The 57,033-nt window shown below is 63.0% G+C and carries 50 protein-coding genes and 4 pseudogenes (1 of these 54 only partly in view); 33 read left to right on the top strand and 21 right to left on the bottom strand.

Translation table 11 applies throughout. The annotated features are described in order from the left end of the window. The 6 genes and pseudogenes from QZ656_RS23775 to QZ656_RS23750 form a co-directional block, all read right to left on the bottom strand. Positions 1–547 carry the 5' portion of a 2-oxoacid:acceptor oxidoreductase family protein gene (locus tag QZ656_RS23775; protein ID WP_291995661.1) on the bottom strand. 50 nt of this gene lie to the left of the window's left edge, so 547 of the gene's 597 nt are visible here — the first part of the coding sequence; it begins with the start codon at positions 545–547; its stop codon lies beyond the left edge, outside the window. A gap of 428 nt (positions 548–975) precedes the next feature. Next, a complete protein-coding gene (locus QZ656_RS23770; protein WP_291995662.1) occupies positions 976–2,040 on the bottom strand; it encodes a MaoC family dehydratase in 1,065 nt (354 codons plus the stop codon). Positions 2,041–2,073: 33 nt separating this feature from the next. Further along, a complete protein-coding gene (locus tag QZ656_RS23765; protein WP_291995713.1) occupies positions 2,074–3,117 on the bottom strand; it encodes a CoA ester lyase in 1,044 nt (347 codons plus the stop codon). Positions 3,118–3,184: 67 nt separating this feature from the next. Continuing rightward, positions 3,185–4,406 (bottom strand): annotated as a pseudogene (locus QZ656_RS23760) (2-methylfumaryl-CoA isomerase). A 199-nt stretch (positions 4,407–4,605) separates the two neighbouring features. Further along, positions 4,606–5,832: a CoA transferase gene (locus QZ656_RS23755; protein WP_291995712.1), complete on the bottom strand. Its 1,227-nt coding sequence runs from the start codon at positions 5,830–5,832 to the stop codon at positions 4,606–4,608. Between the two features lie 22 nt (positions 5,833–5,854). Further along, positions 5,855–7,042: a CaiB/BaiF CoA-transferase family protein gene (locus tag QZ656_RS23750; protein WP_291995718.1), complete on the bottom strand. Its 1,188-nt coding sequence runs from the start codon at positions 7,040–7,042 to the stop codon at positions 5,855–5,857. A gap of 398 nt (positions 7,043–7,440) precedes the next feature. On the opposite strand from QZ656_RS23750, the gene QZ656_RS23745 reads away from it, so the two are divergent. From QZ656_RS23745 to QZ656_RS23700, 10 genes and pseudogenes are all read left to right on the top strand, one after another. Then, on the top strand, positions 7,441–8,295 hold the full coding sequence (locus tag QZ656_RS23745) for an acyl-CoA dehydrogenase (RefSeq protein WP_291995711.1): 855 nt from the start codon (positions 7,441–7,443) through the stop codon (positions 8,293–8,295). Positions 8,296–8,941: 646 nt separating this feature from the next. Beyond that, complete coding sequence (locus QZ656_RS23740; protein WP_291995710.1) at positions 8,942–10,384, top strand: aldolase/citrate lyase family protein; 1,443 nt, start codon at positions 8,942–8,944, stop codon at positions 10,382–10,384. 41 nt (positions 10,385–10,425) lie between these two features. Continuing rightward, positions 10,426–12,105 (top strand): acyl-CoA dehydrogenase family protein, encoded by a 1,680-nt coding sequence (locus tag QZ656_RS23735; RefSeq protein WP_291995709.1) that lies wholly within the window; start codon positions 10,426–10,428, stop codon positions 12,103–12,105. 157 nt (positions 12,106–12,262) lie between these two features. Then, positions 12,263–13,444 carry a MaoC family dehydratase gene (locus tag QZ656_RS23730; protein WP_291995708.1) on the top strand — a complete coding sequence of 394 codons (1,182 nt, stop codon included), beginning with the start codon at positions 12,263–12,265 and terminating at the stop codon, positions 13,442–13,444. A 2-nt stretch (positions 13,445–13,446) separates the two neighbouring features. Then, the gene (locus tag QZ656_RS23725; protein ID WP_291995707.1) at positions 13,447–15,465 is read left to right on the top strand and encodes a protein meaA; all 2,019 of its coding nucleotides are present in this window, start codon (positions 13,447–13,449) and stop codon (positions 15,463–15,465) included. Positions 15,466–15,472: 7 nt separating this feature from the next. Next, positions 15,473–16,465 (top strand): methylmalonyl Co-A mutase-associated GTPase MeaB, encoded by a 993-nt coding sequence (locus QZ656_RS23720; RefSeq protein WP_291995706.1) that lies wholly within the window; start codon positions 15,473–15,475, stop codon positions 16,463–16,465. 32 nt (positions 16,466–16,497) lie between these two features. After that, positions 16,498–17,730 (top strand): annotated as a pseudogene (gene ccrA, locus QZ656_RS23715) (crotonyl-CoA carboxylase/reductase); the annotation flags it as partial. 24 nt (positions 17,731–17,754) lie between these two features. Further along, the gene (locus QZ656_RS23710) at positions 17,755–18,252 is read left to right on the top strand and encodes a CBS domain-containing protein (protein WP_366522233.1); all 498 of its coding nucleotides are present in this window, start codon (positions 17,755–17,757) and stop codon (positions 18,250–18,252) included. Positions 18,253–18,389: 137 nt separating this feature from the next. Next, a complete protein-coding gene (locus tag QZ656_RS23705) occupies positions 18,390–19,367 on the top strand; it encodes an NADPH:quinone oxidoreductase family protein (RefSeq protein WP_291995705.1) in 978 nt (325 codons plus the stop codon). Positions 19,368–19,647: 280 nt separating this feature from the next. Continuing rightward, the gene (locus QZ656_RS23700; RefSeq protein WP_291995704.1) at positions 19,648–20,097 is read left to right on the top strand and encodes a MaoC family dehydratase; all 450 of its coding nucleotides are present in this window, start codon (positions 19,648–19,650) and stop codon (positions 20,095–20,097) included. A gap of 12 nt (positions 20,098–20,109) precedes the next feature. Here the strand turns inward: QZ656_RS23700 and QZ656_RS23695 are convergent, their stop codons facing one another. The 3 genes from QZ656_RS23695 to QZ656_RS23685 form a co-directional block, all read right to left on the bottom strand. Continuing rightward, positions 20,110–20,466: a thioredoxin family protein gene (locus QZ656_RS23695; protein WP_291995703.1), complete on the bottom strand. Its 357-nt coding sequence runs from the start codon at positions 20,464–20,466 to the stop codon at positions 20,110–20,112. Between the two features lie 52 nt (positions 20,467–20,518). After that, the gene (gene glpK, locus QZ656_RS23690; protein ID WP_291995702.1) at positions 20,519–22,030 is read right to left on the bottom strand and encodes a glycerol kinase GlpK; all 1,512 of its coding nucleotides are present in this window, start codon (positions 22,028–22,030) and stop codon (positions 20,519–20,521) included. A gap of 102 nt (positions 22,031–22,132) precedes the next feature. Continuing rightward, positions 22,133–22,705: a TetR/AcrR family transcriptional regulator gene (locus QZ656_RS23685; RefSeq protein ID WP_291995701.1), complete on the bottom strand. Its 573-nt coding sequence runs from the start codon at positions 22,703–22,705 to the stop codon at positions 22,133–22,135. A 419-nt stretch (positions 22,706–23,124) separates the two neighbouring features. On the opposite strand from QZ656_RS23685, the gene QZ656_RS23680 reads away from it, so the two are divergent. From QZ656_RS23680 to QZ656_RS23640, 9 genes are all read left to right on the top strand, one after another. Beyond that, positions 23,125–23,874, top strand: a complete 750-nt coding sequence (locus QZ656_RS23680; protein WP_291995700.1) for an electron transfer flavoprotein subunit beta/FixA family protein — start codon at positions 23,125–23,127, stop codon at positions 23,872–23,874. A 2-nt stretch (positions 23,875–23,876) separates the two neighbouring features. Further along, positions 23,877–24,809: an electron transfer flavoprotein subunit alpha/FixB family protein gene (locus QZ656_RS23675; protein WP_291995699.1), complete on the top strand. Its 933-nt coding sequence runs from the start codon at positions 23,877–23,879 to the stop codon at positions 24,807–24,809. 21 nt (positions 24,810–24,830) lie between these two features. Beyond that, positions 24,831–25,496, top strand: a complete 666-nt coding sequence (locus QZ656_RS23670; protein ID WP_291995698.1) for an energy-coupling factor ABC transporter permease — start codon at positions 24,831–24,833, stop codon at positions 25,494–25,496. A 246-nt stretch (positions 25,497–25,742) separates the two neighbouring features. Continuing rightward, on the top strand, positions 25,743–27,536 hold the full coding sequence (locus QZ656_RS23665; protein ID WP_291995697.1) for an acyl-CoA dehydrogenase C-terminal domain-containing protein: 1,794 nt from the start codon (positions 25,743–25,745) through the stop codon (positions 27,534–27,536). 98 nt (positions 27,537–27,634) lie between these two features. Further along, a complete protein-coding gene (locus tag QZ656_RS23660) occupies positions 27,635–28,039 on the top strand; it encodes a thioesterase family protein (RefSeq protein WP_291995696.1) in 405 nt (134 codons plus the stop codon). A 34-nt stretch (positions 28,040–28,073) separates the two neighbouring features. Next, positions 28,074–30,065, top strand: coding sequence for an acetoacetate--CoA ligase (locus QZ656_RS23655; protein ID WP_291995695.1), 1,992 nt, complete (start codon positions 28,074–28,076; stop codon positions 30,063–30,065). Between the two features lie 113 nt (positions 30,066–30,178). After that, on the top strand, positions 30,179–30,610 hold the full coding sequence (locus QZ656_RS23650; RefSeq protein ID WP_291995694.1) for a hypothetical protein: 432 nt from the start codon (positions 30,179–30,181) through the stop codon (positions 30,608–30,610). A 155-nt stretch (positions 30,611–30,765) separates the two neighbouring features. Further along, entirely contained in the window at positions 30,766–33,900 is a 3,135-nt protein-coding gene (locus tag QZ656_RS23645; RefSeq protein WP_291995693.1) for a hypothetical protein, read from the top strand. Positions 33,901–33,949: 49 nt separating this feature from the next. Then, positions 33,950–34,339, top strand: coding sequence for a hypothetical protein (locus QZ656_RS23640; protein ID WP_291995692.1), 390 nt, complete (start codon positions 33,950–33,952; stop codon positions 34,337–34,339). 135 nt (positions 34,340–34,474) lie between these two features. Here the strand turns inward: QZ656_RS23640 and QZ656_RS23635 are convergent, their stop codons facing one another. Beyond that, complete coding sequence (locus QZ656_RS23635) at positions 34,475–35,314, bottom strand: LysR substrate-binding domain-containing protein (RefSeq protein ID WP_291995691.1); 840 nt, start codon at positions 35,312–35,314, stop codon at positions 34,475–34,477. 102 nt (positions 35,315–35,416) lie between these two features. Between QZ656_RS23635 and QZ656_RS23630 the strand changes: the two genes are divergently transcribed. Next, positions 35,417–36,631 carry a YbfB/YjiJ family MFS transporter gene (locus QZ656_RS23630; RefSeq protein ID WP_291995690.1) on the top strand — a complete coding sequence of 405 codons (1,215 nt, stop codon included), beginning with the start codon at positions 35,417–35,419 and terminating at the stop codon, positions 36,629–36,631. Between the two features lie 26 nt (positions 36,632–36,657). Here QZ656_RS23630 and QZ656_RS24235 read toward each other — a convergent pair whose 3' ends face one another. Together QZ656_RS24235 and QZ656_RS23620 are read right to left on the bottom strand one after the other, a co-directional pair. Then, a complete protein-coding gene (locus QZ656_RS24235) occupies positions 36,658–36,909 on the bottom strand; it encodes a hypothetical protein (protein ID WP_366522228.1) in 252 nt (83 codons plus the stop codon). A gap of 148 nt (positions 36,910–37,057) precedes the next feature. After that, a complete protein-coding gene (locus tag QZ656_RS23620) occupies positions 37,058–38,149 on the bottom strand; it encodes an enolase C-terminal domain-like protein (RefSeq protein ID WP_366522227.1) in 1,092 nt (363 codons plus the stop codon). Between the two features lie 125 nt (positions 38,150–38,274). Here QZ656_RS23620 and QZ656_RS23615 point away from each other — a divergent pair, with 125 nt between their 5' ends. Further along, a complete protein-coding gene (locus tag QZ656_RS23615) occupies positions 38,275–38,937 on the top strand; it encodes a TetR/AcrR family transcriptional regulator (RefSeq protein WP_291995689.1) in 663 nt (220 codons plus the stop codon). Between the two features lie 123 nt (positions 38,938–39,060). Here the strand turns inward: QZ656_RS23615 and QZ656_RS23610 are convergent, their stop codons facing one another. From QZ656_RS23610 to QZ656_RS23590, 5 genes are all read right to left on the bottom strand, one after another. Beyond that, positions 39,061–39,432: a hypothetical protein gene (locus QZ656_RS23610; protein ID WP_291995688.1), complete on the bottom strand. Its 372-nt coding sequence runs from the start codon at positions 39,430–39,432 to the stop codon at positions 39,061–39,063. Then, positions 39,353–39,736, bottom strand: coding sequence for a YkgJ family cysteine cluster protein (locus tag QZ656_RS23605; protein WP_291995687.1), 384 nt, complete (start codon positions 39,734–39,736; stop codon positions 39,353–39,355). Before QZ656_RS23605 ends, QZ656_RS23610 begins: the two co-directional genes overlap by 80 nt. A 167-nt stretch (positions 39,737–39,903) precedes the next feature. Then, positions 39,904–40,722 carry a ferredoxin--NADP reductase gene (locus QZ656_RS23600; RefSeq protein ID WP_291995686.1) on the bottom strand — a complete coding sequence of 273 codons (819 nt, stop codon included), beginning with the start codon at positions 40,720–40,722 and terminating at the stop codon, positions 39,904–39,906. An 874-nt stretch (positions 40,723–41,596) separates the two neighbouring features. After that, positions 41,597–41,749, bottom strand: coding sequence for a hypothetical protein (locus tag QZ656_RS23595; protein ID WP_291995685.1), 153 nt, complete (start codon positions 41,747–41,749; stop codon positions 41,597–41,599). A gap of 45 nt (positions 41,750–41,794) precedes the next feature. Continuing rightward, a complete protein-coding gene (locus tag QZ656_RS23590) occupies positions 41,795–42,064 on the bottom strand; it encodes a hypothetical protein (RefSeq protein ID WP_291995684.1) in 270 nt (89 codons plus the stop codon). 558 nt (positions 42,065–42,622) lie between these two features. Between QZ656_RS23590 and QZ656_RS23585 the strand changes: the two are divergent. The 4 genes and pseudogenes from QZ656_RS23585 (at position 42,623) to QZ656_RS23565 (ending at position 47,520) form a co-directional block, all read left to right on the top strand. Next, a pseudogene (locus QZ656_RS23585) lies at positions 42,623–43,557 on the top strand (site-specific integrase). Beyond that, positions 43,554–44,660, top strand: a complete 1,107-nt coding sequence (locus QZ656_RS23575; RefSeq protein ID WP_291991620.1) for a transposase — start codon at positions 43,554–43,556, stop codon at positions 44,658–44,660. Before QZ656_RS23585 ends, QZ656_RS23575 begins: the two are co-directional and overlap by 4 nt. Positions 44,661–45,070: 410 nt before the next feature. After that, positions 45,071–45,964 (top strand): annotated as a pseudogene (locus QZ656_RS23570) (IS4 family transposase); the annotation flags it as partial. A 245-nt stretch (positions 45,965–46,209) separates the two neighbouring features. Beyond that, a complete protein-coding gene (locus tag QZ656_RS23565; RefSeq protein ID WP_291995683.1) occupies positions 46,210–47,520 on the top strand; it encodes an IS4 family transposase in 1,311 nt (436 codons plus the stop codon). Positions 47,521–47,879: 359 nt separating this feature from the next. On the opposite strand, the gene QZ656_RS23560 is transcribed toward QZ656_RS23565, so the two are convergent. Next, the gene (locus QZ656_RS23560; RefSeq protein ID WP_291995682.1) at positions 47,880–48,311 is read right to left on the bottom strand and encodes a hypothetical protein; all 432 of its coding nucleotides are present in this window, start codon (positions 48,309–48,311) and stop codon (positions 47,880–47,882) included. Positions 48,312–48,511: 200 nt separating this feature from the next. Continuing rightward, the gene (locus tag QZ656_RS23555; protein WP_291995681.1) at positions 48,512–48,844 is read right to left on the bottom strand and encodes a DUF883 family protein; all 333 of its coding nucleotides are present in this window, start codon (positions 48,842–48,844) and stop codon (positions 48,512–48,514) included. 508 nt (positions 48,845–49,352) lie between these two features. On the opposite strand from QZ656_RS23555, the gene QZ656_RS23550 reads away from it, so the two are divergent. Continuing rightward, positions 49,353–49,511 (top strand): DUF3309 family protein, encoded by a 159-nt coding sequence (locus QZ656_RS23550; protein ID WP_291995680.1) that lies wholly within the window; start codon positions 49,353–49,355, stop codon positions 49,509–49,511. 257 nt (positions 49,512–49,768) lie between these two features. On the opposite strand, the gene QZ656_RS23545 is transcribed toward QZ656_RS23550, so the two are convergent. Next, entirely contained in the window at positions 49,769–50,506 is a 738-nt protein-coding gene (locus QZ656_RS23545; RefSeq protein ID WP_291995679.1) for a Crp/Fnr family transcriptional regulator, read from the bottom strand. Between the two features lie 96 nt (positions 50,507–50,602). Here QZ656_RS23545 and QZ656_RS23540 point away from each other — a divergent pair, with 96 nt between their 5' ends. The 7 genes from QZ656_RS23540 to QZ656_RS23510 all read left to right on the top strand — a co-directional run bounded on the left by QZ656_RS23540 (position 50,603) and on the right by QZ656_RS23510 (position 56,338). After that, a complete protein-coding gene (locus QZ656_RS23540) occupies positions 50,603–52,789 on the top strand; it encodes an IS4 family transposase (protein WP_291995678.1) in 2,187 nt (728 codons plus the stop codon). Further along, positions 52,749–52,934 carry an IS4 family transposase gene (locus tag QZ656_RS23535; protein ID WP_291995677.1) on the top strand — a complete coding sequence of 62 codons (186 nt, stop codon included), beginning with the start codon at positions 52,749–52,751 and terminating at the stop codon, positions 52,932–52,934. The genes QZ656_RS23540 and QZ656_RS23535 overlap by 41 nt, the downstream gene beginning before the upstream one ends. Before the next feature lie 514 nt (positions 52,935–53,448). After that, positions 53,449–53,664, top strand: coding sequence for a glycine zipper 2TM domain-containing protein (locus tag QZ656_RS23530; RefSeq protein ID WP_291995676.1), 216 nt, complete (start codon positions 53,449–53,451; stop codon positions 53,662–53,664). Positions 53,665–53,746: 82 nt separating this feature from the next. Then, on the top strand, positions 53,747–53,989 hold the full coding sequence (locus QZ656_RS23525; RefSeq protein WP_291995675.1) for a hypothetical protein: 243 nt from the start codon (positions 53,747–53,749) through the stop codon (positions 53,987–53,989). An 887-nt stretch (positions 53,990–54,876) separates the two neighbouring features. Then, positions 54,877–55,167, top strand: a complete 291-nt coding sequence (locus QZ656_RS23520) for a CsbD family protein (protein ID WP_291995674.1) — start codon at positions 54,877–54,879, stop codon at positions 55,165–55,167. A 570-nt stretch (positions 55,168–55,737) separates the two neighbouring features. Beyond that, positions 55,738–56,028, top strand: a complete 291-nt coding sequence (locus QZ656_RS23515; RefSeq protein ID WP_291995673.1) for a GlsB/YeaQ/YmgE family stress response membrane protein — start codon at positions 55,738–55,740, stop codon at positions 56,026–56,028. A gap of 40 nt (positions 56,029–56,068) precedes the next feature. After that, positions 56,069–56,338, top strand: a complete 270-nt coding sequence (locus QZ656_RS23510; RefSeq protein WP_291995714.1) for a BON domain-containing protein — start codon at positions 56,069–56,071, stop codon at positions 56,336–56,338. Positions 56,339–56,373: 35 nt separating this feature from the next. Here the strand turns inward: QZ656_RS23510 and QZ656_RS23505 are convergent, their stop codons facing one another. Then, a complete protein-coding gene (locus QZ656_RS23505) occupies positions 56,374–56,649 on the bottom strand; it encodes a hypothetical protein (RefSeq protein ID WP_291995672.1) in 276 nt (91 codons plus the stop codon). Positions 56,650–57,033: the final 384 nt, after the last annotated feature.

Genomic DNA, 57,033 nt, shown 5'->3' with positions numbered 1-57,033 from the left:
CGAACTGATAAGCCTCTTTGGCGGCAGCGATATTGTTGCTGGCTATCTTCTCCGAGAACTTGGCGTTGATCGCCTTGATCACGGACTCCAGGCGGATGATTCCCGACGCGGCGGCAAAGCCCGCCAGCAAGGGGACGTTGGGCATTGGCCGGCCGACGTGCTTGCGACTGATATCGGTCGCGGGGACCGTACAGAGCCGCTCTTTCGGCCAATCACGGACGAAGTCGCCGAGGCCGAGCTCGGTGAAGCTGCGGCTGGTGTTGATCAGGATGAAACCGCCTTTTTTGAGGCCGGAGAAGACATCGACCTGGAACAGCAGCGTCGGATCCTGAATGATCAGCGCGTCGGGCTCCATGATGGGCTCACGCAGCCTGATCTCCTGGTCGGCGATCCGACAGAAAGCGACTACCGGAGCGCCGGTGCGCTCCGATCCAAAACTCGGGAAGGCCTGCGCATGGCGACCTTCCTCGAATGCGGCAATCGACAACATCTCGGCAGCGGTGACCACGCCTTGGCCACCGCGACCGTGTATTCGGACTTGGAACATGTTTCCTCCAGTGTTGAACTGCGGTTGTACATCGCTGTCGTTTTTTTGGTCGCCAGCATAGCTCAGTTCGAGTTCATTGAAAACAACGATACGGTGCGTTATCAGCAGACTCGCGTTTGGTGACAATGAAAGTTGCGTCCGCGACTCATCAATCTTCCTTCTTGTCGCCCGCCGAACGATCCCGGCGTACAAGCCGGAATGCGCACGGCAAGTGGCAGGAGAAGGTCATGACGGCCATTATGAGGGGCTCGACACACGACGACCGTTGGCAAGCGCGGTAACCTCTGCCGCCGGCAGACGGCGTCAGTTCTGCGCGTCGTCCAGGGAACGGCGGCCTGCGGCCGAAGGCGTCCCAGGTGTTGCCGATGCGCCGCGCGCTGCCACTCGCTTGCCTGCGTGCTGACGCCGCAGTCCTCGCCGGCAATCGCCTACGCCCCCGGTCTCTTCGGCATCAGGACCGTATAGTCGAAGTCAAGGAGCACGCTTGGATCGTAGCTGCCGTCTGCCTGCTTGTACGGGAAGTCGGCACAGCTGCGGTCCTTGGTCGCCACCGTCCGCACGCGCAGCGCGCCAAGGTCATGGCGGCCAGGCAAGGACATCTGTTCGACGATTTCTGACCAGGCGTACACCGTGTCGCCGGCGAAAGCCGGCGCGACATGCCGGCCGGCGTTGATCGCCGCGACGCTGAAGGCATTGGCCAGGCCGTTGAACGACAGCGAGCGCGCCAGGCTGATGATGTAACCACCGTAGACGATCCGGCGTCCGAAACGCCCGCTCTTTTCCGCGTGCTGGTTGAAGTGCACCCGCGCCGTGTTCTGGTACAGGCGGGTGGCCATCATGTGCTCGCTTTCTTCGATGGTCATGCCGTCGACGTGATCGATTCTTTCGCCGACGCGATAGTCGTCCCATAGGTCGGTGCTACCCGAGAGGGTGGTGTCGTAGCCGTCCACCCGGATGCCGGCGGGAATCACCAGGTCGCTCGCCGCAACGGCGTCGTGAAGCTCGGGAATCACCGTTTCGGGCGCCGGCGACGCCGGATCGCGCTTACGAACCATCACCCAGCGGCAGTAATCGAGCGCGATCTGGCCACGCTGATTGACGCCACACGAGCGCACGTAGACGATGCCGGTTTTGCCGTCGCGATTTTCCTTGAGCCCGATCACCGTCGAATCCGCGGTGAGTGTGTCTCCGGGATAGACGCGGTGGCCGAAGCGCCCGGTCGAGTAGCCGAGGTTGGCAATAGCGTTGAGCGAGATATCGGGAACGGTCTTGCCAAATACCACGTTGAAGGCCAAGAAACTGTCCACCGGTGAACGCGGGAAGGACAAGCTGTGGGCGAAGGTGTCGGCCGACGTCAGGGCAAAACGCGAGCCGGTCAGCGCGGTGTACAGCGCCACGTCACCTTCGGTAATCGTCCGCGGCGTCGCATGCACGATCGTCTGACCGACGTGGAAATCCTCAAAGAAATTGCCCCATCTGGTTTTTTCACTCATTGTCGATTGTCCTCGCCACTTCGCGTGGCCGCTCTACAGTCCATACGCCGCCGCCAGGTCCGGATCGCGCCGGGCAACCAGTTGCGCCAGATCGACGATCACCCGGGCCTGCTTCCAGGTCGCATCGTCCTGCATTTTGCCGTCGATTGTCGCCACGCCGCTGCCATCCGGCATCGCTTCCAGAATGCGCTTGGCAAACAGTACTTCCTTGACGTCGGGGCTGAAGACGCGTTTGGCGATGGCGATCTGGTTGGGCGCCAGCGACCAGGCACCCGAGCAGCCCATCAGGAAGGCGTTGCGGAACTGCGCTTCGCAAGCGGCTTCGTCCTTGAGATCGCCGAACGGTCCGTAGAACGAGCGCAGGCCGTGCGCGACGGCTGCGTCGACCATTCGCGCGACGGTGTAATGCCAGAGGTCCTGCTGAAAGAAAGCGCGCTGCTCGCGTCCTTCTTCGGGGTCGGCAAGGACGCCGTAGCCGGGATGCCCGCCGCCTACCCGTGTCGTCTTCATGCCACGTGAGGCCGCCAGATCGGCCGGGCCGAGGCTCAGACCGTGCATCCGCGGACTGGCGCCGCAGATCGCCTCGACGTTGGTCACCCCCTGCGCGGTCTCGAGCAGAGCGTGCAGGAGGATCGGCTTGCGGACGCCATACCTGGCTTCGAGCAGCGCGACGTATTGATCGACGAAGTGGATGTCCCACGGCCCCTCGACTTTGGGAATCATGATCACGTCAACTTTGTTGCCGACGTGCTTGATGATCTCGGTGATGTCGTCGAGTACCCACGGGCTGTTCAGAGCGTTGATCCGCACCCACATGCCGGTGTCGCCGAAGTCGTGTCCGCTCAGCAGCTCGATGAAGCCGGCGCGCGCGGCGTCCTTGGCGTCGATGGGAATGGCGTCCTCGAGGTTGCCGCACATGACGTCGCATTTGGTCGCCGTTTCGGGTGCCTTGCTGCGGATCTTCTCGATGTGCGGAGGAAAGAAATGGATCATTCTCTCGGGTCGCACCGGCAGTTCGCGCAGCGGTTGTGGTGCGCCAATGGCGAGCGGCTTGTAGAAATGAACGGGTAGCTTCATGGCATTTTTCCTGGTGAAAAGAAGTGTCTGATAGCGAAAGGCGGCAAAGCCGTCGTTGACGAAGGGTTCAGGCTGGTCCGGCGACCACGCCGGCGTCGTGCAGACGGCCGACTTCGGCTTCACTCATGCCGAGAACGTCGAGCAGTATCTGGTCGGTGTGCTCGCCGAGCAGCGGCGCCGGCTGCGCCGGCACGCGTGGCGAGCGAGAAAAGTCGAGTGGCGTCGTCGGCATCAAATAGGAGCCAACGCCAGGCTGCTCGGTCATGCTGAACAGCGGATTGTCGATCGAGCAATCGGGATCATTGGCAAGCGCCTCGCGAACGCTGCGATAAGGGCCCCAGGAGACGCGATGCGCATCGAGGATTTCGGCCGCTTCGGCGAGCGTACGGGCCTGGCACCATGGCTCAATCAGCGCGGCAATCTGTTGGCGGGCGCGAAAACGATTGCCCTCGTCGTCGAGGTCGAGGCCGAGGCGGACGCCAAGTGCGTCGATCGGCTCTTTCAAACCGGTCGCCTTGACCAGGTCGCGCCACTGTCTGCGCGTCAGGCCGACGATCATCAGGCGCTCTGCCGTCGAGCGTTTCAAAGTCGCGGCCAAAAGCGCCGTACAGGTAGTTGCCCTGCTTCGGCCGGTCGGCGTCGTTGACCATCACCTCGGCGATCATCCCGACGTTGCCGATCATCGCCAGCGCGACGTCTTTCAGCGCCAGGCGTACCAGCTGCCCTTCACCGGTCAGGCGCCGCTGTCGTTCGGCAGCGAGCATGCCAATGGCAATCATCTGGCCGCTGATGAAGTCCCACGCCGGGAAAACGTGGTTAACGACGTCCGGCGAGGTGTTGGGCCCGGTCATGAAGGGCAGGCCGACCTGCGGGTTGACGGTGTAATCGACGTCCGAGCTACCGTCGCGGCGTCCGGTCAGGTTGACCATGATCAGGTCCGGGCGATGTGCTTTCAGGGCCTCGTAGCTGAGCCAGCCGGTGGCCGGGAAGTTGGTGCTGAAGAGGCCGGCGTTATCGCCCGGCGCACAGATCAGCTGCGTCAGCAAGGCCTGCCCACGAGGATTGCGCAGGTTGACGGCGATCGAGCGCTTGCCCTTGTTCATGCCCGCCCAGAAAAGGCTGTGCTGGCCATTGCGGCTTAGTGGCCAACGATGATAATCGAGGCCGCCACCGATCGGGTCGAAACGGATCACGTCGGCACCGAGTTGCGCCAGCGTCATGCCACCGAGCGGCGCCGCGACGAAAGCCGAGCCTTCGACGACCCGCATGCCCTTGAGAATTCCATCCATAAGCTTTACCACTCCTGCTTGTGCGCCCTGCGGCGGCAAATAGCTACACCAGGCGGTCGCAACGCGTTCTCGCCCATTCGTTGCATTCCTTGCATTCGTTGGCCCGGCCGATAACGATGTCGCGTGCCACGGGTTTTCGCGTCGGCCAACTCAGCGACGCCAGCCTTGGCTGCGGGAGCGCCGTAGCCGGCATTGCTGCTCAGATGACGCGTTTCTTGCGCAATTCCTCGATTTCGGCCGCGTCTACTCCCAGCAGACCGCCGAGTATTTCGTCGGTATGTTGGCCGAGGCGCGGCCCGAGATGCTTGATTCGGCCAGGCGTCACCGACAGGCGCGGCAGCACCGACGGGACGATTACGGTCTCGCCAATGTCGTCCTCGTCGATCGCTACCAGGTTACGCCGGGAATGAAACTGCCGGTCACCGAAAATGTCGGCAATGCTGTTCAAAGGACCGGCCGGCGCGCCGGCGGCGAAGCAGCGGTCGAGGATTTCTTCACGGCGCAGCGAACCGCACCAGTCCCGGACGATTTCGTTGACGTCGTGGCGGTTTTCCAGCCGTGTCTTCTGGTCGCCGTAGACATGTGCCGCCGCCAGCTCGGGTCGCTTCATGGCAATCGCCAGGCGCTCGAAGAGTTTGTCGGTCACGCAGGAAATCGCCACCCACTTGCCATCCTCCTTGGTTGGGAAATGGCCGTGCGGGCAAGCAAAGTCGTTGTGCGTCGGACCGTGCCGCTCACGGACTCGTTCGAACATGCCGTAGGCGGGCGCCAACTCGTCGGTGCAGCGAAAAACCGATTCGTACAGCGCGGCGTCGATGTATTGTCCCTGGCCGGTGCGATCGCGATGGCGCAAGGCCATCAGGATGCCGACGCAGCCGTACAGGCCGGTGAGGTAGTCGCCGAGAGTCGTCGATCCCGGCGTCACCGGGGTTCCGCGCGGCATTCCCGAGAGAAAAGCGATGCCGCCGACGGCGTGCGCGACGCGCGCGAAACCGGGTCGGTCGCGGTAGGGGCCGGTTTGTCCGTAACCGGTGACGCGCAGCATGATCAGGCGGGGGTTCAGCTCGTGCAGCACGTCCCAGCCAAGACCCCACTTTTCGAGCGTTCCGGGGCGAAAGTTTTCGCACAGGACATCGGATTTCTCGATCAGTTTCTTGAACAGCTCGACGCCTTCGGGCAGGTGCAGGTCGAGGGTCACCGATTTCTTGTTGCGCGCTTCGCTGAGCCAGGTCAGGGTGTCCTTGCGGCTGGTCGCGGTGCCGAAGTTGCGCAAGCCGTCGCCACCCTTGGGGTTCTCGACCTTGATCACGTCGGCACCGAACTCTCCCAGGATGCAGGCGCTGTACGGCGCCGCGATGATCGTCGCGGCGTCAATGACGCGAATGCCTTCAAGTGGCAGCCTGGTCTCGGTTGGAGCAGTAGTCATCAGAGTCCTCGCCGTTGCCGCTTCAGATGATCTTGCGTTGCCGCAGACGTTTGATTTCCTGCGCCGAGATGCCAAGCAGTTCGCGCAGGATTTCGTAGGTGGCGTTGCCGAGTGGTGGCCCGAGGTTCGAGATGCGACCGGGCGTTGCCGATAGCGTCGGCACGACGCCCGGAACGACGACCTCACCGAGTCCTTCCTCGGTCAGATGCGCCAGGTTGCCGCGGGCGATGAAATGCTCGTCCTCGAAGATGTCGGCGATGCTGTTGAGCTTGCCGATCGGCACTTCGCCGTCGATACAGAGCGCCATGACCTCGTCGCGGGTCAGCGATTCGACCCAGTCGATGACTATCCGGTTGACTTCGTCGCGCGCTGCCAGGCGCTTGCGTTGATTGCCGTAGCGGTCGGTCGCCGCCAGCTCGGGGCGGCCCATTACTGCGGCGAGACGTTCAAACATTTTGTCGGTGGTGCAGGCGATGGCCACCCACTTGTCGTCGATGGTCCGGAAATGGCCATGCGGGACAGCGACGAAACTGCCAGCGCCTTCGCGTTGGCGCACCTTGCCGAACAGCCCGTAAGCCGCGGCGATCTCGTCCATCTGGCGAAAAACCGCCTCATAAATGCCGATGTCGACAATCTGCCCTTCGCCGGTGGCCTCGCTGTGGCGCAGCGCGACCAGGATGCCGATCGCGCCGTAGAGACTGGACAGGTAGTCGCCGAGTGGCGAAGTGCCGGGCAGCACCGGCGTTTCATGCGGGAAGCCGGCGAGGTACGACAGTCCGGCGAAAGCATGCGCGATGTGCGCGAAGCCGGAGCGCCGACGATAGGGGCCGGTCTGCCCGTAACCCGAGACGCGCAGCATCACCAGCGCCGGGTTGGCGTCCTTCAGGACATTCCAGCCGAGGCCCCACTCCTCCATCGTGCCCGGTCGGAAGTTCTCGATCAGGACGTCGGATTTGGCGACCAGTTTGAGAAAGAGGTCGACGCCCTCACGCTGGCGGAGGTCAAGCGTCACCGACTTGCGATTTCGGCCCTCGCTAAGCCAGGCCAGGGTTGCGTCGTGACGTTTGGACGCCGTGCCGAAGCGCCGCATCGGGTCGCCGGCGATCGGGTGTTCGACCTTGAGAACTTCGGCGCCGAATTCGCCGAGCATTGACGCCGCGTACGGGCCGGCGAGGAAAGTGCCGACGTCAATGACGCGTAGGCCGTCCATCGGCAGCAGAGGGTTTTCGGACGCGCATTCGTCGTCGTCGTGCTCCCTGTCCCGAGCTTTTTCCAGCCCTTGCTCGCCATTGTTGGTGCGCGAATCGCCGGCGCTCGCGCTGCCGCCTGGCGCCGACCGCGGTGGGGCCGATCCGGTCGACACGTTTCCCTCTTCCATCGCTGCTCCTCCCGACAGCAGAGCCGCAAAGGGGCTCGACTCCCGTGTCGCGCGTCGGTTCCTGCACCGACGCCGTGCGCACAGTATATGGGAAAAGGGGCTTGCGGGCGCACGCTTCGGCCGTCGTCAAGCGCAGCGCGCGATGCCCGTCAAGCGGCTTGAGTTCGCTCGACCACTGTGCTGTACTAGGCAAACGCCCACGCAGACAACACGCACAAAGGATAGGCCTGATGACGGACGCAATAACAGACTACGCCGCATGGATCGGTCGCCGGGAAATCGCCGACGATGAACTGGCTCTGGCACCGGCATTGGCGGCGGCGGCGACGTTGGACGACACACGGACGCGTTTCGCCAAAGGCAGCGCGCTGCCGCCGCTTTGGCACTGGTTCTACTTCCTGCCGAGGGCGGCGCAGGCGCAGCTCGATGTCGACGGGCATCCGCAGCGTGGTGGCTTCATGCCGCCGATTCCCTATCCGCGACGGATGTTCGCTGGTGCGCGCATGCGCTTCCACCAGCCCTTGCTGATCGGCCAGCCGGCGCGGCGCGAGGCGCTGATTCGCGATATCCGCCAGACGACCGGCCGATCGGGCTCGCTGGCCTTTGTTTCCTTGCTCTACCGCTTCTATCAGGATGGCGTCTTGTGCATCGAGGAGGAACAGGACATCGTCTATCGCGAACCGGGCCCGGCGGTCGCTCGCCCGCAAGTGATTGACTGGCCGGCCGTCGAGGCAGGCGCCTGGGTGCGCATTGTGACGCCCGACCCGAAACTGTTGTTCCGCTTCTCGGCGCTGACCTTCAACGCGCATCGCATTCATTACGACCGGCAGTATGCGACCGCGGAAGAGGGCTATCCGGGTCTGGTCGTGCATGGACCGCTGACCGCGCTGCTGCTGATCGAGCTGCTGCGCGAGCATGCGCCTCGGCCAATACAAAGCTTCAGTTTCCGTGGACTGGCGCCATTGTTTGATCTGGCGCCGTTTCGTCTGATCTGTAAGGGCAAGGACGGCGAGATGTCACTCGAGGCGCAAGCACCCGACGGCGTCGCGGCGATGCGTGCCACTGCCGAGCTGGTGCCTGCGTAGTAGGGCGACGACAGCGCGGTCCCGTGCACCGGCTCGCTGATCGCTGAGCAAAGCGGCTTTTTCGCCACCGGTAGTCACCTGTGGTCTAGTCGCAAGTCATTAAACGGCGCGAATTACGGCGCCCTGCCTGGCGCCAACGAAAAGCCATGGTGAATGACCAGGTGGCGGTTGATGGTCGCCCGGCCGGGAGCATCGCCGCGCGACCTGCGGGCGGCGCGAAAAGCAGTTCTTCGCCGGTGCCGCGCCAGGAAATAAACGATTTTCAGAGCGACCTGCTGGCCATTGGCAAGCGCCGTCGCCGTTCGATTGGCCGGCCTTGCCGCCCTGGCCATTCCTTCCTGGCGAATAATCGAGCGCGATAGTCGAGCAGAACGCTCCCGCCGGCAAAGGACGCCGCCGCCCGCAGCTGGCGCCGAGGCAGCCAACCCTACAACACCCGATCGCCGCTACCGGCAAGCCTGGCACGCTCAACTCTTCTATCTTGGGTCTTTTATAAGATTCATGAGATAGCTTTGTGTGCTCAACGATCGTGTTGCCTTGCTCCACGATCGCCGATAGAATCCCTATTAACTACCGGGGACAATTAATCAAGACAATCGCATAATACTGATGGAATTGTGTTGTGCAAAATTTGTGGAGGAGCGACATGAAACTCACGCTGACCGATGACGAAGTAAATTCCTATTCTGGCGAGTTGCACGCTGCCAATGAGGCTTTCAAGTCGCATTACCCGGCCGATTCTTTCGACCGGCAACCGGTGCACACGGTTTACGGCGGCGCCAATCTGTTCAAGGCCGGTTTTGCCGGCAAGTTGGGCGAGGTGGCGCTCAAGACCCTCGACACCTATGCGCCCAGCTACAGTGTTTTCGCCCGTGCTCTCGGTTTGCCGCGCGCCGATACCTTGCCGACCAACAGCATGGAGCTGGCGAGCCTGACGCGTGCGCTGGAAGCGAATCCCGAGCAGGTGCGTGAGACCAAGCAAGCCGCCTGGCTGGCTTTCACGGTTTACAACCGCGTCGTAAAGAAGCTGCAAAGCGAGCCGATTGAAGACAATCGCATCGATTTCGAGGATGGCTACGGCAATCGTCCTGACGATGAAGAAGATGGCCACGCCGTCTCGGCGGCAGACGAAGTCGCCAAGGGGATGAGCGATGGCGTGCTCTCGCCGTTTATCGGTATCCGCGTCAAGACGTTCTCGGAAGAATGCAAGCTGCGCTCGATTCGCACGCTGGATATTTTTCTGAGCCGGCTGGCCGAAAAAACCGGCGGCAAGCTGCCGCAGAACTTCATCGTCACGCTGCCCAAGGTCACCACACCGGGGCAGGTTTCGACTTTCGTGAAGATCCTCGAAAATCTCGAAGGCAGACTTGGTTTTGCCAAGGATTCGCTGAAGATGGAGATCATGATCGAAACGACGCAGTCGATTATCAATCACAAGGGCGAAAACACCGTCCCGCTGCTCGTTGCGGCTGCTGGTGGCCGCTGCCGGTCGGCGATTTTCGGCACTTACGATTACACCGCCTCATGCAACATCACCGCCGCTCATCAGACTCACACCCATCCGGCGTGCGATTTTGCTCGTCATGTGATGCAGGTCAGCCTGGCCGGGACCGGTATCACGATCAGCGACGGCGCGACCACCAGCATGCCGATCGGCCCGCACAAGGCGGCCAGGGACGCCGTCTTGTCGGCCCAGCAGATGGACGAGAATCGCGGCGTCGTTCATGGCGCCTGGAAATTACACTACGACAATATCATGCACTCGCTGCGGCATGGCTACTATCAGGGCTGGGACTTGAATCCGGGCCAGTTGCCGGTGCGCTACGCGGCGATGGACACCTTCTTCCTGAGCAGTCTGCAAGACGCCTCGGCACGGTTGAACGCTTTCTTGAACAAGGCCGCGCAGGCGACGCTGGTCGGTAATACCTTCGACGATGCGGCGACAGGGCAGGGCTTGCTGAACTTCTTCTTGCGAGGAATGGCGTGCGGCGCGATCACCGAGCAGGAAGTTCTCGCGACCGGGATTACGCTTGAAGAATTGCGCTCGCGTTCGTTTGTCAGGATTGTCAGTAATCGAACCAGCAAGTAAGAAAAACAACAGCCGATCGGGTATCAAGAAAGGGATGAGTCATGACTGAGCTCAACAGCGGCATGCAAGAAGCGGTGCAGTACCTTCAATCAGCCGACGCCGTGATCAAGAAATCGTTGCGCTGGATGAAGCAGCAATGCGTCGGCGACAAGGGCGTCTCGAACGAGAAACTCGACGCGCATCAGCTGGCCAGTTTCGAGCTGGCCTGGTGTGCTGCGGAATCGACCGCCGCGCGTTTCGCGCTCGAGTACGCCGGCAAAGTTGCCGACGCCGGCTCGACGACCGGCGCTGCTCTCTGCCTGGAACAGCGGATGGCGCTGGTGTTTTGCGCCGAGGCCTTGCAGAACATCCACAATCGTTTCTGGGCGCGACCGCAGAGTTTCGGTCTGAATCAGGGTGAGCTGACGGCTTTTGCCTCGTCCACCTTCGCGACCTTTTGCCAGAAGCAGCTCGACGCCGGGAATCTGGAAGCGCTGGGCCGAAATGTCGCGGCATTGGCAGGTGCCAGTGGTGCCTACATGCTCAGCGACGACGCGATGATGATGCAGGACGCCTTCCGCAAGCTGGCGACCAACGTGGTGATGCCGCTGGCCGAGGAAATTCATCGCGAGGACCGGATCATTCCGCCAGAGATCCTCGAACCCTTGACCGAGATGGGCTGCTTCGGCCTTTCGATTCCCGAGCGTTACGGTGGTATCCAGAGCGACGATCATGAAGACAACATGGGAATGATCGTCGTCACCGAGGAGCTGTCACGTGGCTCGCTTGGCGCCGCGGGCAGCCTGATCACGCGTCCGGAAATCCTCAGCCGGGCTCTGCTCAAGGGTGGAACGGAAGAGCAGCGGCAAAAATGGTTGCCCCAGGTCGCGATGGGCGAGCCCTTGTGCGCGATTGCCGTCACCGAACCCGATACCGGCTCCGACGTCGCAGCGATGCGGCTCAAGGCGAGCAAGTGTGATGGTGGCTGGCTGCTCGACGGCGTCAAGACCTGGTGCACGATGGCCGGCAAGGCCGGCGTGCTGCTGGTTCTTGCCCGCTCGAACGCCGATCGCTCGCTCGGCCACAAGGGGCTGAGCATGTTCCTGGTCGAAAAGGACTCGTACGACGGACACGACTTCGAATATCGCCAGCCGCAGGGCGGCGTACTCAGCGGGCGGGCGATTTCGACCATCGGCTACCGCGGGATGCATTCCTACGAGGTTTTCTTCGACAATGTCTTTGTCCCCGACGAAAACCTGGTCGGCGGTCCGCAAGGCGAAGGCAAAGGCTTTTACTTCACCATGGCCGGCTTTGCCGGCGGCCGTATTCAAACGGCCGCACGCGCCATCGGTGTCATGCAAGCCGCTTTCGAAAGGGCTGTTTCCTATGCCGGTGAGCGCAAGGCATTCGGCAAACCAATCGGTGATTTTCAACTAACGCTGGTCAAGTTGGCGCGTATGGCGACTCTGCTGACCGTTTCCCGGCAGTTTACCTACGCCGTCGGGCGCCTGATGGACCAGGGTTCAGGGCAGATGGAAGCGAGCATGGTGAAGCTCTTTACGTGTCGGACGGCCGAGTGGTTGACGCGCGAAGCGCTGCAGATTCATGGCGGCATGGGCTATGCCGAGGAGTCGCCCGTCAGCCGTTATTTCCTCGATGCACGCGTGCTGTCGATTTTCGAAGGCGCCGAAGAAACGCTGGCTCTCAAGGTCATCGCCCGCTCTCTGATCGACGCGGCGTAACGGCGGCGTCTGCCGGCGCGCCAACGGTCATGACATCTCGGGACAACAGACCCGCAGAGGGATGACCGTCTCGCCCATCCCCGACCCTTCACCCGCCCAGGGGAGAAGGGATGTTCCTGAGTCGCGGATGCGGCTTTCACGGTAAAAGGAAGATTCCATGTCGCAAGCGATTCGTTTCCAAGCGCAGGTCGAACTGGCCGAAACGGTAAAAGTGGACGTGCAGAAAGCCCGCTATCCGCACTATGGCCGCTATCTGGAGGAGTTTGTCCCGGGGCAGGTATTTGTTCACCCGCGTGGATTTACTTTCTTCCCGGCCCAGATGGAGGCGTTTGCCCGCAACTACATGCAGTGCAATCCGCTGTACATCAACGATCAGTACGCCCGGGCCAGTGGCTTCGCCGGCCTGGTGGCTTCGCCGCAGATGGTTTTCAACGTCGTCCTCTCGCTCGGCGTGCAGAACGACTCGGAAAAGGCGATGGCCAATCTCGGCTATTACGATGCCCAGTACCTGCGGCCTGTCTATCAAATGGACACGATTCGCTCGCTGACCAAGGTCATCGACCGCAAAGAGCGCGGTGCCGGCAAGCCCGGTATCGTCACCATCCGCACTTTGGGGATCAATCAGAACGAGCAGGTGGTGTTGCAGTACGAACGCAAGATCATGGTCGCCGGCCAGGGCGATCGACCGCCAACGACGCCCCTGCCGAGGTCCACGACGATACCGGCTTTCCCGTGGGTAGCCGATGCCGAGGTCGTCCTGCCGGATTTTCCGGAGTCGCTTCCTGGTGGCCTGACCGGGCCAAATTCGTATTTCGAGGATTTCCCCGTCGGCGAGATCATCGTTCATGCCAACGGCCGGACAATCACCGACGAACACCTGTCGCTGACCTACGCGGTCGGTAATACGCATCCACTGCATTTCGATAGCGTCTTCAGTTCCGGCCTGTCGGGCAAGATGAGCGGTGAGCCGATCGTTTATGGTGGCCTGGTTTTCGCTTGGCTGGAAGGCCTCGCCAGCCGCGACGTCAGCGAGAACAGTGTTTGCGAGCTTGGTTTTACCGAGGGCTATCACACGCAGCCGACGATTGGCGGCGACACCGTTGCCGCACTGTCACGCGTATTGGCTGCCGAAGACGCGCCAGGCGACCTGGGCGCGAAGTTCGGTATCGTCGCCTTGCAGCTGATCGGCGTCAAGAACATCAGCGCCGCCACGGCCTTTGCCGAATACGGCGAGGACTTGTTCATCAAGGAAAACGACAAGAAAGCGATCGGCAAGGAGAAGATCGAGGCGAAGATTTTTGAGATCGAGAGACGTCTCTTGATCAGGAAGAGGAGCTAGTCATGGATGGCATGCAAACGAAACGCGACCGCCCCTGGCTGATGCGGACCTATAGTGGTCACAGCTCGGCCAGGGCGTCCAATACGCTCTATCGAAGCAACCTTGCCAAAGGCCAGACCGGCTTGTCGGTGGCCTTCGATCTGCCGACGCAGACCGGTTACGACGCCGATAATCCATTGGCCAGGGGCGAAGTCGGCAAGGTCGGTGTGCCGATCTCGCATATCGACGATATGGATCAGTTGTTCGACCAGATCCCACTCGACAAGATGAATACGGCGATGACCATCAATGCCACGGCGCCGTGGTTGTTGTCGCTGTACATCGGCCTGGCACAGAGGCGAGGAATCGATCCGAAAGAGTTGAGCGGCACCACCCAGAACGACATCATCAAGGAGTACCTGTCGCGCGGCACCTACATCTATCCGCCGGGCCCGTCGATGCGCTTGATTGCCGACACCATCAACTACACCATCAAGCATGTACCGAAATGGAATCCGACCAATATCTGCAGTTACCACTTGCAGGAGGCAGGCGCGACGCCGGTTCAGGAACTGGCCTACGCGCTGTGTACGGCGATGGCCGTTCTCGACCGGGTACAGGCGTCTGGCGAGATCAAGCCAGGCGAGTTTTCGCAGGTCGTCGAGCGCATCTCGTTCTTTGTCAACGCCGGCATACGCTTCGTCGAGGAGTGCTGCAAGCTGCGGGCCTTCGGCGAAATGTGGGACGAACTGACGCTGCGCCGCTATCAGGTCAGCGATCCGAAGCTTCGCCGTTTTCGTTACGGCGTGCAGGTGAACTCGCTCGGACTGACCGAGCCGCAGCCGGAAAACAACGTCCAGAGGATCGTTCTGGAAATGCTGGCGGTGGTGCTTTCCAAGGGCGCGCGGGCGCGCGCCATCCAGCTGCCGGCGTGGAACGAGGCGATGGGCTTGCCGCGACCCTGGGATCAGCAATGGGCGCTGCGCATCCAGCAGGTAATGGCCTTCGAAACCGATCTGCTGGAGTACGCCGATATTCTCGATGGCTCGCCGGTGATTGCCGCGAAGGTCAAGCAACTGGTCGACGGCGCCAGAAGGGAGATCGAAAACGTCGAAGCGCAGGGCGGCATCATTGCCGCGATCGAGTCCGGTTACGTCAAGCGCGAACTCGTTGCCAGTCATATGCAGCGCTTGCGCGCCATCGAATCGGGCGAGCTGAAGATCATCGGCGTCAACTGTTTCCAGGAAACCGCCGAGTCGCCGCTGACGCTGGGTAGCGACGGCGGCATCATGAAGACCGATCCGGCGGCCGAGCGTGAGCAGATCGAAAGGCTGCAGGCGCATCGCCAGAAGCGCAACGACGCCGACGTCCGGGCCGCCTTGCAGGGACTTGGCGATGCCGCCAGGAGCGGTGAAAACATCATGCCCAGTTCGATTCGCTGCGCGCTGGCGGGAGTCAGCACCGGTGAATGGGGTGATTCGCTGCGCGCCGTGTTCGGCGAGTTCAGACCACCGACGGGTATCGACATCGCCATCGATAGCCGCGCCGTACTTGGCAAGAAGGATCAGGTGACCGAGCTCCGGGCCAGGGTCGCCGGCACCGGTGCGGCTTTGGGCCGGCCCCTGAAACTGCTGGTCGGCAAACCCGGGCTGGACGGACATTCCAACGGCGCCGAACAGGTTGCCGTCAAGGCCAGGGACGTCGGCTTCGAGGTGGTCTACGATGGCATTCGGCTGACGCCGCAACAGATTGCCCAGGCGGCCGAGGAGGAGGGCGTCCATATGGTTGGCCTGTCGATACTATCGGGCAGCCATATGGAGCTTATCGAAGCGGTCCTCGAGGAGCTGCGCTCGCGCGACCTGGCGAAGGTGCCGGTAATCGCCGGCGGCATCATCCCGCAGGAGGACGCAACGAAACTGGCAGCGCTGGGGGTCAGCGCCGTCTATACGCCGAAGGATTTCAATCTCAATGCGATCATGGCCGACATGGTAGACGTGATCCGCGAAGCCAACGGTCTGGGGCGGCTTGGGCCGCTGCCTTGAGCCAAGCATGACCCAGGCGCAGCTTCCCGATCCCGAGCAGTTGGCCGCGCGAATCCTGCGCGGCGAGCGTTCGGCAGTGGCCAGTGGCTTGAATCTGCTGGACAACAAGCTGGCCGGGGCGCGCCAGCGCTCGGCACACTTGCTGGCCGCGCTGGCTGGCGAGCGGGCGCTCAACGACGGCCATCTGATCGGCGTCACGGGGCCGCCCGGGGCCGGCAAGTCGTCGCTCGTTTCGGCGATGATTCGCCAGTGGCGGCTTGCCGGCAGGACCGTCGGAGTATTGGCCGTCGATCCATCGAGTCGCCCCGAATTGGGTGGTGGCGCCTTGCTTGGCGATCGCATTCGCATCAAGAACGCAGCACACGACGAGGGCCTGTTTATTCGCTCGCTGGCCAATCGCAACCAGCTGGGTGGCGTCGCGACCGAGGTCTGGCCGATGAGTTGGCTGCTGCTGGCGTGTTTCGATGTCGTCGTCGTCGAGACAGTGGGTGTCGGGCAAACGGAAATCGATATTGCCGAGATTGGCGACACCGTCCTTTATGTGGCGCAGCCGGCTTCGGGTGACACGATCCAGTATCTGAAGTCGGGTATCATCGAGATTCCGGATATTTTCGCGGTCAATAAGTCTGACCTTGGCGCGCCGGCGCACAAGACTGCCAGCGAGATTGGCCGCAGTGCCCCCCGGAGCGACCGCCGGGACGGTTGGGATTATCCGGTGTGTCTGGTGAGCGCAACGATGAATACCGGCATCCAACAGCTGCATGGGCATTTTGACAGGCACCGGGTCTTTCTCGCCGACGCGCGCCTGCTCGGTAAACTGCGGACTCGTCACCAGAGCGGCTGGGTACTACGGGTGTTGAAAGAAGAATTCGGGACTTTCGGCATCGAGCTGCTCGGCGGCTACGCTGAAATCGGCAGACGCCTTGAAGAAGCCAATCAATTCGAAGAATGCGAGCGCCTGCGGCAACATATTATTTCCAGATTCAAGTCGTCAGATTGATCGAGTAGTTCAACCAACGAAGGAGCATCCTGATGAGTAAGCAACTCTACGAAGTAGGTGATAGACCTCCCCTGGGCGAAGTTCCGGAGCAGATGCACGCCTGGCTGATTCGCGCCGAGCGCTTTGGCCAGCCGACGGCAGCGTTCCAGAAGGAAGTGGTGAGCACGCCGTCGATTGCCGATGACGAAGTGCTGGTCTACGTGATGGCGGCTGGAATCAACTACAACAACGTTTGGGCTGGAATGGGTATTCCGGTCAACGTCATTGGCGCTCGCAACAAGGCTGGCGAGCCCGAGGATTTCCACATCGGCGGTAGCGATGCGTCCGGCATCGTCTACGCGGTCGGCAAGGACGTCACCAACGTCAAGGTCGGCGACGAAGTGGTCATGCATTGCGGGATTTATGATCGCAATTGCGCGTGGGTCAAGAAAGGCGGCGATCCGATGTACTCGCCTTCGTTCAAGATCTGGGGTTACGAGACCAACTACGGCAGTTTTGCGCAGTTCACCCGCGTGCAGGCGCAGCAGTGCATGCCCAAGCCCAAACACATGAATTGGGAAGAGGCGGCGGCCTACACGCTGGTTGCGGCAACCGCCTGGCGGATGCTGCACGGCTGGGAAAGCAGTTCGATCAAAAAGGGCGACGTGGCCTTGATCTGGGGCGGCGCGGGCGGCCTGGGCTCGATGGCGATTCAGATTGCCAAAGCCGTTGGCGCGACCTCCGTGGCCATCGTCTCGGGCGAGGACAAATACGACTACTGCATGAAGCTCGGCGCCAAAGGCTGCATCAATCGCAATGACTTCGATCATTGGGGCATGCTACCGCACTGGAAGGACAACGCCGGCTACGCCAAGTGGTTGAAGGGCGTGCGCGGCTTCGGGGCGAAGATCTGGGAAGTTCTGGGTGAAAAGAGGGCGCCGAACATTGTCTTCGAGCATCCCGGTGAAACGACCATCCCGACTTCGATTTTCGTTTGTGAAACGGGCGGTATGGTGGTCGTTTGCGCCGGTACCAGCGGCTACAATGCGACGGTCGATTTGCGCTACCTGTGGATGCGGCAGAAGCGCCTGCAGGGTTCGCATTTCGCCAATACCACGCAGTGCAACGAGATGAACCAGTTGGCGCTGAGTGGCCAGATTGATCCCTGCATGTCGCGGGCATTCACCTATGAAGAATTACCGATTGCCCATCAGCTGATGGCTGACAACAAACACCCACACGGCAACATGTCGGTGCTGATCGGCGCCGCCGAATTCGGTCTCGGCGCCAGCGGCAAACCGGCAGTGGCGATGGTTCATCCGACCCTGCCCAAGGGCGACGTGCACACCACGCCAGCGCCGTACCCGATGTCCACGCCGCTGCCCGGGATTGTCGAGGGCGAGCCGATCACGATTGCCGACGACGGCAGCAAGGTTCGCGATCTGATGCATCGTGGCATCATTGCCTGCGCGCCGGACGATACCGTCGGCGCCGTCGCCAAGATCATGGTTGGCAACGAGATTCATGCGGTGGTGGTGATGGATGGTCAGGGTGCTGCCGTCGGCGTCGTCTCGCAGACCGACATGGTGCTGGCGCGGCAGGGCCGGACGCCGGATCAGGCACGCGCCATGCGGGCCGGCGAGGTGATGACCCCGGGTTGTGCGACCTGCGACGCGGAGATGTTGTTGAGCGACGCCGTCAGCCTGATGACCGGACGGCGAATGCATCGCTTGGTGGTCACCGAGAAGGGCCTGCCGGTCGGCGTGATTTCGATGACCGACGTGGTGCGCCGGATCATCGGCGAGTAGTCGGCCGGTCTGCGCCGGCTCGATCGATTCCGGCGCCTGGCCTTGTGTCGCCCCTTGTCGAGGCAAGGGAGTCTGCAAAAGCCCTTCCCGTCCTTCGCGGCGGGGAGGGCCTCTGAAACGATGGAGGACTTCCCAGCATGCGAGCCATCGTCTGCCATGAGCTGACCGGTCCCGCTGCCCTGCGGCTCGAGGAGCTTGCGGAACCCTGTCCCGGTCCGGGCCAGGTGCGCATCCGGGTGCGGGCTTGCGGAGTGAATTTCGCGGATAGCCTGATTACCCGCGGCCACTATCAAAAGCAACCACCACTTCCCTTTACTCCGGGCTTTGAAGTTTCCGGAGAGGTGCTGGAATTGGGAAACGGTGTAGAAGGGATCGTCCGCGGTGATCGGGTGTTGGCCATGACGCCGTGCGGTGGTTATGCCGAGCAGGTCGTTGCCGATGGCAAGCGCTGCCTGCGGATACCCGCCGAAATGTCGTGGGAGCATGCGGCGGCGTTGCCGGTGGTGTTTGGCACGTCACACATTGCCCTGTGCCATCGAGCACGCTTGCGTGCCGGCGAGACGCTGGTGGTGCATGGCGCCTCGGGCGGAGTCGGATTGACTGCCGTGGCGATTGGCAAGCAGCTGGGGGCGACGGTCATTGCCACGGCCGGCAGCCCGGAAAAACTGGCGGTGGCCGCTGCGCACGGCGCCGATTATCTGATTGATGCCAGGCGCGAGGACGTCCGCCAGCGGATCAAGGAACTGACCGCCGGTCGAGGCGCCGACGTGGTCTACGATCCGGTTGGCGGCGAGCTATTTACCGCTTCGCTGCGCAGCATCGCCTTCGAAGGGCGGATCCTGATCATTGGCTTTGCCAGCGGCAGCGTGCCGCCGGTTCCCGCCAATCATTTGCTGGTCAAGAACGTGGACCTCATTGGCATCAACTGGCCGGCTTACGCAGAATTTAATCCGCAGGTGATGACCGACAGTATCCAGACGCTGATTGACTGGTATCTCGACGGGGTGATCAAACCGCATGTGTCGGCGACGTATCCACTGCAGAGTGCAGTCGAGGCGCTCGATCAGGTGGTGAGCCGAAAATCTACCGGTAAAGTGGTGATTACTACCGACTGAGCGACGCTGATAGACGCTGAATTGACCACTCAACGGAGAAGTTTTCTGCTGTGATGGGTACCGGAATACCTGTTATCGATGACCACGGCGATGAAAACTGCCGTTTGACCCGGCTTCACCGATCAAGGATACTCGTGGTCTTGCAGTCCATATTCTCGTCCACGAGGCGTTCCCGATTCGACGTGTCTGGAACAGAAACTTTCTGGCGCAGGCAATTGCCCGCACCATTTTCCCTGGGCACGGCGATGGCCGTGCTGATAATCACCCTGAAAGGCTTACCATGAATCCTCAGAACGGTTACGATATTGAAGACTTGTCTGTCGGTATGAGCGCAGAAATCGCCAAGACCATTACTGATGCCGACCTCGTCATGTTTGCTGGCGTGTCCACCGACGTCAATGCGGTTCATATGGACGAAGATTTCGCGCGCACGACGATGTTCGGCGGTCGCATCGCGCACGGCATGTTGTCGGCGAGCCTGATCTCGGCGGTGCTGGGCAACCGTTTGCCCGGGCCCGGCGTGATCTACACGAGCCAGTCCCTGCGTTTTCGCGCGCCGGTGCGCCCCGGCGACACGGTGCATGCCAAGGTGACAGTCAAGGAAGTCCTCGCCGACAAGGGCCGGGTTGTACTCGATACCGTGTGCACGGTCGGCGACAAGGTGGTCATCGACGGCGAAGCGATGTTGATGCCAACCTCGCGCAGCAAACGCGAAGCGGCCGGCAAGTAAGTCGCCGCAGCGTTACCCGGCGACGTCGATCTGTGCCATGGCGCGTTCGATCATGCCGGCGTCAGCCGGCCTGATCAAGCGCGCGACTTCCTTGTCGCCTTGACCTTGGCGCAGAAAAACCAGCGTCGGCCAGAGCTTGACGCCGAACGATCGTCCCAGGCTGCGGCCCGGGCCGTCCTCTACGCGGATGTGGCGGAGTTGCGGATGACTGGCCAGCGCCTGCGCAATCAATGGTCTGGCCGCTATGCAATAGCCGCACCAGGAGGCGCCAAATTCGATTACCGCGGCTTCGTCGAGAGCGTCGATCGTGGCACGTGACGGTTCGGAGGCCTTGCTGTCCTGTTGTTCGATTTGTTCGATTCGTTCCATCTTCTTTCCGAAGCAGTGTGGTGGTTGGGGGATGTTTTCGGTTGCGGCGCTATCACTGCGCTGGCAGCCAGTGGCGACAACGGTCAACGGCACGGCGCCAGCCGCTGAGCAGTTCCGTGCGCTGCTCGTTGCCGATGCGTGGCTCAAAGCACCGTTCGGCACGCCACATCGACGCCAGTTCGACCTCGTCGTGCCAGAAGCCGACCGCCAGTCCGGCGAGGTAGGCGGCACCGAGGGCGGTGGTCTCGGTGATCTGCGGGCGTATCACCGGCACACCGAGCAGGTCGGCCTGAAACTGCAGCAGCAGATTGTTGGCTGCGGCGCCGCCGTCGACGCGCAGCTCGCGCAGGCGCTCGCCGGAATCCTTCTCCATCGCGCTCAAGACGTCGGCGCTCTGGAAGGCAATGGCTTCGAGCGCGGCGCGCGCGACGTGTGCTCGGTTCGTTCCTCGGGTCATGCCGAGCAGCGCGCCGCGCGCGTAGGGATCCCAATACGGTGCGCCGAGGCCGGTGTGCGCCGGCACCAGGTACACGCCATCACTATCGGCCACCGAAGCGGCCAGCGCTTCGATTTCGTCCGAGCGCGAAATCAGCCCGAGGCCGTCGCGCAACCACTGTACTGTCGCGCCGCCCATGAAGATGCTGCCTTCGAGCAGGTAAGTGGTCTGGCCGTGTCGCTGCCAGCCGATCGTCGCCAGCATCCGATGGCTGGAGTCCATCGCCTGCTGGCCGGTGTTCAGCAGCAGAAAACAGCCGGTGCCGTAGGTATTCTTGGCCATTCCCTGGCTCAGGCAGGCCTGGCCGTAGGTCGCCGCCTGCTGGTCACCGGCGATTCCGGCGAGCGGGATCGCGGCGCCAAGCAGTTCGCTGTCGAGCGTGGTGATCACGCCGCTGCTGTCGACAACCTTCGGGAGCAGCGCTGGCGGGATGTCGAGCAAGGCCAGCAGCTCCTCGTCCCAGCACTGCCGCCGGATGTCAAAGAGCAGGGTGCGCGAGGCGTTCGACGCGTCGGTGACGTGTACGCGACCGCCGGAAAGCTGCCAGGCGAGCCAACTGTCGACCGTCCCGAAGGCCAGTTCGCCGCGCTCGGCACGCGCCCGGGCGCCGGGGATGTGATCGAGCAGCCATTTGAGCTTGGTGCCGGCGAAGTAGGCGTCGAGGACCAGGCCGGTACGCTGGCGAAACAGTTCGCCGTGGCCAGCGCGCGCCAGCGCATCACAGGTCCCGGCGGTGCGCCGGTCCTGCCAGACGATTGCCCGGTGCAGCGCCTGGCCGCTGGCGCGATCCCACAGGAGCGTCGTTTCGCGTTGGTTGGTGACGCCGACCGCGGCAATCTGCCGCGCGCCGATGCCGTTGTCGCGCAGTACCGAGCGCGCAACGGCCAGCTGCGTTTGCCAGATCTCGCCGGCGTCGTGTTCGACCCAGCCCGCTTGTGGATAGTACTGGGGGAACTCCTGTTGGGCGGTCGCCACAGAGCTCCCGTCACGCGCGAAGACGATGGCGCGGCAGCTGGTGGTCCCCTGGTCGAGAGCGAGGATGAACTGTTGGCTGGCGGTCGGTTTCATCGGGGAATCCCTCAGTGCACAAGGCGTCGGTCCGCGAATCAGCAAGAAGTTTGCTCGTCCTGGCCGGCTTCGCGGTGCGCGTACGAGCCTGGCTGCGCGCGGCTAGGTGACGATCAGGTCGGCAATCCAGCGCTTGCGCTCGCCGACTGCCGGATCGTAAGGCTCGCAGACCATCAGGCTCTGACCGAAGACATAGGCGTAGAGCAGCAGGCTGCGGCTCTTGGCCTCCTCCTCCGCGACGCCATGCCGAACAAAGAGCTTGCGAGTGCATTCGAGGCGCCAGGTATCAACCTCCTCGACGATTGCCGCGGCATGCGCGTCACGCCTGGCCCATTCGCGGACCGCCAGCTCGATCGAGATTCCCTTGCGGTTGCGCGTCGCGCCATAGACATCGATCAAGTGCAGCAACTGCTCGCGCTCGCTGCCGGGCGTGGCGACGGTTTGCTTGTCGATGTCGCGGAGGCGGCCGTCGCGCCAGCTTTCGAGGACGCCGACCACCAGGTCCTGGCGATCCTTGAAATGCCAGTAGAAGCTGCCCTTGGTGACGCCAAAATTCTTGGCCAGGACTTCGACGCGCATTCCCTGCACGCCCTCTTCGGCGAGCAAGTCGATTGCGGCTTCGATCCATTCGTCGCGGTCGAGCGTTGCGCGAGCGCTGGCTTTGTCGGCTTTCATCCTGGTCTGCTTCCTTCCTCGGTTAGCTGCCTGCGACAAGCGCGACAGCCTTGTCTGACACGGCCATGGCTGTTAGGGTCGATAGGCCTCGACGCGTCCGGCACCCTGCACCATCCATACGATAGAGTATGGCCAATTGTCGGGTCAGCGTTCGCTGATGTCAAATGCGGCGGTGACTATCGAAACGCAGCGCTCAGCGTCGATCACGGTGCTTTCCTGAATCACGCCGCTGAGGCAATATTAGCGAATAGCGTTCCTCTGGCCGGGCAGGCGGTGTTGACAGCGCCATTTCCATACGGTACCGTACGCCATCCATACGACACAGTATGGCGGCTTGTTCGGTCATCGCCTGGTGCTGTGCTGGCTGCTGCCCTGGCTGCCATTGATGTCGATTACTACTACAAATAAAGGAGAAGGATTTGAAGATTCTCGTTCCCGTGAAACGGGTGGTGGATTACAACGTCAAAGTGCGCGTCAAGGCCGACGCCAGCGGCGTCGATCTGGCCAATGTCAAGATGTCGATGAACCCCTTCGACGAGATCGCCATTGAAGAGGCGGTCCGCCTCAAGGAAGCCGGAATCGCCACGGAAGTAATCGCTGTTTCGGCAGGGGTAAGCAACTGCCAGGAAACGCTGCGCACGGCGATGGCCATCGGCGCCGACCGCGGTATCCTGATCCAGACCGACGTCGAATTGCAGCCGCTGGCCGTCGCCAAGCTGCTCAAAGCGGTGTGTGACAAGGAGCAGCCGCAGCTGGTCCTCTGCGGCAAGCAGGCGATCGACGACGACGCCAACCAGACCGGACAAATGCTGGCCGGTCTGCTGAACTGGCCGCAGGCGACCTTTGCCTCGAAGATTGTCGTCGCCGGCGAGCAGGCATCGGTGACCCGCGAGATCGACGGCGGTCTGGAAACCATCGAAATCGCACTGCCGGCGGTGTTGACCGTCGACTTGCGTTTGAACGAGCCGCGCTACGCAACGCTGCCGAACATCATGAAGGCCAAGCGCAAGCCGCTGGAAACGATCACCGCCGATGCGCTGGGAGTCGACGTGGCGCCGCGCCTCAAGACGCTGAAAGTCGCCGAGCCGCCGAAGCGGAGCGCGGGTATCAAGGTGGCCGATGCCGCCGATCTGGTGATGAAACTCAAAACTGAAGCGAAGGTGATCTGATCATGGCCATACTCGTTATTGCTGAACACGACAATACCTCGCTCAAGGTGGCGACGCTCAATGCCGTCACCGCGGCGACCAAAATCGGTGCTGACGTTCACCTGCTGGTCGCCGGCAGTGCTTGCGCCGCCGCCGCCGAAGCGGCGGCGAAGGTGGCCGGCGTGACTAAGGTGCTGCTCACCGACGCGGCCCACTACGCCGACCAGTCGCCCGAAAACCTCGCCGCATTGGTCGTCGCCAACGCCGCGGCCTATGGGCACATCGTTGCCGCGGCAACGACCTGCGGCAAGAACTTCATGCCGCGTGTTGCCGCTTTGCTCGACGTCGCGCAGATCTCCGAGATCGTCGCCGTCGAAGCCGCCGACACCTTCGTTCGCCCGATCTACGCGGGCAACGTCCTGGCCACCGTTCAGTCGAGCGATGCCATCAAGGTGATCACCGTCCGTACGACGGCTTTCGAAGCGGCCGGCGAGGGTGGCAGCGCGACCGTGGAGAACCTGGCGGCGGCTGCCGATCTCGCTCAAAGCAAGCTGACCGGTCGCGAGTTGACCAAGTCGGAACGGCCCGAACTGACCGCCGCCAAGATCATTGTTTCGGGTGGTCGCGGCATGGGCAACGGCGACAATTTCCACAAACTGCTCGAGCCGCTGGCCGACAAGCTGGGCGCCGCGGTGGGTGCTTCGCGCGCGGCAGTCGATGCCGGCTACGCTCCCAACGACTATCAGGTCGGCCAGACCGGCAAGATCGTTGCGCCACAGTTGTACATTGCTGTCGGCATCTCGGGAGCGATCCAGCATCTGGCCGGAATGAAGGACAGCAAGGTGATCGTGGCCATCAACAAGGACGGCGAGGCGCCGATCTTCCAGGTCGCTGATTATGGCTTGGTCGGCGATCTTTTCGAGGTGCTGCCGGCTTTGCAGGCGGCGCTCGGCTAACGGCAGCGAGCCGCGGGCGGCATGAACCTGCCGGACGGCCTGCTCGACGGTCACTGGATCGTTCTGTCATGGGTGCTGTTCGTGGGGCTCGCGCTTTTTGCCGCGTGGCGGGCGCCGTGGCGCGTGCTGGCTGACAGCACCCGCCTGCACGCCTTCCTGGCGACGATCGTCGCGCTGCTGCTGCTCTGGCACTTGCAGGCGGGGGTCAAACCGGGCCTCTCGCTGCACCTGCTTGGGGCCGGCGTTTTCACGCTGTGTTTCGGATGGGCGCTGGCCTTCATCGGCCTCTGCCTGGTCTTGCTCGGCGTCGGCCTCAATGGTTTTGCCGGCTGGCAGACCTTTGCGCTCAACGCCCTGTTGATGGCCGGAGTCGGTGTCGCGGTGAGTGAGGTGCTGCATCGCCTGGTAGACCGGCTCTTGCCGCGGCACATCTTCATTTACGTCTTCGGCAAGGGCTTTTTCGCCTCGGCGCTGGCCGTAATCGCCGTCGGCACGGCGGCGTGCGCGCTGTTGGCACTGGCCGGGGTCTACGATGGCGACTACCTGACGAGCGAATATCTGCCCTATTTCTTGCTGCTCGGTTTTTCCGAGGCCTGGCTGTCGGGCATGGTGGCCACGCTGTTTGCCGTTTATCGACCGGAGCTGCTGGCCGATTTCGACGACGCGCAGTTCCTCGGAAAAAAATGATTCACCGGACTCCTGCGTCGTCGGCCGGCGGCAAACCAGCAGGGGAAAGGCGCGGCCAGCGTGCAGAAAGCACTGCGGCGACCGTGCTGACCGTTAGCTTTACTTGCCGAGCGCATCCCGGCTTGCTCGCCGGGATCGATCGACGGGCGGGAAGCAGGCCCCCTGAATTCCCCGTCTCAACGTCCGACCCCTCGCCCGCACCGGGCAGAGGGAAGATCGGCGCCATTCACACCAAAGGAGAATGACATGAGCGAATACTTTGCCCCCATCCGCGATATGCAATTTGTCGTCAAGGAACTCGCCGGACTTGAACAGGTGGCGCAGTTGCCGGGTTGCGAGGAAGCGACTCCCGATCTGGTCGATGCCGTTCTCGAGGAAGCCGCGCGCTTCGCCGAGGAAGTGCTGTCGCCACTCAACATTACGGGTGACCTCGAAGGTGCAAAATGGCACGACAAGGCGGTGACCATGCCGGCCGGCTTCAAGGAAGCGTACAAGCTGTTCGCCGACAGCGGCTGGACGGCGCTGGCCTGCGAAACCGAGTGGGGTGGCCAGGGACTGCCCAAACTTGTCGCGGCGCCGGTTGCCGAGATGTGGAAAGCGGCCAACCATTCGTTTTCGCTGTGCCCGCTGCTGACCAACGGCGCCATCGAAGCACTCGTGCTGACGGGTTCCGAGAAGCTCAAGGCCGACTATCTGGAGAAGATGGTCACCGGCGTCTGGACCGGGACGATGAACCTCACCGAGCCGAACGCCGGCTCCGACCTCGCCGCCGTGCGCAGCCGCGCCGAGCCGCAGGCGGACGGTAGCTACAAGGTTTTCGGGCAGAAGATCTTCATCACCTACGGCGATCACGACATGGCCGAGAACATCGTGCACCTGGTGCTGGCGCGGACGCCGACGGCTCCCGAGGGCGTCAAGGGAATTTCGCTGTTCGTCGTCCCGAAGTTCATGGTCAATGACGACGGCAGCCTCGGTGAGCGCAACGACGCCTACTGCGTGTCGATCGAGCACAAACTCGGCATCCACGCCAGCCCGACGGCGATCATGGCTTTCGGCGACCATAGCGGTGCCGTCGGTTATCTGGTCGGCGAGGAGAACCGCGGTCTGGAGTACATGTTCATCATGATGAACGCGGCGCGCTTCGGCGTCGGTCTCGAAGGCGTCGCCGCCTGTGAGCGCTCGTATCAGCGGGCGCGCGAGTACGCCCGCGATCGCATCCAGTGCAGCGATGTCGGCGTGCGCGGTGGCCCGAAGGTAGCGATCATCGCGCATCCCGACGTGCGGCGCATGCTGATGACCATGAAATCGCACGCCGAGGCGAGCAGGGCGCTGGCTTACGTGGTTGCCGCCGCACAAGATACGGCGACGCATCATCCGGACGCCGACGAGCGCCAACGCAATCAGGCTTTCGTCGATCTGATGATTCCGGTGGTCAAGGGCTGGAGTACCGAATGCGGCGTCAGCATCGCCTCGATCGGCGTGCAGGTGCACGGTGGCATGGGCTACATCGAAGAAACCGGCGCCGCGCAGCACCTGCGCGACGCGCAGATCTCGACGATCTACGAAGGCACCACGGCCATCCAGGCCAACGACCTGATCGGCCGCAAGATTGGCCGCGAGCGTGGCGCGACGCTGAACGCGCTGATCGGCCGCATGCGCGCGCTCGACGCCGAACTCGCCGGGCAGGCGGCTGGCAGCTTCGTGGCGATTCGCAAACGCCTGCACGCCGGCGTCGACGCGCTGGACGAAGCCGGCGACTGGCTGGTCGCCACTTATAGCGCGGACATTCGGTCCGCGTCGGCCGGCGCGGTGCCCTTCCTGATGCTCCTCGGTACCGTCGCCGGTGGCTGGCAGATGGCGCGCGCGGCGCTGATCGCGCAGGCCAGGATCGATGCCGGTGACCGCGATCCTTTCTACCCGGCGAAGGTCATTACCGCGCGTTTCTACGCCGACCACGTGCTGTCGAAGGCGGCCGGACTGGCGAGCAGCGTCACCGACGGAGCCGAAGGCGTGCTGGCGCTGACTGACGACATGTTCTGAGCACCGCAGTTCTCCGCAGCTGCGGCCGCCGCCGCGCTCGGCAGGGCGCACGGCGGCGCTGCTCATTGAAGCCCCACCAAAGAACGGGAAGCAAGCCGATGCCAAGCCAACGCAAATTAGTCCACACCAGCCTGATGTCGATTCGTTGGGGCGACATGGATGCCTACGGACACGTCAACAACACCATCTACTTCCGCTACATGGAGCAGGTGCGCGTCGAGTACCTGGAAAAGCTGGGCTTCACGGTGCTGCCACGCGGAACGGCGCCGGTGATCATCAACGCCGCGTGCACCTTCCTGGTGCCGCTCAACTACCCGGGTCTGGTCGAGATCAGGATGTTCTGCGGCCAGCCGGGACGCAGCAGCGTGCCGACGCACTACGAAATTCGCCTGCAGGGCGACGAGACGCTGTACGCCACCGGCGACGCGAAGATCGTCTGGATGGACGTCGCCAGCGGCAAGTCGGTGGCGATTCCCGACGAGTGGCGCGCGCAGCTGTCCTGAAAAAATTGCCCGACTGAAGCAAGGAGGAGGGGAGATGACACAGAACCAGCACGCTCTCTGGCGCCCGAGCGCCGCACGCATTGCCGCCGCCAGGCTCAGTGCCTTCATGACCACCGTCAACGCTCGCTGGCACGTCGCTTGTACCGATTACCACAGCCTGTGGCGCTGGTCGGTCGCCGAGCCCGAGGCTTTCTGGACGTCGGTATGGGACGAATGCGGCGTCATTGGCGAGCGCGGCGACGCGGTACTCGAAGACGGCCAGCGGATGCCGGGCGCACACTGGTTTCCGCAAGCCCGGCTCAACTATGCGGCGAACCTGCTGCGCGGCATGGCCGAACAGGGCGACGCCGATGCGCTGGTTTTCTGGGGCGAAGACAAGGTCCAGCGGCGCCTGTCGAGGCGCCAACTGCACGCGCAGGTGTCGCGCTTCGCGCAGGCCTTGCAGGCCGCCGGCGTCGGCCGCGGAGATCGGGTCGCCGGCTACCTGCCGAACATGCCCGAGGCGCTGATCGCCATGCTGGCGACGACGGCCCTGGGCGCGATCTGGTCGTCGGCGTCGCCCGATTTCGGCGTCCAGGGCGTCATCGACCGTTTCGGGCAGATCGAAGCGAAAATTCTGCTGTGTGTAGATGGCTACTGGTACAACGGCAAGCGCGTCGACTGCCTGGCCAAGAACGCCGAAATCGCCGCGCAGCTGCCGACGCTCGAGCACTGCATTGTCGTCTCCTACCTCGACGATTCCGCCGCCACCGCGGCGATCCGCAATGGCCAGCGCTACGCCGATTTCATCGCACCGTTTACCGCCGCGGCGATCGACTTCGTGCCGCTGCCCTTCGCTCAGCCGCTGTTCATCATGTTCTCGTCGGGCACCACGGGCGTCCCGAAGTGCATCGTTCACTGCCACGGTGGCGCCCTGTTGCAGCACCTCAAGGAGCACCAGTTGCACGGCGACGTGGCGCCTGGCGACCGTATTTTCTACTTCACCACCTGCGGCTGGATGATGTGGAACTGGCTGGTCTCGGGCCTCGCTTCGCAAGCGACGCTGCTGCTTTACGACGGCTCGCCGTTTCTCGCCGGCGCCTCGGGCAAGCCGGGGACGATCCTCTTCGACTACGCCGACGCCGAGCGAATGACGCACTTCGGCACCTCGGCCAAGTTCATCGACGCGCTCGCCAAGACCGGTCTGCAGCCGCGCCAGACACACCGGCTGGCGCCACTGCGCGCGCTGTTCTCGACCGGCAGCCCGCTGGCCCCCGAGAGCTTCGACTACGTCTATCGCGAGATCAAGGCCGACCTGCAGCTGGCGTCGATTTCCGGCGGCACCGACATTCTCTCGTGCTTCGCGCTCGGCAGCCCGATCCTGCCGGTGTACCGCGGCGAACTGCAATGTCGCGGGCTCGGCATGGCCGTCGACGTCTATGACGACGAGGGGCTAGCGCTTCCGGCCGCTTGCGGCGAGCGTGGCGAACTGGTGTGCACCGCGCCGTTCCCGGCGATGCCCGTCGGTTTCTGGAACGATCCCGACGGCGCCAAATACCACGCCGCCTATTTCGACCGTTTCCCGAATATCTGGTGTCACGGTGATTTCGTTGAACTGACCGCCCACGAAGGGATGATCATCCATGGTCGTTCCGATGCCGTGCTGAACCCCGGTGGTGTGCGCATCGGTACCGCCGAGATCTACCGCCAGGTCGAGCAATTGCCAGAGGTCGTCGAGTCGCTGGTGATCGGCCAGGACTGGCAGCACGACGTGCGCGTCGTCCTGTTCGTCAAACTGCGCGAAGGAATGTCGCTCGACGACGCGCTGGCCGAGCGCATCAAGCAGCAGGTGCGCCAGAACACGACACCCCGGCACGTGCCGGCGCGGGTGCTGCAGGTGGCCGACATCCCGCGTACCAAGAGCGGCAAGATCGTCGAACTCGCCGTCCGGCACGTCGTCCATGGCCGGCCGGTCAAGAATGTCGAGGCACTGGCCAACCCCGAGGCACTGGAGTTCTTTCGCGATCGCCTTGAATTGCAGAGCTGAGGTGGGACGTGCAACAGCAGCCTGCACCAGCGACATCGTCTTTGCCGCGTGCGAAGAAGACGGGCGCTGGCGCGGGCTGCCAAGCAGGTACGACCCACCTTGGAGAACTCGATATGAATGCTGATGAGCTGGGCTGGCACGCGCTGGTGCGTCGCCGCACCCTGCTTGTCGCAGTCGCCGTGGCGGCTTTTTGCCTGACCGCGGGTTCCGCGTGTGCCGACGCTGGCGCGCAACAGAAGTACCCCGACGTTCTGGCCGCCAAGGTACAGGCGCGAGCAAGCGATCGCTTTGATTTCGACGTCACGATCTCCTCGCCTTACGATACGCCACAACGCTATGCCGATGCTTTTCGCGTACTGGGCCAGGGCGGCCGCGTCTACGGCGAACGCACGCTGTTCCATGACCACGCCGGCGAACAACCGTTCACCCGTGATCTCTACGGTGTGCAGATACCCAGCGGCATACGCACGGTCATCGTCGAGGGCCGCGACAAGACCTTCGGCTACGGCGGCAAGAGCGTCGAGGTGATCCTGCCGGGGCGCTGAGCGCTGCTGGCAAAGCGCTGCAAAGCGGCCGGCGGCTGACCAGAGCAAGCTACGCAGCGGCCAGCCGGCTGGGCGATAATCGCGGCATCCGGGGGGCTTGTTTCAGTAGAGGTATCTCTTTCGAACAGTTCACCACGCTGAAGATGAAGTAGGCGATGATCGCTAGCAAACCAGGATTACGAAGCCGGGTCATAAAGGCCGTCGCCTTGCTCGCCGTTATCGAGATGCTCTATCTGCTAGCGGCGAACATACTGCTCAACGCGGCTTTCGTGCCGCAGAAGCTCAGCCGCAACCCCGATCGTTTCAGCGTCGAATGGACTTCCGCCTGGACCATCGTGCCGGGCCATCTACATGTCGCAGGCTTGAAGGCCAGCGTTCAGACTGCGCAGCAGAAGTGGTGGCTGTCGATCGGCGAGGCTGACGCCCGGCTGGCGCTGGGTAGTCTGTTCTTCAAAACCTTCCTGCTGCAAGGCGTCGAGGTGGACAGCCTGACGGCAGGGTTACGCGATCGGCTGTCGCTTGCCTCTGCGCCGGCAGCTGGCGCCGCTAGCGGTGCTGCCGAGCGGCCAACTGCTGCCGCACTTGCGGACGCGCCGCCGCCGACCCCGACACCGCCGGCAAGCGAAGAGTCCAGCGATTGGTCGGGCTGGAGCATCGCGGTCAGCGATGCAGACATCGGGCGAATCCAGGCGCTCGACGTCAATGGCTACCGCTTCAGCGGGCAGGCGCAGCTGCGGCTGGAGGATTTCAATCACCGTCTCGACGGGCCCCTGGCCCTGGCGCGTGGCAGCGTGCAAGTGCGCTCTGGTCAACTCCAACACGGTTCCGACCTGCTTGCCGCTGATCTGCAGAGCGCTGCCGAGATCCGTATCGATGCCTTTGTCCCCGGCGAAAACCCCGGCGCCGCAGCGGCCCGGTTTGTTTCGGGCCGTATCGACGTGAGTGGCGATCTGGCGTCGTTCAGCTTCGTCAACGCTTATCTCAGCGACAACGACTGGCTGCAACTCGATGGCCGCGGCCGCCTGCAGGGAAAGCTGCAAATCGAAAACGGCAGCTTGCTGGATGGCAGTGAGCTCTCCTTCGAATCGCCGGCTTTGACGCTCGTTCTCGACGAGCGCCTGGCGGCCGGCACCGGCGAGCGTCACCTCGTCCAGGGAGCGGGCCGGGTGCATGGCGATGTCGGGCTCGAGCAGGGCCAGAGGCAAACACGGCTACAGGTCGAACTGCGCGATGTAAGGATGCGCCGGCTGCCGCAAGACGAGCTTTTCCTGCAGGCCCAGGGCTTTCGGCTCGAGGTGATCGCCGCGCGGCTGAACTTGAGCGAAAAGCCCGACGAACCGGCCGTCTCGATGCAGTGGCAGGAAGCCGTAATGCCCAATATTGCGCTGTTGAACGCCTATCTACCCGACCGACTGCCTTTCCGGCTGGTCGCCGGAGAAGCGCGCTTGAACGCCCGCTTCGCCTACGCCGCGCGCGCCGCTTCCGGCAGCCTGGCGCTGGCAGGTGACAAGATCTCCGGCGTCATTTTTGATAAATCGGTGAGCGGAACGCTGGCGGTTGACTTGATCCTCAAGGAAGCCGATCTCGCGAACCGGCGCCTGGATCTGTCCGGCAGCCGCATCAGCATGCAGGCGTCTCGGCAAGGCGCCAAAGGCGACGCGGGCGCGGCCGCCTTGCAGACCGAGCTCAAGATCGTGCAGGCGCAACTGACATCGGCCTTGTCGCTCGATGAGCTCAGGAATCATTCCGGACGGCCGCCGCTCAGCGGCGAAGTCAAGCTCGAGGGAACGGTGGCCAACATCGATTTCCTGAATGCTTTCCTGCCAGCGCGGCAGGGCATCGAGTTCGGCGGTGGCGGCCGCCTGCGCGCGGACCTGCGCCTGCACGACGGGCGCCTGGCAGCCCCCAGCAGCCTGACGGTCGAATCGAAGCGGCTGCTGGGCCGCTTTTCCGGCTTCGAGGCCAGCGGCTCGGGCGGCGTATCGGCGGCGATTCGACCGCCGGCCGCCAACACCAGGACTGAGGAGTTGCGCGTCGAGTTGGCCTTGCGCGATATGCAGGTGCGCCAGCAGAAAGGCGGCGCGGTTTTTCTGCGCGGCAAGAGTTTGCAGCTGACCGCGACCAGCCCGCCGCTGGATCTTGCTGCCAAGCGCATCGAGCCGAGCGCGGTGTTGACCTGGAACGACGCGCTGCTGCCCGATGTCGCGCTGCTGAACAGTTACTTCCCGGGCAAACCGCCTTTCAGTCTGAGCTCGGGCAGCGCGCGTTCGAGTGGGCGTCTCAACTACGCCGGCCGGAAACTGTCGGGAACGGTCAATCTGGCCGGCGAGAAGATTGCCGGCACGCTGTTCACCGAGGCGGTGGTCGGACAGCTCGGCGTCGATCTGGTGATCAAACAGGCGGATCCGGCGAGCGGTTTCCTTGACCTCTCGGGAAGCCGCCTGCAGATGCAGGCGGCGACTGCAAAGGCGACAGCAAACGACGAGGCCGGGCCACTGCAGACCCGCATCACGCTCACCGAGGCGCGCCTGAAATCGCCCCCGCTGGCGCGCAAGTCGGCCGACTCAGGTCGCTTGTCGCCGGTCAGCGGCGTCGTCAAGCTCGAGGGGTCGGTGGCGAATATCGCGTTCCTCAACAGCTTTCTTCCCGCTGATCAGGGGCTGGCATTTTCTGGCGATGCGCAAATGAACGCCGAGCTGCGGCTGGCTCAAGGACAGCTCGCACCCGGCAGCCATCTGACCGCCGAGTCGGAGCATCTGGTCAGCCGCTTTCTCGATTTCGAGGCCAGCGGCAAGGGCGTTCTGAAGGCCGCAATCCAGGGCGATGCGGCAGCACCCGAGGGAAAAGTGGAGGGATTCCTGAAAACCTTCGGGCTGCGCAGGCTGAGCGACAAGAAGCCTTATGTCAGCGGTCGTGATTTTCAGATCACCTCGGTCGGCAAACGCTTCGATTCCGCGCAGGGGCTGCGTGACCTGGAAACGCTGATCACCCTGGGAGCAGCCGAAATACCCGACATTTCCATCTACAACGCTTACCTGCCGAAAAAGGCCGGCGTCGCTATCGGTTCCGGAAAAGCCACGCTGACCGGAAACTTCAAGCTGAGCGGCGTTCGCGGCAGTGCCAAGCTCGAAATGCAGGCCCGCGGCGTCGAGGTGCACGTCAAGGAGCAGACCATCAAGGGCGACCTACGTATCAGTACGCGTCTCAGCGATGGCAATCTGGAGAAGATGAGCTTCGACGCCTCGGGAACGCAGCTGCGGATCGACAACGCCTCGCTGGCAAGACGGTAGCGCGCGCGCCGATTCGTGGTGGGGACAGATCGACATCGATCGCGGGCGCATGATCTGGAAGCAGCCACTCGACCTGGATGCGGAGATCCGCCTGCGCCTGCGTGACAGCGGCCTGCTCGTGCATCTCTTCGTCGAGCAGAGCAAAGAGCAGCAGTGGCTGAACAAATTGTTGACGATCCGCGACGTCCGCGGTCGCAGTGAGGTGCGCCTCCGCGACAAGGCCATCGTGCTCAGTAACACGCGGCTTGACCGCGAGAAGCTGCTGGTGCTGGCCAATCTGCGGCTGAGCAAAGAGAAGATGCTGGGTGGCTTGTACGCCAGCTACGGGATATTCGGCGTCGGCATCGAGCTCAAGGACGAGGAGCGCAGCTGGAAAATACTCAATCCGCGCAAGTGGTATGACGCTTATTCCGAGGCTTTCTCGGCAGATCGGCCATAGACCCGCATTTCTTCGGTCGAGGGGGCCGTGCAACGGCAAACCGGGGCAGCTTTTGGCCATCGTGCGACATCTCCAGGACGCGCTCTGCCCGCCGCCTCGCCAGCTGTGCGCCGGTGCGCGCACCGCGCCTGCCGTCTAGCAGGCGACGGCCTCGGCGAGCGTTCGCAGCGCCGGCAGCGGCGGCGCGTCGCGCCGGTAGATCAGGCCCGTGGGCACCCGGCTGATCTCGTCCGGCAGCGCCTGGACGGCGAGGTCGGCGGCGTGCGGCGACTGTTCGATCACTCGCCGCGGCATCAGCGTCCACCCCAGACCAACGGCGACACAGCCCAGGATGCCGTCGAGCGTGCCAAATTCCATGGCGTCGGACACCGCGTGGCCGCTGGCGCGTTGCCAGGCGAGGGCGCGCGTGCGATACGCGCAGCCTTCCCGGAAAAGGATCAAGGATTGCAAGACGGGGTTGGCGCCGGCGGCGCAAACGAGCACCAGTTCCTCGACCAGCAGTTCGTCGAACTGCAGGTCGGGGTGTTCGACTGGCCCGGCGACGACGGCACAATCAAGCTTGTGCGCCAATACCTTGTCGACCAGTGCCGTGCTGCTGTTCGTTTCGACGCGCAATTCCAGGCCCGGATGTCGCGCGCGGACCGCTTTCAGCGCCAGCGGCAGATGCAGCGCGGTGAAGGTTTCCATGGCGCCGATGTGCAGTTCGCCGACGCTGTCGCCGACCAGTCGTACGGCGGCGCTGCTCTCGCGTTCAAGGCGCAGCATGCGACGCGCGTAGTCGAGGAGAATCCGCCCGGAAGGCGCCAGCGCGAGGCCACGGCCACTGCGAAAAAAGAGGTCGGTGCCGAGTTCTTCCTCGAGCCGGCGGATGCGGCTGGTGACGTTGGACTGGACGGTATTCAGCTTGCGCGAAGCGGCCAGAATGCCTCCCTCATCAACCACCGCTGCGAAGGTACGCAGGGCGATCAGCTCCATCAATGTATCTCCAAAAGAGAAGAGTTAAATCTAAACTATTCGTTTGTAGAGACTAATTATAGCGGTTATCTTGTCGGCACCAGACCACAGGGAAGCTTGGCCATGAACGAGCAGCAAGAACGTATCCGAGTCCTCGGCGCCGGCATCTGCAGCCTGATGCTGGTCCTCGGCGTCGCCCGCTTTGCCTATACGCCGTTGCTGCCGCTGATGCAGCAACAGGCGGGACTCGGCGTTGCCGCAGCCGCCTGGCTGGCAGCGATCAACTACGCCGGCTACCTGAGCGGCGCCGTCGTCGCCTCGCTGATCAGCGATCTGGTGCTCAAGGACCGCCTGTACCGGATCGGCCTGGTGGTGGCGGTTGTCAGTACCGCGGTGATGGGCTTGACCACCGACCTGACCGTGTGGGCGCTGTCGCGTTTCGTTGCCGGCCTGGCCAGTGCAGCCGGCATGCTGCTCGGCACCGGGCTGATCCTCAATTGGTTGATTCGCCATCATCACCGCAGCGAACTCGGGATCCATTTTTCGGGGATCGGTCTGGGAATTGCCAGCTGTGCGGCCGCCGTGCAAGTGATGAGCCATTGGCTGGACTGGCGCGAGCAGTGGTTGGTGTTCACGTTGTTCGGGGCGCTGCTGCTCATCCCCGCGCTGCGCTGGCTGCCGGCACCCGATCGCAGCATGCTGACCAAGAGCGGGCAGGCGATGGTGGACACGCCACCGAGCGCGAGTTTCATGCGCCTGCTGATGGCGGCGTATTTCTGCGCCGGCGTCGGTTACGTCGTCAGCGCCACGTTTATCGTCGCCATCATCGACCATCTCCCCGGCCTTTCCGGCAGCGGCACGCTGGTCTTCCTGGCGATTGGTGTGGCGGCGGCGCCGGCGTGCATCGTCTGGGACCTGATCGCCCGCCGCACGGGTGAGGTCAATGCCTTGATCCTGACGGCCTTGCTGCAGGTCGTCGGCATCCTGCTGCCGGTCACCGGTGACAGCCTGGCGGCGGCCTTGGCCGGCGCGCTGCTCTTCGGCGGCAGCTTCATCGGCACGGTGAGCCTGGTGTTGACCATGGCCGGTCGTTACTATCCGACGCGACCGGCCAAGATGATGGGCAAGATGACGGTCGCCTACGGCACGGCGCAGATCATCGCCCCGCTGATCACCGGCTGGCTGGCGATGCGTCTCGGCAGCTATGTCGGCGGCCTCTACCTGGCGGCGGCGGTGATGGCCGTTGGCACGGTACTGCTGCTGCTGCTCAAGGCCACCGAAAAGCGCGATGCCGTGGCGCGTCTGGCGGCCATCGAAACCTCGCCACAGCACGGATGACGCGCACCGACGATCAGCGCGGCGAATTAACCATTGGCGCCCGTGCCGGTGATCGGGACAAAGCGGAGCGGCACTACGGCGTCTTGCTGCAAGGTGTGGCCACGTTTGCTGAGCAGGGAGAGCGTCTGATCGCCGCTTTCGCCGACCGGAATGCTCATCCGCCCGCCATCCTTGAGCTGGTCGAGCAGCGCTGGCGGACCGTGATCGCGGGCGCAGGTGACAATAATCGCGTCGAAGGGCGCAGCCTCGGGCCCACCCAGGGCCAGCGCGACGAACATCATCCGCATTGGCGGGACCGTTTCAGCGAACCCGCAACGCTGGCCGACGACGCTTCCGCCGTCCAGGCGATGGCACACCGCCTCAAGACCCGCATTTCTTCGGTCTGGCCGCCTGATGCTTGCGAGACGTCCGAATTGAGCGCTCCGATCAATTGACCAGATAGCGGCTCACCGCCTCCTCGTTCCACTCGACTCCCGATCCCGGCCTTTCGTCGAGTACCGCGCAGCCGTCAACGATGCGCAGCGGCTGCTCGATGATCGGGTTGAACCATTCGGCGTATTCGAGCCAGTGCGCAGTCGGCGTTGCGCACAACAGATGCGTGCTGACCTCGATAAAAAGGTGGTTGGAGAGCCGGATGCCGTGCATTGCGCCGAGAGCGGCGGCCTGCAACCAGCCGCTGACACCGCCGATCTTCATGACATCGGGCATCATGTAGTCGGAGGCCTGGGCGTCGATCGCCGTGCGCATGTCCTGTGCGCCCCACCAGTTTTCGCCGCATTGAATCGGTGTCTGCAGGGCGGCGGCGACACGGGCGTGGCCGGCGTAGTCGTGCGCCAGGGTGGGTTCTTCGATCCAGGCCAGGCCTTCATCGTCGAGGCGGCGACCGCGCTCGATCGCATCGACCGGCGACAGCGACTGGTTGTAATCGACCATCAGCGCGACGCCGTCGCCAACTGCTTGCCGCATCGCGCGGACGACGGCGATATCTTCGCCGACATCTGGGTAGCCGATCTTGGCCTTGACGCCCTTGATGCCGCGTTCTGCCCAGGCGCCGGCGACCCGCGCCGAACCCGCGGCGCCGTCGTAGCCGGTGGCGCCGTAGGCGGGAATCGGTTTCGGCTCGCCGCCGAGCAGGCGGACCAGCGGCAGGCCGCAGGCGCGAGCGAGCGCGTCCCAAACGGCCATGTCGATCGCCGCCATGGCGATGCCGGTGAGCCCCTGCGGGCCGAGCAGGCGGAAGCGCTTGCCGAGCAGTTGCTGGATCGCCAGCGGCGCAAGGTCACGGCCGGCGATCAGCGCTTCGAGCCCAGCGATGAGAAGCGCAGTCGGCTTGAGCGCCATAGCCGAGTAGCAGAAAACGTAGCTGTGCCCGACGACGCCCTGGTCGGTAATCACGTCGGTCAGCACCAGCGGCGACTCGGTGATGGTGCCGCTGGCTGTGCGGTGCGGCTCGCTCATCGGCACGGTGACGGCACGGACTCTCAGGCCGCGGATTTTCAGTGGGAGGTGACTCATCATGTCTGGCTCCTTAAGCGTTGTCGTCCGGCGCTGGCGCTAAGGTCGCCGACGCTGCATCTCATCCTAGCCGCGTGGCTTTGGAAGTACACTCACTCCTCGGTATACCTTCCGGGAGACACGCGGCGATGGATAGGGGAGCGAGCAACACCAGGCAGAGGATCGTCACCGCCGCCTATCTGCTTTTCTACAAGACCGGTTTCATGCGCACAAGTATCGATGCGATCGCCACGGCGGTGGGTATTACCAAGCGCACGCTCTACCAGCATTTCGACAGCAAGGCCGCCCTGATCGATGCCGTCCTCGCCGACCAGCACTCGCTGATGCTTGCGCGCATCCAGGAATGGGCGCAGCCCGGCAGCAGCGGCCCGGCCGAGATGCTGACCAATCTGTTCGCCGCCTTCGAGCGCTGGGCGGCGCAGAGCCACTGGCGCGGCTCGGGCTTCACCCGAGCGGCAATCGAGTTCGCCGATTCGCCAGGCCATCCCGCGCGCCTTGCGGCGCGTCGGCACAAGGCTGCGGTTGAAGCCTGGCTCGCCGATACACTGGCCGAGCACGGCATCGCCGACGCCAGGCAGTTGGCCCGCGAGGTGGTGCTGCTTATCGAGGGTTGCCACGTTCTCGTTTTGATCCACCGCGATACCAGCTACGTCAGGGTTGCCGCCGAGGCCGCCGCCGCGCTGTTGCAGCGGCGGACAGCTGAACAGGGACATAGCGCGGTGGCCACACCGGCTGGCTGGCGACGCGTCTCGGCAGCTATTCGGCCGGCCTCTGCCTGGCGGCCGCGGTGATCGCCGCTGGCACGGTCCTGCTGCTGATGCTCAAGGCCACCGAAAAGCGCGATGCGCTGGCGCGGCCGCCATCGAAACGTACCCACAGCACGGATGACGCGCACCGACGATCAGCGCGGCGAATTAACAATTGGCGCCCGTACCGGTCATCGGGACAAAGCGGAGCGGCAATGCGGCGTCTTGCTGCAGCGTGTGGCCACGTTTCCTGAGCAGGGAGAGCGTCTGGTCGCCGCTTTCGCCGAGCGGAATGATCATCCGGCCGCCATCCTTGAGCTGATCGAGCAGCGCTGGCGGACCGTGATCGGGTGCGCAGCTGATGATAAGCGCGTCTACGGGCGCCGTCTCGGGCCAACCCAGATAGCCGTCACCGTGTCGCGCGAGATCGTCGGCGGCGCGTCGCGCGTGCGCCGTACCGCTAGACTTTCGGCAGGACCCGACCTCCAGAAACTCGGAATTCGTCGTCGCCCGTGCTGGCGATGATCGCCGCCAGAGCATGCCGACAGCGGGCCTTGGTGCACTGGCCGTCGCCAGGCTGCACTTCGCGGCAGGGCGACGGGCGTTGCTCGTAGACCGAGCAAAGCACGCGCTTGCCCAGCTCACCGTGCAAGGCCAGGCAGCGTGGCGACGGCGCGTCAGTGCCGGCCAGGCACGCGTACCAGGGGCCGATCTGCTCGATCAGCGTCGTCGGTAAGCCGAGCACCTCGGCCTCGGCCCAGTAGAACGACACGCGGAAAGCGGCGCAGCAAGCGCCGCAGCCGCGACAGCCGGCCGAAAGCGTCGCCGAGGCGGCAGCTGGCATGTCGAATGGAAGGGCAGATGGAACGGCAGCTGGCATGTCGGATGCAGTCGCCCGTCGCGATAAATGCTTGCGGAGTTACGCAGCCCGCCTGGCCGGTCTGGCAGCAGCTCTTCGGGAAAATCCGCGCCGCGCGAGAAGCCGCCGGGCGTTTGCGGGGCGCTGCTGGCCTACCAGTACTTCTCGAAAGCCATTTGTCCGGCGATACCGCGGCGACCGGCAGCGAAACCGCGCGCGCCAAGCATCCGCCGCAGTTCGAGCGCCATCTCGGGGTTGCCGCAGACCATCAGGCGCGACGCTTCGACCGTGAGCGGCGTTTCCAGCGCCTCCTCAAGTCGCCCGTCTGCCAGGAGTTGCGGGATTCGCGCGCGCAGCGCCGTCGCGCCGGGTTCACGCGTGACCACCGGTAGATAGACGAGGCGCGCCTTGCCGGCGACGGCAGCGTTGTCGTCGGCCAGCGCGCAGATTTCCGCACGGTAGGCGAGTTCCGAAGCGTGGCGCACGCTATGGACGACGAACAGCCGTTCGAAACGGCTCCAGACCGACGGATCGCGCAAAATGGAGACGAAGGGTCCGAGCCCGCTGCCGCTGGCCAGCATCCACAGCTGTCGACCGGCGGCCAGCTGGTCGACGGTGAGAAAGCCGAAACTGGCCCGCTCGCAGTGCATTGCGTCGCCAACGCTCAGGCTCGCCAGGACCTTCGAAAAGGCGCCGCCAGGGACCAAAACGGCGAGGAATTCGAGGCCGTCGTCGGCGGCTGCCGAGACCATCGAAAAAGGGCGCCAAACGATCTCGCCGGCATCGCTTTCGACGCCGAGACGCGCGTAGTGTCCAGGCGTGAAACGAAATCGCTCGTCACGAGTACAGCGCCACGAGAGCATCGTCGGCGCCCACTGATGCACCTGCAGCACGCGCTGCGTGCTCCATTTGGTACTCTCCGCCGAGCCGGCAAGAGTCGGTCGTTGTTCTTCGCTGGACAAGCCCATCATCTGCTCCGAACTCCGGTAGATGGCTACCTTTTTACCGCAAAAGTGATGGCGGCGTCGAGCACTCGCTGCGGGTGATCGGCGCGCCGCGTCATTGCGAGGAGGCGCAGCCGACGTGGCAATCCAGAGAGCTTTCGTTGGCGACGTGTCGGCCTCACTTGCCCGCGTTGCCCAGCGGCATATTGATCGTCGCGAAGATAGCGTCGCCCTCGACGCGGTGTTGCGCCACACATGCCGCTGCACGCTATTGCACGCACCGGCTCACGCACGCGTCGCTGCGGCCGATGGTGATCGTCGTGCCACCCGGAAAAGCGATCGGCCCGGTCAAGGAGCGAGTCGCCTGCGCGGTGCGCGAGGTGGCCCGAAAAGCTTGGCGAAGCCCGCGCAGTAGCCGGGCAAGCGCGTGCGCGAGGCTTTTTGCTCGATCCGCAAGCCCGTATGCTCTTCGGGCGAGAGTTTGATCTGCGTTCGGCAGACCGAGAAGCGCGACGACGAAGCTCTTTGCTCGATCGGCGTCATGCCGAAATGTGGCGGCAAGACTCCGAACGTCACGCGCCAGTCAAAGAGCCTGGCCCGCAAGCCTATTTGCTCGACGTGCCGAGCAGCGAGGCTTGCACGGCATGATCTTTATTCTTGCGCGCCAAGCAGAAAGGCTCGCGCGCGTGGTCGAGAAACTTGAACTTGAGGCTATTTTTCATGTGCAGTGAAGATCGACGCCTGGCGTGCGAGCCTTTTTGCCTTGCGGCCCATGCTTTTCTGCTTGCCCAGCGAAGCTCATCCGCTTGCGGCAGGGAATCTGAAGCTTGCCATCGCCGGTCGGAGCTTTGCGCCTGAATCTCCGATGCTTGCGTGCCGAGGGCGAAGCCTGGCGCGGCTCTCAGGGAGCGGCGACCGGGCTCGGTTTACGCTTGCGGTTGTAGCGAGCCGCCACCGTTTCTTTCAAGGCATCGAGCCCGGCGCCCTTGCCGAAGACCCTGGCCAGCACACAAGCCGCGAGCGCGGCGTTGAGGATGTCGTTAGCGAGCGCCATTTCGCTGTCGTCGGCGCGCGCCAGCAGCTGCCGCAGGCTGGCCAGCTATCGTCGCAAGAGACCGAGCTTGTGGAGATCACGCGCGGCTTCGGCGAGATCGAGTTCCGGCGGGATAATCGGCTTGTTCTGCGCCAGGACCATCAGCGTCTTCCCGCGAAACGCTTCCGACTTGTCGTCCATCCTGGTCAGGCGGCGCCGCTGGTCGGCCAAGAGTTCGAGCAGGCCAGCGAGTTTCCCTTGCCGGGTATTGATCGCGGCGGCTATCGCCGCCACGTCGTCGGCGCTGATATTCAGCGATACGAGCTTCTGCGTCATGAGATTGGCTCCTTGATAAAACGAGGAAGGCCAACGGCGCGTCGGCAGTATCGCGCTCTCGCAATCGGGCCGTCGATAAGCTGTGCTCGCAGCCCCGCGGCGAGGCTCAACGGGCGTGATGTGCAGCACGGCCAAGCGCCGCGTTGTCGCTGTACGACAAGCCGCGCGGCCGCTCGGGAGCGCTCTGGATGAGGCCGCCGAGAACGCCCTGTTGTCCGTCCGCAGTGGCGCACGCAGTGGCGCACGCAAAAGGCAAGTGCCATCTCTTGGGTCCACTGACTTCTAATTCACTGGGCCGGACCGCCGCTCGGCAAGCTCGATTTTCTGTCAAGGGCCGCTTTGTAGTACGATCAGCGAGCAGCGGTTTTCGGCCAGGAAGAGACGTAGAGGCGGCGAAGAATCGTCAGGCGCGAACGTCGGCTAACTGATCCGGAACCCGCCGCCCGGCTCTAAACGCATCTCGTTGGACGAAGCCGCTACGCGGAGGAAACCCCGGTGCTGTCGTCGCGTTGACTCAAGATGTGACCTCGCCCCTCATCCGAGGGACGTTCATGACGAATGCGAGGTTACCGCAAGATGGAAGAGATGTCCGCTGTCGCAACGACGATTTTTGACACGAACTACGAGCTGCACCAGAAGCACCTGAAGCTCAAGGGCTTGCAGCCGAAGACGATCGACGCGTATTCGCGCGCCGTCCGCCGGGTGGGAGATTACTTCGCTCATCAGATCGACGATCTGAGCGAGGCCGACCTGTTGGATTACTTAGCCGACCTGCGTGAGACGCACTCCTGGAGTTCGCTCAAGCTCGATCTGTACGGGCTCAAGTTTTACTACGAGCACGTGCTGAAGAAACCCTGGGTGGCGCCCGGTCTGATCAAGCCGCCGCGCTCGCTGCGCCTGCCGGACATCGTCACGGTCGAGGAGACCGAGCGGATTTTTCTGGCCACGCAGGTGCTCAGTTACCGCGTTTTCTTCTTCACCCTCTACAGCCTCGGCCTGCGCCTGGGCGAAGGCTTACGGCTGACGGTCGCCGACATCGACGGCGCGCGCGGGCGGGTGCATATCCGCGATGCCAAGGGCAACAAGGATCGCCTGGTGCCGCTGCCGACGGCCACCTACCGACTCCTGCGTTGTTTCTGGCAGCGCCACCGTAATCCCGTTCTGCTGTTTCCCAATCGCCGCGGCGGCTTGCCAGGTGCGAGCAGCGCCAGGACACCGCTCAATCGCAGCGGCGTTCAGAAGGCACTGCGGGCGGTGGTCGAATCCTGCGGGCTAAAAAAAACATTTCGCCGCACAGTTTGCGTCACGCCTATGCCACGCACCTGATCGAGGCGGGCGTCGAGCTCACCGAGGTGCAGAGCATTCTCGGCCATCACTCGATTCTCACGACGGTTCGCTACACCCATCTGACGGATCAAACCCGGCATCACGCCATCGACCGCATCAACGCGCTGATGGACCGCTTTTGTCTGAGCAAGGGGACGCCGCGATGATCCGCCTCGGCTCTGTCATTGCCGAATTCGAAGCGGACTTCATGACGCAATTTCGCCACCGCCTGAGCTTCGATCAGCTTCGGGCACTCTCGGCGATGCGCGATTGCCGCGGCCCGGCCAGCCCGATGATGCAGCTCCAGTGCGAAGGCTGCGATCAGCAAAAACTCGTTCCGCATTCCTGCGGCCATCGCCTTTGCCCGCACTGCCAGCACCACGAGAGCCAGCAATGGCTGGAACGTCAGATAGAGCGCCTCGTCCCGGCCGACTACTTTCTGCTGACCTTCACGCTGCCGGCCGAATTGCGCGGGCTCGCTGCGGCGCACGCCGACGTCGTCTTCGATGGCTTGATGCGCTGTGCCTGGGAAACGGTGCACCGCTTCAGTCAGAACGACCGGCAGTTGCAGGGCACGCCCGGCGCCATCGCGGTCCTGCACACGCACTCGCGTCGGCTCGACTTCCACCCGCATGTCCATCTCGTCGTCCCCGCGGCAGCGATCGATGCCGCGAAGCAGCGCTGGCGACGCAAGCGGCGCGGCAAGAACGGCACCTACCTGTTCAACGAGAAGGCGATGGCCAAGGTCTTCCGGGCCAAAATGCTGGCGGCGATCGAGGCGGCCGGCATTTGCCTGCCGGCGTCCTATCCGCGGGAATGGGTAGCGCACTGCAAATCGGTGGGCAGCGGCGAGAAGGCCCTGATCTACCTCGGTCGTTACCTCTACCGCGGCGTCATCCGTGAACAGGACATCCTCGCTTGTAAGGATGGGCGGGTGAGCTTCCGCTACCGCAACGCACAAACCGGCAAGTCGGAAAAGCGCTCGCTAGCCGGCGCCGATTTCCTCTGGCTGATCCTCCAGCACGTGCTACCCAAGGGCTTTCGCCGCGCCCGCAATTTCGGCTTCCTGCACGCCAACTGCAAGCGCCTGATCAGTTTGCTGCACCGCTTGCTGAAGTTCGATCCCAGCCGCTTCACGCCGCCGCGCAAGGAGCGGCCAGCGATGCTTTGCCCGTGCTGTGGCTCCGTGATGTCAATTGTCCGGACGCGTATTCGATCAACATCGCCCGCCTTCGTCGCTGCTCCACCGCTCGTCGCGATCGCTGCCTGATCGTGTAAGCCGCCTTCACAGCGCTGTCCGGCCGCCTTTGGGACTTCAGTTTCCCCAAGCTGAGTGACGGGGTCGCCCGGAGTTCAGTGGCCGGGACGCCAAAACGGCCGGATTTGCGCGATCTTCGCTGACGGTGCCGCAGCGCGCGGCGACGGCCCGCTCCCCGCCCTTCGGCATTCATGCCTGCGGGGTAAATCCAAAAAAGATATTTGCAGAGGGCGCGCCCAGCGCTCCGGCCCGGGCTCGTCCAACAAACGGATCAGATCGTGGCTTCGCACGATCTATCCTTATTCGTTATACACAACTCACTCAGCATAACGTAGCCGCCCGATGTGCCCTGACAAATAGTTGACTGATTTTGTCTGGTATACCCCTTGCTTTCCCTTTCCCATTTTCATAAGGATCGGGCGATGGCAAACTGGGCGGGAGACGAATTTGGCGGGGCTGAACTGGGGGACGGACGTCTGAGACGGAGGCTGATCAAACTGGCGACACGCTTTGCAGAGCAGCCGACGGCGAGCATACCGGGTGCCTGTGGGGATTGGGCGGAGACTGTGGCGGCGTACCGTTTCTTCGATCAGGCCCACGCTGGCAAGCGCGGGTTGAACTGGCAATCGATCCTGCAACCGCACATGGATTGCAGCCAAAGGCGCATGGCACAACACCCGGTGGTGTTGTGCCTTCAGGACACCACCGAACTGGACTTCAACGGTCAGGAGATCGAAGGACTCGGGCCGCTCTCGTACGAAGCCCAGCGCGGCATGTATCTGCACCCGACCTATGCGGTGACCCCGGAACGTGAACCGCTCGGGGTGATCGACGCCTGGATGTGGGCGAGAGAAGCGAAAGCGGCCGACGGAAGCCGGCCGGGCATCAGCGAGAGCACGCGCTGGATTGAAGGCTACGAGCGGGTCGCCGAAACCGCGGCGGGGATGCCACAAACGCGATTGGTCTATGTGGCCGACCGCGAAGCGGACATCGTCGGCCTGATGCAGCGCGCCCAGGCGTTGGGAACGCCGGCCGACTGGCTGATTCGCGCCAAACACAACCGCTGTTTGCCGCAAGGCGGCAAACTGTGGGCGGCAACTCTTGCCGAAGCGCCCCTCGGCGAGATCGAATTCACTCTGGCATCGCGGCACGGGCAGCCAAAACGGATCGTGCGCCAGCAGTTGCGAAGCCATGCGGTCGACCTCCCGGCTCGTGACACGGACGGCCGCCACATCAGAGTGACCTGCCTGATCGCCACGGAAATCGGGGCGCCCGCCGGCTGCAAGCCGGTCGAATGGCGCTTGCTGACCAATCGCAACGGTGTCCGGCTTGAATTTTGGCCGAAGCAGGTAATCCACCACAAGGCGGCGTCGCAGTCGTGTTATACGCGGATAATTTGAGTATTTAATAGAAAAGCGGCAGGTTCGAAATCGACGTGCTCTATGGCGCGGATATTGAGGCGGCAAAAATATTTTTAAAATAATGCGAAAAACACTTGACAAAGGTTTGGCAAAATACTCGCAATTTTGGCTGTATAAACAACAGCTTATTGGAGTGTCTTGTGGATACCGAACGATTAACTGCGGTCATGGATAGCCTCATGAACCAAACCGTCTTGGGTGAATTGTTGGCGCCGATGGCTCGTGCCTTGGCGCAGGTGCGCGGTACCGACGCGGTATCGCGAGTGTTGAGCATGGCGGATTTTATCGGCCTGGGGGTGCTGCGCCACCTGCAGGGCATGCGCACCCTGCGCGAGCAGGTGCAGTCGCTGCTGCATTGCGAGCCGGGGACGGCGCAGCGCGTCCCGCTGGCACGTTCCACCTGGTCGGACGCGCTGTCCTCGCGCCGCCGCCGCACGGTCTTGGAGGCGGCGATGCCGCCGTTGCTCACCGAGGCCCGGGCCGCGCTGCCGGATCGCCTGGCGCAATTCCCAGCCCTGCAAGGACGGCCGGTGTATGCAATGGATGGGACCTATCAGAGCGAAAGCGCCCACTACGGGCGGTGTACGCCCCGCCAGGGCGGGACGGACAATCCCAAGGGGCACGCGCTGTTGAGCTTCTACGACGTGCGCCTGGGTTGCCCCACCGACGTGCACGTCGACACCCGCAGTCGCCACGAAATCACTCTGTTGCGCGACTATGACCAATCCGCGCAGGCCATGACCCGTGACAAGGGCGCGCTGTGGCTGGTCGACCGCGCTTTCATCGACGCGACGTTTTGGGATGACCGGAAAAAGAGCTTGGGCGTGACCATGATCACGCGCATGAAAAGCAGCCTGTGCGTCGAGTCCACCGAGCCCTTAAAGATCGAGGATGTCCCGGCCAACGACGGGGTGCTCAACGATCTGCGCATCACCTTGCTCAGTTCCCGCCAACACTGGCGCCTGATCACCTTCCGCAGCCGACGAGGACATCTCGTGGAGTTTCTGACCAACGAGTTCGACCTCGCGCCCGGCGTCATCGCCTTCCTCTACTCCCGCCGCTGGGAGGAGGAGAAATGTTTCGACACATGGAAGAACGACTTCAGCCTCGCCAAGGCATGGGGCGCCAGTGTGGCGGCCATCGAGAATCAGGTCCGCCTGGCCGTTGTCACCAGCCTCTTGGTGGCCCTGCTGGTGCACTACAGAATGGGGCAGCACGGAATCGTGGACGAGAAGGCTTTGCGCAAGCAGGACCGGCGCCAGACCTCGGCGACCGACGGGACCGATCGCCCCGACTGGACTGCCCCGGTATTCCGCTACACCTCCAAGGTGAGCCGCCAAGTCCTGCGGTTTTTAAGCACTGTTTTCACAAACCCGCCTCGCAGGCGCTCTACGAGGCCCAGTTGCGGCCATTGTTGTTGGCATACCTATGAGGCAGCCGGACACCGTTGACTGCGTCCGATTTGCAATTCTCGAGAAGCAACGTCGTTCCATTCCAACCCGGTGGAATGGCAAGTTCGAGGGAGTGGATTCAAATCGATAGGGCCGACGCAGCAGACTACGAGCAAGATCTCGAATTATTTCGGGCTTCACTTGAGTTCGTAAAAGGCGCCCGGACCCGGTAGTTTCGCAGCACCGCGAAGGTGTGCTTTGTATTTCGCCGAACTTCTGTTTTGGGTCGAAAGGGTGAGTCCGCGTGTTACGACAGCTGCGGTTCCGAGGGTTTTGCCGGCCAACGGCCGCTGGCGGCAAACTGGCTGGCCATGGACCCACAAGCCTGGCCTCTTTATCAGGGCCTCGACACTCGGCCGTCACAGTCTGATTAGGCCCATGAGCTTCGCCCGGAAGTCGTCATCCCCGGCGGCTGCCTTGCGCTTCACGCGCAAGCTGGTTTTCTTCTGATCGGTCGTATCCAGCCGAATCAAATCGAGAACGAGCATCTTCAAGAGAGAAATATTCTGCGGGGCCTTGTCTTTGCGTACGGTGCTGGCATCCTCGCCAAAGGCGACGTCGAGCACCCGTAACCGTTCGCACCCTCTTGAGAAACGCCGCCAACCCCATGGTTTTTGCGGCGTAATTTGTGACCATGACGACGGCACGATAGCCACGACGCGATGCGCCTGAGCAAGCATGATCTTTTCCAGACGGACGAATGACTGAAGGAGCTGCCAGCTGAGCTGTTGCCGGAAGTGTCGAAGCGACTGCTGCACGGCGTCAAGGAGTTGCACGATCGGCTGAATCAAAACCCGGGCAGCAGCTCGCGGCCGCCGAGTACAAAGCCACCGTGGGAGAAGGGGCGCGAGGCAGCCGCGGAGAACGAAGCGCCGCTCGAGGCGGGCGCTGCCGAAAGGGCAGAGAGTTCGGGGCCAGCGCCAGAGACTACGCCGCCAGCGCCGGAGACGTCGCTGCCGCTAGAGGCAGCGGCGCCATCGCCACGTCTGGATCAACGGCGACTGCTAAGAACGCCGATGAGCAGTCCGACGGCCAGGGCAAGCCCGGCGACCTTCCAGGGATTGTCTTCCGCATACTCGTTAGTGGAACCTGCGGCGGACCTGGCGTTGTCGGTCACCGCGATTCGCGCGTCGTCGAGTCGGGATCTGGCCTCGCTCAGTTTGGCGCCGATCTGCGTGCGCGCCGCCTCCCATCCCTCGGTGGTTGAAGTGCTCGCTTTCTTCAGCAGGTGGTCGGCGTCTTCGGCCACGCTCCTGATATCTGCGACCAGCTTGTGCTTGGTGCTTTCGATGGTCCCTTTTTGGGCGATCAATTCGGTATTCATCATGTTCCTTGGGGCGAGTGAATGGTGGGGACATCACGACCGACGCGATGACGGCGTGAGCAGTGATGACGAGCAAGCGGACAGCGCATTCGCGGCATGCCGCTGCCTCTGTCGACAGTAGGACATGCATTTGAGCGCCGACATCCGTCCGCATGCAATGCTCGCATCGACCCGGAATCGCGTCTGTGCGCCGGCGTACACAGGACTATTACCGTCGCCGGCCGGCCTCGGAGGCGGTGAAGCCTGGTTCCGTGTGCGGTGACGTACAGACGCTTTTTCTCGCCTGCGTATGATCGCTATCAAGGGCATGGCAACGCTTGCGGAGCTCAGCCACCTTGCTGGCGATGGTCGCCAAGAGCAGCAGAAGGAGAACTGTCGTGATATTGGAGCAAGCGCGGCAACAGCCGGCAGACAAGCTACGTCGCCCCGAGGAAAGTGTCACGGGTGCGCAGCACGGATGTACACAAACGCCGCACCGCTACGATGTACTTTTACCAGGAGAAATGAAATGTCACTAGGAACGATTCTATTGATCGTTGTCGTCTTGATCCTGCTTGGCGTGTTTCCCGCCTGGCCACACAGCCGGGGATGGGGTTACGGTCCGAGCGGTGGTGTTGGCCTGGTGCTGCTGATCCTGCTCGTTCTGTTGGTGATGGGCAGGTTATAGCGCCTCGCCTTGGCGGCCAATGACCGTGCAATTTCCCCGGCGGCTTCGCCAATTCCTTCCCGGCGCACCCCAAGCATGCCGGCAAACAGTACCGGTGTCATGAGCAGCTGTTCGGCAGACAAGCGATTGTCATCAAGGCAGAGCTGCTGCTCGACCGAAAATTGGCGACGGTCTTGGCGGTGGCGCATGCCACAGCGCTGCCACGCAGCGCGCACGACACTTCGGGAGCGATGGCGATGGTAAGCCGATCCTTCGGCCTACCAGGCGACCACCTCGGGGAGCAGGCGCTCGAACTCCTTCCTGACCACCGCGTAGCACTCGCAGCAGCGCGCCTCGAGACCCGGCCGGTTGAGTATGGTGATGCGCCCGCGCTGATACACGATCAAGCCGGCGCGCTGCAAGTTGCCGGCGGCCTCGGTAACGCCCTCGCGGCGCACGCCGAGCATGTTGGCGATCAGTTCCTGCGTCATCACCAGTTCCTTTGAGGACAGGCGGTCGAGGGAGAGCAGCAGCCAGCGGCACAGCTGCTGGTCGAGCGAATGGTGGCGGTTGCACACCGCCGTCTGCGCCATCTGCGTCAGCAGCGCTTGCGTGTAGCGCAGCAACAGGCGCTGCATCGGGCCGGCGCGATAGAACTCATCCTTCAGCAACTGGCCCTTCAAGCGATACGCGTGCCCGGCGCTTTGTACCACGGCTCGGCTCGAGGTGCTTTCGCCGCCCATGAAGAGCGACACGCCGACGATCCCCTCGTTGCCAACGACGGCGATCTCAGCCGACGAGCCGTCCTCCATGACATAGAGCAGGGAGACGATCGAGGTGGTCGGGAAATAGACGTGGCGCATCTCAATGCCCGACTCGTAGAGCGCCTCGGCGAGCGGCATCGGCACCGACTCCAGACTGGGAAGAAGGCGTGCGTATTCGTCGGCTGGCAGGGCGGCGAGCAGGTGGTTCTGGCGTGGGTCATGCGCGGCAAACACATGCGGGAGCGAGGGCATGGCGGTTCTCCCTTCATCAGTTGCGACCGGGCTAGGGCTGCCCTTGCCCCACAATAAGTGCTGGACTTTTCAAGGCGGGTCGGCCATCCTGACGGGATGGAAAAACAACATCAGATTAAACGAACGCTAGCCCAAACGGATTCGATCGAAACGATCTGCAACCTTCTGGGTAGCTCTGGTCATTCTACGCGTTCGGCGTTTGTTGGCGCGGTGTGCGGGCACTTCGGTTTTGTCGACGCGCGCGGGAAAGCACAAACCAGTGGCTGTATAAAGGCGCTGCGGGAGTTGGAACGTGGCGGTCACTTTGTCCTTCCCAGCGCACGGCCGCGGGTGTCGGTCGAAGGCCGCCGACCACGGCGCCTGGGACAGCCGGTCGAGGCGCCGAGCGGTGTACCGGCGCAAGCGGAGGCGGTTCAGGAACTGTCACTACTCCAGGTTGAAACGGTCGATCAGATGCGGCTGTGGAATGAACTGATGCTGAGCGAACACCCACAGGGGGCCGGGCCGCTGGTGGGCGCACAGATGCGTTACCTGATCGGCTCGGCGCATGGTTGGCTGGGCGGTCTGGGATTCGGCGCCGCCGCCCTGCAACTGGCGGATCGGGACCGCTGGATGGGCTGGGACGCGACGACGCGCCGGCAACAGTTGCACCGGGTCGTGGGCATGAGCCGCTTTCTGATTCGGCCGTCAGTCGCTTGTCACAACCTGGCCTCGCGTGTGCTGGGCATGGTTCTTCGTCGCCTGGGCGGGGATTTCCAAACGCAGTACGGGTATCAGCCCTGGCTGGTCGAAAGCTTCGTCGACAGCGCGCATTTTGCCGGAACCTGTTACCGGGCGGCGAACTGGGAGGCCATCGGGCAAACCCGAGGTCGAGGCCGCCAAGACCGCGCGCATCAGAAGAACAAGACGGTCAAAGCGATCTACGCCTATCCCTTGGCGTCGGACTGGCGCAGCCGACTGGGGCTTCCCGAACCGATCGGCCTACCGGCGCTGACGATCGCCGAGGGACTGGAGGGCAACGCGTGGGCGGCGCAGGAGTTTGCCGGGGCCGCACTGGGGGATGAGCGGCTCAGCCAACGCCTGGTCGATAGTGCCTGCACGCTGGCGGCGATGCCCGGACGCGCGTTCTCCGGCGCGGCACAAGGCGACCGCGCCGCGGTCAAGGGGCACTACCGGCTGATCGACCAGGCCGCTGACTCGGCCGTCACCCTTGAAGCGATCCTGGCACCGCACCGCCAACGGACCCTGCAGCGGATGAAAGCGCAGGCGACGGTCCTGTGCATCCAGGATGGCAGCGACCTCAATTATTCCGGACTCGCGCAATGCGGGGGCTTGGGGGTGATCGGGAGCAACCAGACCGGTGCCCAGAGTCGGGGACTGCACCTGCATTCGACCCTGGTGGTGAGCACCGACGGCCTGCCGCTCGGCGTCCTGGCTGCGCAGTGCTCGGCGCCGATCGCCACGGCGAAGAACGAGCCGCCGGGGGCGACGCCGGTGCCGATTGAAGAGAAGAAGACCTTCGCCTGGATTGAGGGCTTGCGCACGTGCAGCCAACTGGCCAAAGAGCTCCCCACGACACGCCAGATCTGTGTCATGGATCGCGAGGCCGATTTCTTTGAGCTCTTCGACGAGCAGCGCCAACGCGCCCGCGTCGATCTCTTGATCCGAGCCCAGCATGACCGCTGTACCGGCGAGGCCCTGCGTCTCTTCGAGTCGGCCAGACAAAGCCCGGTGCAGGGCCGCTTGAATATCACGGTGCCTCGGCAAAGTGCCCGAGCGAAGAAAAGCAAGCAGAAGGCCCGTGCGCCGCGAAAGCAGCGCTGTGCGGCGGTCGCCTTGCGCTATCGGCGCGTCGATCTACCGCCACCACTCGCACACAAGGGGAAGGCGCCGATCACGCTGTGGGTCGTGCACGTGCGGGAAACCGCTCCGCCAGAGGATGCCAAGGCGCTTGAGTGGTTTCTGCTGACGACGCGCGAAATCACGACCGTCGAGCAGGCACAGGAGTGTCTGCGCTGGTACTGCCTGCGCTGGCGCATTGAAGACTGGCATCGCGTCCTGAAGAGCGGGTGTCGCGTCGAAGCCCTGGCGCATCGAAGCGCCGAGCGATTGCAACGCGCCATTGCCATCCATCTGGTGATTGCCTGGCGGATCATGTTGATGACCCTGCTCGGCAGAGAATGTCCCGGGCTTCCCCCTGACGTCCTCTTCTCCGACCTCGAAATCGAGGTGCTCGAGGCCTATGCAAAAAAAAAGACTGCCTCAGCCCAAACAACTGGGTGATGCCGTGCTTCTCGTCGCTCGCCTGGGTGGCTACCTCGGCCGTGCCACCGATCCGCCCCCGGGACATCAAATCATGTGGCATGGCTATGCCCAGCTTCAGACTCTGTGCGAAGGCTTTTGTCTCAACACGAAAAACTCGTGCTAGCTGAAGATGTGGGGCAAGGGCAGGGCTAGGGCACCGAGGTGGCTGTAGCGGAGGCTCAAGGTGTGCTTACTATACATGATGCGAAATGCCTACGCCCGTTACTTATTGACTCAAGCAGGCCTTCGGCGAGGCACGCGGACGACACCGTCGGTGGCGTTGAAAACCTGCAGCCGCGGCTAGAGGATGGGCCGGCCATTGGCGGCATTCCTGGCGCGCTGGGGCGACGCCCGCAAGCTGTGCCGCGTGCGAAGAGCCGCCACGCTGCTGCGCCTATGTTCGCTGGCAGACAGACCGGCAACGCGGGTCTGCGTAGTCTCGGGCAAGTGATCCAGGCCGGAACATCTGGAGTATCTGCACCGCGGCAATGCCCGCGGATTTAATGCGGCGCGGTTCTGGCGAAAAGAACCAGGAGATCATTGCCTTGATCGGGCGAAAACGTGCTTGGGCAAGTTGCGAGCCGTGGTCGACCAGGCATGAGCTCCCCGAAACACCATGTTCGACAATGAGGTAAGCCATGAAAACGATTCAGAGATTTACGTTCGGCGCACTCGCCGCAAGCGTTTTGTTCGGCCTCGGTGGGTGTGCCGGCATGTCGTCGCAGGACAAGAACACGGCCATTGGCGCCGGCGCCGGTGCCGTCGGAGGAGCCGTTCTTACGGGCGGCAGCGCCGTCGGAACGGTCGGCGGCGCGGTTGTCGGCGGCGTGATCGGTCACGAAGTCAGCAAGTGATGCGAAGCGCGATGCGCCTGGCCTTCCCGGCAGCTGCCTCGCGCCCGCTCCTTGCCCTGATCCCGCCGTCGACGCGACCGTCATGGTCACTGCCGCTGCGGGGCCATCAAACTACCAGGAGAAATCAGAGATGAAACTCGGCGGATCAATCAGCGCAGCCTTGCTCATGAGCGCGCTGCTCATCGCACTACCCGGCTGCCAGAAGAAGGAAGGCCCGGCAGAGAAAGCGGGCAAGGAAATCGACAAGACGACAGAGAAGGCTGGACAGCAGGTCGAGAAGGCCGGTGATGCCATCCAGGACGCCGCCAAGGGCGACAAGAAATAGGATGTCGCAACCGCGCGCGACCGCTTGTCGCGCGCAACCCAACTTGGAGAGTCCCCGCCGCGGGCCTCTTTGGCATCGGGCGCGAGGACCTTAAGCCTAGCGTTCCTGAAGGCAAAGGGACTCTTCTTCTTCGCCGCTCTCGGTCAGCACGCTGTGGTCGGGTTGGGCGTTTGTCGAGCAGCCAGTGGATCTTGAGCCGGATTGCTTTCATCCGCGCCATACGCCCCCTTGCCGGATTGGCGTCCGCGTCCCGCCTCGGTCGCGGATACTGGAAGCTGCGGCAAGTTTTGCAACCCCTAGCGCAGGCCAAAAAACGACAAGATAAACATGACGACTACGACCAGGCCGACGAGGTAAATGATGCTGTTCATGTGATTTCTCCGTTAGAGGTTGAGTGACCCAATCGCGAGGATGCGGGGAGCCTAGGTCACTAGTTCCTACCCTACCCGTTTGGGGCCGAAAGCTCTGTACGTTTGCGTACACAAAAAGCACATTCAAGGGATCTCCCGCTGCCGCATGTGAGCACGGTCGATTTTCGCCGGGGCGACGAATAAGGGCGAGGTCAGGGTGCAAGCACAATCGCTGCACCAGAATCGACGGCGAGTTTTGAGGTCAGTCGTCAATCGTGGCATCCAACGGTTCAAGCGGCCAGCTGTCTGGCAACTGCTACCCCGCGCCAGGCCCAACACAGCCATCGTCGGCGGCACTCGAGTTCGGCCTGCGTACGATAACGTACAGACGGCACCGGGTCATGCGTCCAAGCTTCTCATGTCATCAGGCGTTTCCAGCCCATCCGACGACCGCCGAGTGCGGTCGGTACACTTTTTCCTCCTTCGCCTGTCGCTCTACGCGAGGCTTTGGTGGCGAAAAGCGGGTTGCAACGAAGGATGGCCGACTGGCAATTTCGCCGTTCGGGCCATAAATACAAGGAGCTTGATACGAACTGGGATATCGTCGAAGGGAACTGGAAGCAGTTCAAGGGCAAGGTGAAAGCGCAATGGGGCCACCTCACTGAAGAGCAGCTTGAGGTGATTGCCGGTAAGCGGGCCGAACTCTCGGGCAAGATTCAGGAAGCCTACGGCATCACCAAGGACAAAGCCAACGCGCAGATCAAGCGCTTCGAAAAACGCAACAAGGATTACCAACTGTCGGATTACCCACTGTCGAACGCCTCCTGATCCATTCATTGCCGTGCGCCGCTCGGCACAGCACGGCGCGCACGGCGTCAGGGTCGCGGAGGCAGATGCTTTCGCAAAGGAAACACATCATGACCAGCTATAGACGCTTCATTGACGTCATGCCTCCGCCCCGGCTCAGTGGCGAGGTGGCGCGTCCGGCGGCCTTCGCCCCACTGATGGTCCATAGGCTTCGCAGGAAAGCGAAAAGCCGCCAGGAGGCCGCTCTTGTCGACTGGGAGGAGGAAGGCGGCAGGCTGGCGGCGCCCGGTCCGTCCGGGTCCTTGGCGCGCCCCGCCCGGGGCACTCGAAAACCTCGCCTCCCGCACTGAATAATGCGCGCCAACGTACAGACCACGTGCTTCTTTGTGACTACGCTGCTGTTGAGCACTGGACACGGTGCGCGAGTCGCCCGCCGTCAGCTTCGTGTTGCGGTCCGGGAGATGGCCTTATACGGTCGCAGCGCTGAACAATGCGCGCGAACGGGTGTGAAGAGGCGGCAGCGATTGTTGGGCCCTGCCGCCTGATGCTGAGAGTGATGAGGTCCGACAGCTGCAGTCACGGGAGGCAATCATGTCCTTACTCGCATGGATCGTACTGGGACTCATCGCCGGGTTCGGCGCCGTAAAGATGGTTAGCGAAAGCGGGCAGGGTGCCGTCATCGACATCGTTCTCGGGATTGTCGGCGCCGTCATCGGCGGCTGGCTCTTCAATACCTTCGCGATGGCCGATGTCGGTGAATTCAACCACTACAGCCTGTATGTGGCGGTCGTCGGCGCAAGCGCGCTGCTGCTGATGTACCACGCGGCTTTGCGCGAGGTTCGGGAAGCTCTCTTTAGCGTCGATATCGAGAATCAATCATGAAAGAGATTGGCAAGTTTCTTTGCGCAGCTTCCTGGCCGTCATGCTGCTGTCTGCCACGGGTTGCGCGTCAAGCTCGAAAGAGGAGGGGAGCGGCGAGTATGTGGACGACAGCGTTATCACCAGCAAGGTGAAAGCCGCCATATTCAACGAGCCCGGTCTGAAGTCCGTGGAGATCAAGGTCGAAACCTTCAAGGGGGCGGTCCAACTGAGCGGCTTCGTGAGTTCGCAGTCCGCGATCAACAAGGCGCTTGCCATGGCACGCGCCGTCGGCGGCGCTACCTCCGTCAAGAACGACATGCGGGTCAAGTGAGCGATGGCGGTGCACCGCCACTGCCGGAGACTCCACTACGCTGGTGCCCGTAAACAGCCGCACGCAATCAAAGACATTCCTGCAGCCAGGCCGATGAGCATTAGCGGCTCGCTGAACTTCCCGGATTTTTCGTTCAGGTAGATGTTCCACGGATCGCTGCAGATGGCGCGAAATTCCTGGGCGCAGCCACGGCCGATCGACTGCTCGTTAACGATGCCGACCTTGTGGCCGCCGCTGCTCCGGACGAAGGTCAGCTCGCTGGCGTCGCTTTGCAGGTGCAGCTTGAACAGGAGACGACATGAACCCGACACGACAACTTCACGATCTGGGCCAGAGCCTATGGCTCGACAACATTACACAGGGGGATATGGAAAAGAGGCAACTCTCAGCGATATCAAGGAAATATTTCCTTTTCCCTTTCTACCTCACCCTACGTCTTCTACACTCAATGTCAAATGGACGAGTCTTACGTGAGCCAACCGCGGCATTGCTTCGCAGGCGAGTCGCGAGGCTGTTCTTCGAACTTGCATTGGAGGAAAGGTAAAGGAAGAGGATACTTTTTCGTTTTTTATTCACTACGCCACCGTACTTTTTTACTGTTGGTCTCTCTTGAGTTCTCGCCTTTCTCTCTTCCGCCCCGAAGACAAGATCAATGCAGCCGCGCCAATCCATGCGCGTGCGCAACGTCCGAAACC

The organism is Candidatus Accumulibacter sp. ACC003 (genome assembly GCF_907163085.1).
GTDB lineage: Bacteria > Pseudomonadota > Gammaproteobacteria > Burkholderiales > Rhodocyclaceae > Accumulibacter.
This window is presented reverse-complemented; position numbering and strand designations above follow the sequence as displayed.

Bases quoted from the DNA above. Each gene is read 5' to 3' on its own strand.
- QZ656_RS23770 (WP_291995662.1), bottom strand. From the start codon at position 2,040: ATGAGTGAAAAAACCAGATGGGGCAATTTCTTTGAGGATTTCCACGTC.
- QZ656_RS23765 (WP_291995713.1), bottom strand. From the start codon at position 3,117: ATGAAGCTACCCGTTCATTTCTACAAGCCGCTCGCCATTGGCGCACCA.
- QZ656_RS23755 (WP_291995712.1), bottom strand. From the start codon at position 5,832: ATGACTACTGCTCCAACCGAGACCAGGCTGCCACTTGAAGGCATTCGC.
- QZ656_RS23750 (WP_291995718.1), bottom strand. From the start codon at position 7,042: ATGGACGGCCTACGCGTCATTGACGTCGGCACTTTCCTCGCCGGCCCG.
- QZ656_RS23745 (WP_291995711.1), top strand. From the start codon at position 7,441: ATGACGGACGCAATAACAGACTACGCCGCATGGATCGGTCGCCGGGAA.
- QZ656_RS23740 (WP_291995710.1), top strand. From the start codon at position 8,942: ATGAAACTCACGCTGACCGATGACGAAGTAAATTCCTATTCTGGCGAG.
- QZ656_RS23735 (WP_291995709.1), top strand. From the start codon at position 10,426: ATGACTGAGCTCAACAGCGGCATGCAAGAAGCGGTGCAGTACCTTCAA.
- QZ656_RS23730 (WP_291995708.1), top strand. From the start codon at position 12,263: ATGTCGCAAGCGATTCGTTTCCAAGCGCAGGTCGAACTGGCCGAAACG.
- QZ656_RS23725 (WP_291995707.1), top strand. From the start codon at position 13,447: ATGGATGGCATGCAAACGAAACGCGACCGCCCCTGGCTGATGCGGACC.
- QZ656_RS23720 (WP_291995706.1), top strand. From the start codon at position 15,473: ATGACCCAGGCGCAGCTTCCCGATCCCGAGCAGTTGGCCGCGCGAATC.
- QZ656_RS23710 (WP_366522233.1), top strand. From the start codon at position 17,755: ATGGTTCATCCGACCCTGCCCAAGGGCGACGTGCACACCACGCCAGCG.
- QZ656_RS23705 (WP_291995705.1), top strand. From the start codon at position 18,390: ATGCGAGCCATCGTCTGCCATGAGCTGACCGGTCCCGCTGCCCTGCGG.
- QZ656_RS23700 (WP_291995704.1), top strand. From the start codon at position 19,648: ATGAATCCTCAGAACGGTTACGATATTGAAGACTTGTCTGTCGGTATG.
- QZ656_RS23695 (WP_291995703.1), bottom strand. From the start codon at position 20,466: ATGGAACGAATCGAACAAATCGAACAACAGGACAGCAAGGCCTCCGAA.
- glpK (WP_291995702.1), bottom strand. From the start codon at position 22,030: ATGAAACCGACCGCCAGCCAACAGTTCATCCTCGCTCTCGACCAGGGG.
- QZ656_RS23685 (WP_291995701.1), bottom strand. From the start codon at position 22,705: ATGAAAGCCGACAAAGCCAGCGCTCGCGCAACGCTCGACCGCGACGAA.
- QZ656_RS23675 (WP_291995699.1), top strand. From the start codon at position 23,877: ATGGCCATACTCGTTATTGCTGAACACGACAATACCTCGCTCAAGGTG.
- QZ656_RS23670 (WP_291995698.1), top strand. From the start codon at position 24,831: ATGAACCTGCCGGACGGCCTGCTCGACGGTCACTGGATCGTTCTGTCA.
- QZ656_RS23665 (WP_291995697.1), top strand. From the start codon at position 25,743: ATGAGCGAATACTTTGCCCCCATCCGCGATATGCAATTTGTCGTCAAG.
- QZ656_RS23660 (WP_291995696.1), top strand. From the start codon at position 27,635: ATGCCAAGCCAACGCAAATTAGTCCACACCAGCCTGATGTCGATTCGT.
- QZ656_RS23655 (WP_291995695.1), top strand. From the start codon at position 28,074: ATGACACAGAACCAGCACGCTCTCTGGCGCCCGAGCGCCGCACGCATT.
- QZ656_RS23650 (WP_291995694.1), top strand. From the start codon at position 30,179: ATGAATGCTGATGAGCTGGGCTGGCACGCGCTGGTGCGTCGCCGCACC.
- QZ656_RS23645 (WP_291995693.1), top strand. From the start codon at position 30,766: ATGATCGCTAGCAAACCAGGATTACGAAGCCGGGTCATAAAGGCCGTC.
- QZ656_RS23640 (WP_291995692.1), top strand. From the start codon at position 33,950: ATGATCTGGAAGCAGCCACTCGACCTGGATGCGGAGATCCGCCTGCGC.
- QZ656_RS23635 (WP_291995691.1), bottom strand. From the start codon at position 35,314: ATGGAGCTGATCGCCCTGCGTACCTTCGCAGCGGTGGTTGATGAGGGA.
- QZ656_RS23630 (WP_291995690.1), top strand. From the start codon at position 35,417: ATGAACGAGCAGCAAGAACGTATCCGAGTCCTCGGCGCCGGCATCTGC.
- QZ656_RS24235 (WP_366522228.1), bottom strand. From the start codon at position 36,909: ATGTTCGTCGCGCTGGCCCTGGGTGGGCCCGAGGCTGCGCCCTTCGAC.
- QZ656_RS23620 (WP_366522227.1), bottom strand. From the start codon at position 38,149: ATGATGAGTCACCTCCCACTGAAAATCCGCGGCCTGAGAGTCCGTGCC.
- QZ656_RS23615 (WP_291995689.1), top strand. From the start codon at position 38,275: ATGGATAGGGGAGCGAGCAACACCAGGCAGAGGATCGTCACCGCCGCC.
- QZ656_RS23610 (WP_291995688.1), bottom strand. From the start codon at position 39,432: ATGCTCTGGCGGCGATCATCGCCAGCACGGGCGACGACGAATTCCGAG.
- QZ656_RS23605 (WP_291995687.1), bottom strand. From the start codon at position 39,736: ATGCCAGCTGCCGCCTCGGCGACGCTTTCGGCCGGCTGTCGCGGCTGC.
- QZ656_RS23600 (WP_291995686.1), bottom strand. From the start codon at position 40,722: ATGATGGGCTTGTCCAGCGAAGAACAACGACCGACTCTTGCCGGCTCG.
- QZ656_RS23595 (WP_291995685.1), bottom strand. From the start codon at position 41,749: ATGGCGCTCGCTAACGACATCCTCAACGCCGCGCTCGCGGCTTGTGTG.
- QZ656_RS23590 (WP_291995684.1), bottom strand. From the start codon at position 42,064: ATGACGCAGAAGCTCGTATCGCTGAATATCAGCGCCGACGACGTGGCG.
- QZ656_RS23575 (WP_291991620.1), top strand. From the start codon at position 43,554: ATGATCCGCCTCGGCTCTGTCATTGCCGAATTCGAAGCGGACTTCATG.
- QZ656_RS23555 (WP_291995681.1), bottom strand. From the start codon at position 48,844: ATGAATACCGAATTGATCGCCCAAAAAGGGACCATCGAAAGCACCAAG.
- QZ656_RS23550 (WP_291995680.1), top strand. From the start codon at position 49,353: ATGTCACTAGGAACGATTCTATTGATCGTTGTCGTCTTGATCCTGCTT.
- QZ656_RS23545 (WP_291995679.1), bottom strand. From the start codon at position 50,506: ATGCCCTCGCTCCCGCATGTGTTTGCCGCGCATGACCCACGCCAGAAC.
- QZ656_RS23540 (WP_291995678.1), top strand. From the start codon at position 50,603: ATGGAAAAACAACATCAGATTAAACGAACGCTAGCCCAAACGGATTCG.
- QZ656_RS23535 (WP_291995677.1), top strand. From the start codon at position 52,749: ATGCAAAAAAAAAGACTGCCTCAGCCCAAACAACTGGGTGATGCCGTG.
- QZ656_RS23530 (WP_291995676.1), top strand. From the start codon at position 53,449: ATGAAAACGATTCAGAGATTTACGTTCGGCGCACTCGCCGCAAGCGTT.
- QZ656_RS23525 (WP_291995675.1), top strand. From the start codon at position 53,747: ATGGTCACTGCCGCTGCGGGGCCATCAAACTACCAGGAGAAATCAGAG.
- QZ656_RS23520 (WP_291995674.1), top strand. From the start codon at position 54,877: ATGGCCGACTGGCAATTTCGCCGTTCGGGCCATAAATACAAGGAGCTT.
- QZ656_RS23515 (WP_291995673.1), top strand. From the start codon at position 55,738: ATGTCCTTACTCGCATGGATCGTACTGGGACTCATCGCCGGGTTCGGC.
- QZ656_RS23510 (WP_291995714.1), top strand. From the start codon at position 56,069: ATGCTGCTGTCTGCCACGGGTTGCGCGTCAAGCTCGAAAGAGGAGGGG.